General features: G+C 28.7%; 59 protein-coding genes and 2 tRNA genes (2 of these 61 cut by a window edge). 26 read left to right on the plus strand and 35 right to left on the minus strand.

What is annotated here, in order from left to right; translation table 11 throughout:
• The 3 genes from hemE to CARM_RS02695 all read left to right on the plus strand — a co-directional run.
• Window positions 1-649, plus strand: the 3' portion of a protein-coding gene (hemE, locus tag CARM_RS02685) for a uroporphyrinogen decarboxylase (RefSeq protein ID WP_139424686.1). It extends 374 nt beyond the left edge of the window; only the last 649 of its 1023 coding nucleotides appear in the window; its start codon lies beyond the left edge, outside the window; the stop codon is at window positions 647-649.
• Entirely contained in the window at window positions 646-1554 is a 909-nt protein-coding gene (locus CARM_RS02690; RefSeq protein ID WP_139424688.1) for a radical SAM protein, read from the plus strand. Before hemE ends, CARM_RS02690 begins: the two co-directional genes overlap by 4 nt.
• A gap of 67 nt (window positions 1555-1621) precedes the next feature.
• Window positions 1622-1696 (plus strand) — tRNA-Asn (locus CARM_RS02695).
• A gap of 91 nt (window positions 1697-1787) precedes the next feature.
• Here the strand turns inward: CARM_RS02695 and CARM_RS02700 are convergent.
• From CARM_RS02700 to der, 5 genes are read right to left on the minus strand one after another with little or no spacing between them, the layout of a single operon-like run.
• Window positions 1788-4199 (minus strand): tetratricopeptide repeat protein, encoded by a 2412-nt coding sequence (locus CARM_RS02700; RefSeq protein WP_139493281.1) that lies wholly within the window; start codon window positions 4197-4199, stop codon window positions 1788-1790.
• Window positions 4200-4207: 8 nt separating this feature from the next.
• Window positions 4208-5443 (minus strand): serine--tRNA ligase, encoded by a 1236-nt coding sequence (serS, locus tag CARM_RS02705; RefSeq protein WP_139424693.1) that lies wholly within the window; start codon window positions 5441-5443, stop codon window positions 4208-4210.
• A gap of 11 nt (window positions 5444-5454) precedes the next feature.
• The gene (gene trpS, locus CARM_RS02710) at window positions 5455-6414 is read right to left on the minus strand and encodes a tryptophan--tRNA ligase (RefSeq protein ID WP_139424696.1); all 960 of its coding nucleotides are present in this window, start codon (window positions 6412-6414) and stop codon (window positions 5455-5457) included.
• Window positions 6411-6908 (minus strand): shikimate kinase, encoded by a 498-nt coding sequence (locus tag CARM_RS02715; protein ID WP_139424697.1) that lies wholly within the window; start codon window positions 6906-6908, stop codon window positions 6411-6413. Before CARM_RS02715 ends, trpS begins: the two co-directional genes overlap by 4 nt.
• Complete coding sequence (der, locus tag CARM_RS02720) at window positions 6892-8277, minus strand: ribosome biogenesis GTPase Der (RefSeq protein ID WP_139424700.1); 1386 nt, start codon at window positions 8275-8277, stop codon at window positions 6892-6894. The genes CARM_RS02715 and der overlap by 17 nt, the downstream gene beginning before the upstream one ends.
• A gap of 101 nt (window positions 8278-8378) precedes the next feature.
• On the opposite strand from der, the gene CARM_RS02725 reads away from it, so the two are divergent.
• Genes CARM_RS02725 through pyrF form a run of 6 tightly spaced genes read left to right on the plus strand, consistent with a single transcriptional unit; the run spans window position 8379 to window position 13049 of the window.
• Window positions 8379-9311 (plus strand): DMT family transporter, encoded by a 933-nt coding sequence (locus CARM_RS02725; RefSeq protein ID WP_139424701.1) that lies wholly within the window; start codon window positions 8379-8381, stop codon window positions 9309-9311.
• Window positions 9301-10662 (plus strand): uracil-xanthine permease family protein, encoded by a 1362-nt coding sequence (locus tag CARM_RS02730; protein WP_139424703.1) that lies wholly within the window; start codon window positions 9301-9303, stop codon window positions 10660-10662. The genes CARM_RS02725 and CARM_RS02730 overlap by 11 nt, the downstream gene beginning before the upstream one ends.
• Before the next feature lie 23 nt (window positions 10663-10685).
• A complete protein-coding gene (gene kdsA / locus CARM_RS02735; RefSeq protein ID WP_139424705.1) occupies window positions 10686-11489 on the plus strand; it encodes a 3-deoxy-8-phosphooctulonate synthase in 804 nt (267 codons plus the stop codon).
• Window positions 11490-11501: 12 nt separating this feature from the next.
• Entirely contained in the window at window positions 11502-11972 is a 471-nt protein-coding gene (ribH, locus tag CARM_RS02740; RefSeq protein ID WP_139424707.1) for a 6,7-dimethyl-8-ribityllumazine synthase, read from the plus strand.
• A 1-nt stretch (window position 11973) separates the two neighbouring features.
• Window positions 11974-12372 carry a transcription antitermination factor NusB gene (nusB, locus tag CARM_RS02745; RefSeq protein WP_139424709.1) on the plus strand — a complete coding sequence of 133 codons (399 nt, stop codon included), beginning with the start codon at window positions 11974-11976 and terminating at the stop codon, window positions 12370-12372.
• Window positions 12369-13049 (plus strand): orotidine-5'-phosphate decarboxylase, encoded by a 681-nt coding sequence (pyrF, locus tag CARM_RS02750; RefSeq protein WP_139424711.1) that lies wholly within the window; start codon window positions 12369-12371, stop codon window positions 13047-13049. Before nusB ends, pyrF begins: the two co-directional genes overlap by 4 nt.
• 17 nt (window positions 13050-13066) lie before the next feature.
• Here pyrF and CARM_RS02755 read toward each other — a convergent pair whose 3' ends face one another.
• The 11 genes from CARM_RS02755 to rpmH are packed head-to-tail and all read right to left on the minus strand — an operon-like array spanning window position 13067 to window position 24115.
• Window positions 13067-13480: an META domain-containing protein gene (locus tag CARM_RS02755; RefSeq protein WP_139424713.1), complete on the minus strand. Its 414-nt coding sequence runs from the start codon at window positions 13478-13480 to the stop codon at window positions 13067-13069.
• 17 nt (window positions 13481-13497) lie between these two features.
• Complete coding sequence (locus CARM_RS02760) at window positions 13498-15090, minus strand: methyl-accepting chemotaxis protein (RefSeq protein WP_139424716.1); 1593 nt, start codon at window positions 15088-15090, stop codon at window positions 13498-13500.
• 12 nt (window positions 15091-15102) lie between these two features.
• Window positions 15103-16635 (minus strand): bifunctional phosphoribosylaminoimidazolecarboxamide formyltransferase/IMP cyclohydrolase, encoded by a 1533-nt coding sequence (purH, locus tag CARM_RS02765; RefSeq protein WP_139424718.1) that lies wholly within the window; start codon window positions 16633-16635, stop codon window positions 15103-15105.
• The gene (locus tag CARM_RS02770; protein WP_139424720.1) at window positions 16619-17401 is read right to left on the minus strand and encodes a DnaJ domain-containing protein; all 783 of its coding nucleotides are present in this window, start codon (window positions 17399-17401) and stop codon (window positions 16619-16621) included. The genes purH and CARM_RS02770 overlap by 17 nt, the downstream gene beginning before the upstream one ends.
• A 2-nt stretch (window positions 17402-17403) precedes the next feature.
• Complete coding sequence (purL, locus tag CARM_RS02775) at window positions 17404-19581, minus strand: phosphoribosylformylglycinamidine synthase subunit PurL (RefSeq protein WP_139424722.1); 2178 nt, start codon at window positions 19579-19581, stop codon at window positions 17404-17406.
• A 13-nt stretch (window positions 19582-19594) separates the two neighbouring features.
• Window positions 19595-20923 (minus strand): tRNA uridine-5-carboxymethylaminomethyl(34) synthesis GTPase MnmE, encoded by a 1329-nt coding sequence (gene mnmE / locus CARM_RS02780; protein ID WP_139424724.1) that lies wholly within the window; start codon window positions 20921-20923, stop codon window positions 19595-19597.
• Window positions 20920-21762 (minus strand): Jag N-terminal domain-containing protein, encoded by an 843-nt coding sequence (locus CARM_RS02785; RefSeq protein ID WP_139424726.1) that lies wholly within the window; start codon window positions 21760-21762, stop codon window positions 20920-20922. The genes mnmE and CARM_RS02785 overlap by 4 nt, the downstream gene beginning before the upstream one ends.
• Window positions 21746-23323: a membrane protein insertase YidC gene (gene yidC, locus CARM_RS02790; protein ID WP_139424728.1), complete on the minus strand. Its 1578-nt coding sequence runs from the start codon at window positions 23321-23323 to the stop codon at window positions 21746-21748. The genes CARM_RS02785 and yidC overlap by 17 nt, the downstream gene beginning before the upstream one ends.
• Window positions 23287-23670 carry a membrane protein insertion efficiency factor YidD gene (yidD, locus tag CARM_RS02795; protein WP_139424730.1) on the minus strand — a complete coding sequence of 128 codons (384 nt, stop codon included), beginning with the start codon at window positions 23668-23670 and terminating at the stop codon, window positions 23287-23289. Before yidD ends, yidC begins: the two co-directional genes overlap by 37 nt.
• Window positions 23658-23984, minus strand: coding sequence for a ribonuclease P protein component (gene rnpA / locus CARM_RS02800; protein ID WP_139424732.1), 327 nt, complete (start codon window positions 23982-23984; stop codon window positions 23658-23660). The genes yidD and rnpA overlap by 13 nt, the downstream gene beginning before the upstream one ends.
• Window positions 23981-24115 (minus strand): 50S ribosomal protein L34, encoded by a 135-nt coding sequence (gene rpmH / locus CARM_RS02805; RefSeq protein ID WP_012661270.1) that lies wholly within the window; start codon window positions 24113-24115, stop codon window positions 23981-23983. The genes rnpA and rpmH overlap by 4 nt, the downstream gene beginning before the upstream one ends.
• A 143-nt stretch (window positions 24116-24258) precedes the next feature.
• Here rpmH and CARM_RS02810 point away from each other — a divergent pair, with 143 nt between their 5' ends.
• The 3 genes from CARM_RS02810 to CARM_RS02820 are packed head-to-tail and all read left to right on the plus strand — an operon-like array spanning window position 24259 to window position 26557.
• The gene (locus CARM_RS02810; RefSeq protein ID WP_236633234.1) at window positions 24259-24732 is read left to right on the plus strand and encodes a GNAT family N-acetyltransferase; all 474 of its coding nucleotides are present in this window, start codon (window positions 24259-24261) and stop codon (window positions 24730-24732) included.
• On the plus strand, window positions 24732-25343 hold the full coding sequence (locus CARM_RS02815) for a uracil-DNA glycosylase family protein (protein WP_161593800.1): 612 nt from the start codon (window positions 24732-24734) through the stop codon (window positions 25341-25343). Before CARM_RS02810 ends, CARM_RS02815 begins: the two co-directional genes overlap by 1 nt.
• Window positions 25340-26557, plus strand: coding sequence for a hypothetical protein (locus tag CARM_RS02820; protein ID WP_139424738.1), 1218 nt, complete (start codon window positions 25340-25342; stop codon window positions 26555-26557). The genes CARM_RS02815 and CARM_RS02820 overlap by 4 nt, the downstream gene beginning before the upstream one ends.
• Here the strand turns inward: CARM_RS02820 and CARM_RS02825 are convergent.
• On the minus strand, window positions 26511-26915 hold the full coding sequence (locus CARM_RS02825; protein WP_139424740.1) for a YbgC/FadM family acyl-CoA thioesterase: 405 nt from the start codon (window positions 26913-26915) through the stop codon (window positions 26511-26513). The two genes, CARM_RS02820 and CARM_RS02825, sit on opposite strands and share 47 nt — an antisense overlap.
• A 210-nt stretch (window positions 26916-27125) precedes the next feature.
• Here CARM_RS02825 and CARM_RS02830 point away from each other — a divergent pair, with 210 nt between their 5' ends.
• The 4 genes from CARM_RS02830 (at window position 27126) to CARM_RS02845 (ending at window position 31190) form a co-directional block, all read left to right on the plus strand.
• A complete protein-coding gene (locus tag CARM_RS02830; protein WP_139424742.1) occupies window positions 27126-27776 on the plus strand; it encodes a thiol:disulfide interchange protein DsbA/DsbL in 651 nt (216 codons plus the stop codon).
• A gap of 124 nt (window positions 27777-27900) precedes the next feature.
• The gene (locus tag CARM_RS02835; protein WP_176300990.1) at window positions 27901-28557 is read left to right on the plus strand and encodes a thiol:disulfide interchange protein DsbA/DsbL; all 657 of its coding nucleotides are present in this window, start codon (window positions 27901-27903) and stop codon (window positions 28555-28557) included.
• 7 nt (window positions 28558-28564) lie between these two features.
• Window positions 28565-29317, plus strand: coding sequence for a protein-disulfide oxidoreductase DsbI (dsbI, locus tag CARM_RS02840; protein ID WP_139424744.1), 753 nt, complete (start codon window positions 28565-28567; stop codon window positions 29315-29317).
• A 10-nt stretch (window positions 29318-29327) separates the two neighbouring features.
• Entirely contained in the window at window positions 29328-31190 is a 1863-nt protein-coding gene (locus CARM_RS02845; protein WP_139424746.1) for an aryl-sulfate sulfotransferase, read from the plus strand.
• A gap of 495 nt (window positions 31191-31685) precedes the next feature.
• On the opposite strand, the gene CARM_RS02850 is transcribed toward CARM_RS02845, so the two are convergent.
• Complete coding sequence (locus tag CARM_RS02850) at window positions 31686-33080, minus strand: anaerobic C4-dicarboxylate transporter (RefSeq protein ID WP_139424748.1); 1395 nt, start codon at window positions 33078-33080, stop codon at window positions 31686-31688.
• Window positions 33081-33212: 132 nt separating this feature from the next.
• Window positions 33213-34481, minus strand: a complete 1269-nt coding sequence (locus tag CARM_RS02855; RefSeq protein ID WP_139424750.1) for a M20/M25/M40 family metallo-hydrolase — start codon at window positions 34479-34481, stop codon at window positions 33213-33215.
• A 53-nt stretch (window positions 34482-34534) separates the two neighbouring features.
• On the opposite strand from CARM_RS02855, the gene CARM_RS02860 reads away from it, so the two are divergent.
• Window positions 34535-35065 carry a thermonuclease family protein gene (locus CARM_RS02860; protein ID WP_139424752.1) on the plus strand — a complete coding sequence of 177 codons (531 nt, stop codon included), beginning with the start codon at window positions 34535-34537 and terminating at the stop codon, window positions 35063-35065.
• Between the two features lie 3 nt (window positions 35066-35068).
• The gene (locus CARM_RS02865) at window positions 35069-35254 is read left to right on the plus strand and encodes a hypothetical protein (RefSeq protein ID WP_139424753.1); all 186 of its coding nucleotides are present in this window, start codon (window positions 35069-35071) and stop codon (window positions 35252-35254) included.
• On the opposite strand, the gene CARM_RS02870 is transcribed toward CARM_RS02865, so the two are convergent.
• The 8 genes from CARM_RS02870 to abc-f form a co-directional block, all read right to left on the minus strand.
• The gene (locus tag CARM_RS02870; protein ID WP_139424754.1) at window positions 35234-35794 is read right to left on the minus strand and encodes a hypothetical protein; all 561 of its coding nucleotides are present in this window, start codon (window positions 35792-35794) and stop codon (window positions 35234-35236) included. The two genes, CARM_RS02865 and CARM_RS02870, sit on opposite strands and share 21 nt — an antisense overlap.
• Before the next feature lie 2 nt (window positions 35795-35796).
• Window positions 35797-36672, minus strand: coding sequence for a tRNA 5-methoxyuridine(34)/uridine 5-oxyacetic acid(34) synthase CmoB (gene cmoB, locus CARM_RS02875; RefSeq protein ID WP_139424755.1), 876 nt, complete (start codon window positions 36670-36672; stop codon window positions 35797-35799).
• A gap of 42 nt (window positions 36673-36714) precedes the next feature.
• The gene (locus CARM_RS02880; protein WP_139424756.1) at window positions 36715-37464 is read right to left on the minus strand and encodes a flagellin; all 750 of its coding nucleotides are present in this window, start codon (window positions 37462-37464) and stop codon (window positions 36715-36717) included.
• 20 nt (window positions 37465-37484) lie between these two features.
• On the minus strand, window positions 37485-37964 hold the full coding sequence (locus CARM_RS02885; RefSeq protein ID WP_139424758.1) for a DUF4149 domain-containing protein: 480 nt from the start codon (window positions 37962-37964) through the stop codon (window positions 37485-37487).
• A 26-nt stretch (window positions 37965-37990) separates the two neighbouring features.
• Entirely contained in the window at window positions 37991-38791 is an 801-nt protein-coding gene (prmC, locus tag CARM_RS02890) for a peptide chain release factor N(5)-glutamine methyltransferase (protein WP_412842185.1), read from the minus strand.
• On the minus strand, window positions 38791-39978 hold the full coding sequence (locus CARM_RS02895) for a M48 family metallopeptidase (RefSeq protein ID WP_139424762.1): 1188 nt from the start codon (window positions 39976-39978) through the stop codon (window positions 38791-38793). The genes prmC and CARM_RS02895 overlap by 1 nt, the downstream gene beginning before the upstream one ends.
• Window positions 39979-40078: 100 nt before the next feature.
• Complete coding sequence (locus tag CARM_RS02900; RefSeq protein WP_176300991.1) at window positions 40079-42205, minus strand: autotransporter family protein; 2127 nt, start codon at window positions 42203-42205, stop codon at window positions 40079-40081.
• A gap of 257 nt (window positions 42206-42462) precedes the next feature.
• Window positions 42463-44394: a ribosomal protection-like ABC-F family protein gene (gene abc-f, locus CARM_RS02905; RefSeq protein ID WP_139424766.1), complete on the minus strand. Its 1932-nt coding sequence runs from the start codon at window positions 44392-44394 to the stop codon at window positions 42463-42465.
• Window positions 44395-44465: 71 nt separating this feature from the next.
• Here abc-f and CARM_RS02910 point away from each other — a divergent pair, with 71 nt between their 5' ends.
• Both CARM_RS02910 and CARM_RS02915 read left to right on the plus strand, forming a co-directional pair.
• A complete protein-coding gene (locus tag CARM_RS02910) occupies window positions 44466-45596 on the plus strand; it encodes a metallophosphoesterase (RefSeq protein WP_139493262.1) in 1131 nt (376 codons plus the stop codon).
• Entirely contained in the window at window positions 45597-46406 is an 810-nt protein-coding gene (locus CARM_RS02915) for a phosphatidylserine decarboxylase (protein ID WP_139424771.1), read from the plus strand.
• Here the strand turns inward: CARM_RS02915 and CARM_RS02920 are convergent.
• Genes CARM_RS02920 through CARM_RS02950 form a run of 7 tightly spaced genes read right to left on the minus strand, consistent with a single transcriptional unit; the run spans window position 46381 to window position 52262 of the window.
• Window positions 46381-46671, minus strand: coding sequence for a FlhB-like flagellar biosynthesis protein (locus tag CARM_RS02920; protein ID WP_139424774.1), 291 nt, complete (start codon window positions 46669-46671; stop codon window positions 46381-46383). The two genes, CARM_RS02915 and CARM_RS02920, sit on opposite strands and share 26 nt — an antisense overlap.
• Before the next feature lie 2 nt (window positions 46672-46673).
• Entirely contained in the window at window positions 46674-48719 is a 2046-nt protein-coding gene (locus CARM_RS02925) for a flagellar hook-length control protein FliK (protein WP_139424777.1), read from the minus strand.
• On the minus strand, window positions 48709-49905 hold the full coding sequence (locus CARM_RS02930) for an MFS transporter (protein WP_139424779.1): 1197 nt from the start codon (window positions 49903-49905) through the stop codon (window positions 48709-48711). The genes CARM_RS02925 and CARM_RS02930 overlap by 11 nt, the downstream gene beginning before the upstream one ends.
• Window positions 49899-50384: a hypothetical protein gene (locus CARM_RS02935; protein WP_139424782.1), complete on the minus strand. Its 486-nt coding sequence runs from the start codon at window positions 50382-50384 to the stop codon at window positions 49899-49901. Before CARM_RS02935 ends, CARM_RS02930 begins: the two co-directional genes overlap by 7 nt.
• Window positions 50381-50647, minus strand: coding sequence for an AtpZ/AtpI family protein (locus CARM_RS02940; protein ID WP_139424785.1), 267 nt, complete (start codon window positions 50645-50647; stop codon window positions 50381-50383). Before CARM_RS02940 ends, CARM_RS02935 begins: the two co-directional genes overlap by 4 nt.
• Window positions 50644-51921: a glutamate-1-semialdehyde 2,1-aminomutase gene (gene hemL, locus CARM_RS02945; protein ID WP_139424788.1), complete on the minus strand. Its 1278-nt coding sequence runs from the start codon at window positions 51919-51921 to the stop codon at window positions 50644-50646. The genes CARM_RS02940 and hemL overlap by 4 nt, the downstream gene beginning before the upstream one ends.
• Before the next feature lie 2 nt (window positions 51922-51923).
• Window positions 51924-52262 (minus strand): c-type cytochrome, encoded by a 339-nt coding sequence (locus tag CARM_RS02950; protein WP_139424791.1) that lies wholly within the window; start codon window positions 52260-52262, stop codon window positions 51924-51926.
• 77 nt (window positions 52263-52339) lie between these two features.
• On the opposite strand from CARM_RS02950, the gene folD reads away from it, so the two are divergent.
• From folD to CARM_RS02975, 5 genes are all read left to right on the plus strand, one after another.
• Window positions 52340-53188: a bifunctional methylenetetrahydrofolate dehydrogenase/methenyltetrahydrofolate cyclohydrolase FolD gene (folD, locus tag CARM_RS02955; RefSeq protein WP_139424794.1), complete on the plus strand. Its 849-nt coding sequence runs from the start codon at window positions 52340-52342 to the stop codon at window positions 53186-53188.
• Window positions 53185-54033: a signal peptidase I gene (lepB, locus tag CARM_RS02960; protein WP_139424796.1), complete on the plus strand. Its 849-nt coding sequence runs from the start codon at window positions 53185-53187 to the stop codon at window positions 54031-54033. Before folD ends, lepB begins: the two co-directional genes overlap by 4 nt.
• Before the next feature lie 159 nt (window positions 54034-54192).
• Window positions 54193-55359: a pyridoxal phosphate-dependent aminotransferase gene (locus tag CARM_RS02965; RefSeq protein ID WP_139424799.1), complete on the plus strand. Its 1167-nt coding sequence runs from the start codon at window positions 54193-54195 to the stop codon at window positions 55357-55359.
• A gap of 89 nt (window positions 55360-55448) precedes the next feature.
• Window positions 55449-56570, plus strand: coding sequence for a tRNA guanosine(34) transglycosylase Tgt (gene tgt / locus CARM_RS02970; RefSeq protein ID WP_139424802.1), 1122 nt, complete (start codon window positions 55449-55451; stop codon window positions 56568-56570).
• Window positions 56564-57328 (plus strand): CorA family divalent cation transporter, encoded by a 765-nt coding sequence (locus CARM_RS02975; protein WP_139424805.1) that lies wholly within the window; start codon window positions 56564-56566, stop codon window positions 57326-57328. The genes tgt and CARM_RS02975 overlap by 7 nt, the downstream gene beginning before the upstream one ends.
• A 1-nt stretch (window position 57329) precedes the next feature.
• Here the strand turns inward: CARM_RS02975 and CARM_RS02980 are convergent.
• Window positions 57330-57406, minus strand: a tRNA-Arg gene (locus CARM_RS02980).
• Between the two features lie 119 nt (window positions 57407-57525).
• Between CARM_RS02980 and CARM_RS02985 the strand changes: the two genes are divergently transcribed.
• Window positions 57526-57671, plus strand: the 5' portion of a protein-coding gene (locus CARM_RS02985; RefSeq protein ID WP_139424806.1) for an acetyl-CoA carboxylase subunit A. 1294 nt of this gene lie beyond the right edge of the window; 146 of the gene's 1440 nt are visible here — the first part of the coding sequence; it begins with the start codon at window positions 57526-57528; the stop codon falls past the right edge of the window.

The raw sequence follows: 57671 nt of genomic DNA on the forward strand, positions 1-57671 counted from the left end.
TAGAGATAAGCTTGCAAAAGATAAAGCATTGATTGGCTTTTGTGGAAGTCCATGGACAATTGCAACTTATATGATAGAAGGTGGTGGTAGTAAAAATTATGCAAAATGCAAAAAATTAGTTTATCAAAATCCTGAATTTTTACATCAAATTTTAAGTAAATTAACACAGGTATTGAAATTATATTTAGAAGAGCAAATTAAAGCAGGTGCTAATGCCATACAAATTTTTGATAGCTGGGCTAGTGCTTTGGAAAAAGAGGCTTTTTTTGAATTTTCTTTTAATTATATGCTTGAAATTGCTAATTTTATTAAAGAAAAATATTCTCATATTCCTGTGATTTTATTCCCTAAAGGCATAAGTGCTTTTTTAGATCAAATTAGTGGAAAATTTGATGTTTTTGGGGTTGATTGGAGTACGCCTTTGGATTTAGCAAAAGAAAAATTGGGTCATAAATATACTTTGCAAGGTAATATGGAGCCGTGTAGATTATATGATAAAAATTCAATTGAAAATGGTGTAAAAAATATATTAAAAATTATGAAAGATACTCCACATATTTTCAATTTAGGTCATGGTATTTTGCCTGATATTCCTGTAGAAAATGCAAAATACTTCATTAAGTTAGTTCAAGAGCAATCTAAAAGATGAACAAAATTGTTTTTGGTCCTATAAATTCAAGGAGATTTGGACTTTCTGTTGGTATTGATTTAAGTCCTAGCCAAAAACAATGTAATTTTGACTGCGTATATTGTGAATTAAAAGCAGCAAAACCTGTAAAAAAATCTTTGATATATCCTAGTATTGTAGAAGTTATAGAAGAGGTTAAAAAATTTATACATACAAAAGTTGAATTTGATTTTTTAACATTAACTGCTAATGGTGAACCTAGTTTATATCCTTATTTGAAAGAATTAGTCCAAGAACTTAATAAAATCAAAAAAGAAAAAAAGCTTTTAATATTAAGTAATGGTAGTGCTGTGTTAAATTCTGAAAGTTTTGATGCACTACTTGATATAGATGTGGTTAAATTTAGTCTTGATAGTGCAATCGAAAAGACATTTTATCGTATTGATAGAGCTTTAAAAGATATTAAAATAAACAATATGATTGAAAAAATGATACTCTTTAGTCAAAAATTTAAAGGTGATTTGATAATTGAAGTTTTGATTGTGAAAGGTTTAAATGATACTCAAGAAGAAATACTTGCTTTAAATGATGTTTTGGGAAAAATAAAACCATTGAGAGTTGATTTTGGTACAATAGATAGACCTCCTGCTTATCCTGTAAAAGGTGTATCTTTATCAAAGCTTCAAGAATTAAGTACTTATATCAATAGCGTTCCTATTGTAATAGCAAAGCATAATTATACAAATAAAAAAATGGATTTTACAACAAAAGAGCTTTTAAAAATATTACAACTAAGAGCTCAAAGTGAATTTGATATTAATAACAATTTTACACAGACAAGCAAAGATAATCTTCAATATTTATTAAAAGAAAATAAAATAATAGTAGAAAATCTTGCTGGAGTGAAATTTTATAAAAAAGTATAATTTTTTCATAAATTACTTGACAAATATTTTATTTTCTTATATAATACCAATTCTTGTTTGTTGATATTCCGGATTAGCTCAGCGGTAGAGTAGTCGGCTGTTAACCGATTGGTCGTAGGTTCGAATCCTACATCCGGAGCCACTTTCTTTCAAATAAAAATCAGTATTTTTTTTAATGTAAAACTTGTTTTAATATTAAAAATTTTTATTAGTATTTTCCAAACAAGAAAATACTAATTTTTAACATCAAAAGTGAAAAATTTGCTTTTAAAATTGTTTCCTACTTTTTCATATTGAAATATAGCAGGTTCTAAATTTTGCACTTCATGGTATAGCAATCCTAAAGCCAGCCTAGCTTCCAAAGTTTCTTCATTTTCTAATCTTGCAAGCTCAAGTAAGGCTATAGCTGAATTTGGATTGTTTGAACCTATAGCAGCAACTGCGGCTAAAAATAATGTTTGTGCATCTTTGATTTTGTAATCATCTATTAATATATTGTAAAGTGTATAGGCTTCTTGGTATTCTTTTGCAAAAATATCAACATAGGCAAGAGCAAAGACTAATCCTATAGAATTTTTATTGCTTGTTGAAAGCCTTTTTTTAATATCATTTCTAACATGATTAAGCAAGCCTGTAATTTGCATAAGTGTAATATAACTATCTTTAACTATACCAGCTCCACCAAATAAGGAATCATAATTAAGTTTGGTGTTTAAAAAATATATTTGTGCTTGTTTGGCATAGGATTTAACATCTAAATTCATATTTTTAGAATTAAAATACAAAATATTGCTGATAATATCAGTTTTTAATAATTCTTTTAATTCTTTAATCTTTTGGTTTCTAAGTTCATCTAGATTGTTTCCATTTGCTGCAATAATGACAAACATTAATTCTAGTGGAGAGTTGTGATTAGTGTTTGGTAGATTATCCAAATAAGGAATTGTGGCTATAAAATCATTTTTTGTTAAATATAATAAATATTTGTAAATATTATGATTTTGATCAATGGTGCCATCTGCTTGAAGATTTTCTAAGAGTTCATTTGCTAGTTTTGTATAATCTTTTTTAGCTAAGTCCATGCAAAATATTGCAAAAATTCCTGCTATATAATTTTTAGGATTTAAATGATAAGCTGTTGAAAAATATTTATAAGCATTATTGTAATCTTGTAATTGTGCATAGGTTAGGGCGAGGTTGTAGTGGATGACATCATGTGCATGGTATATTTCGCTTAAATTTTTAAATTCTTGATTTGCTTCTCTTAAATGAAAATTGAAAGCTAAATTGATAGCATGTGATAATTTTACATTCACACCGGATAAGGCTTTGCTTTTAACTAATAGTTCATTTTCGTATTCATAGCCTTGTATAAAATTTCCCAAATCAGCTTTAGTGATAAGTTCCATACTTTGTCTAACATCAAATACACGATATGGTGAAAAATAAAATAATAAATCATAAATTTGTTGTTTTCCAGTAATTAGTCTTTTAGCAAAATTTTGTTGAGCTATATCAATACTTGAAATATCTTTTTTTAATATGGTTTTTATTCCATAGTATTTTGAACCTATATCTTTGTCTTTTACAAATAAAGTTTTTAAAATTTGTGCCCCATTATCATATTGATTTGTTTTTAGTTCAACCAAGGCTAAAGCTATTTTGCTCCTTTGTGTTTGAGAATCTATTTTAGAAGCTTTTTCAAGATACTCTTTAGCTTTTGGATAGTCTCCTAATTTAGCATATAATAAACCTAATGGTAAGCTAGCCTCGTATTCTTCTTGTTTTAACAAGAAATCAACTGCTTTTTTTTCAGAATTTAGTAAAGCATAAATTTTTGCCCCAAGGTAATAAGACTCTCCTTGGTAGTTTTCGATATTATTTGTTCGTATAAGCATTTGTAAAGCTTCTGGATAAAATCCTTGATAATAATTGATTAAACCTAGATAATAATCATATAAAGAAGACTTAGAGTCTTGTGGTAAATACACTTTAGCTAATTCAAGGTAGTAATCAAATTTATTTTTATCTCCAAGATTAAAATAACATACCGCTAAATTGATAGCAGCTGCTACTTTGTGTTCTCCCAGCTCTAATGATTGCTTAAAATTTTCTATAGCACTAGCATAATCTTTTTTTTTCATTTGTGCCACGCCAAGGTTATAACTTGATAAAGATTGATTAAAAATATTAATATTATTATAAAGTTTTAGGGCGCTTTCTATATCGCCTTTTTCATATAATAAATTTGCTTTTTGTACAACTAGGTCAAGTGCTGAATGTTTTACTTGTGTAATACTAACACTTGTGTTATCATCTAAAGATGGGTTGTTGTTTGTAGTTATAGAATTATCTTTTTTAAACACTATAAGCAAAATAAGCACTATAAGTAGTATTAAAGCAAGACCCCCAAGAATAGATATTATAATAATAAATTTTTTATCAAATAATTTTTTTTTGTCTTCTTGTGAAGCTTGTTGAGATTCTTCTTCTACTCTTTGAAAAGTGCTTTCTTCTTCTAGTTCTGGGGGTATGATTCCAGGAGGTATAAATTGTTCTTCAACTCCTGGATTTTCATCAAAATTTGAAAAATTTTTATTTTCTTCTTGGTTATCTTGTTCTTTAAGTGTAACTTCTTCAGCCATGTTTTCTCTTAAAAGTATTTTCTTAGTACATCAGGAATTCTTATGTTTCCATCTTTTTCTTGATAATTTTCCATAATAGCTACTAAAGTTCTGCCAACTGCTAATGAAGATCCATTTAGCGTATGAACTAATTCATTCTTACCTTTATCATTTTTAAAACGAATTTTTGCGCGTCTTGCTTGAAAATCTTTGCAATTTGATACGGAGCTAATTTCGCGATATTTATTTTGAGATGGAATCCAAACCTCCAAATCTATTGTTTTTGCAGCAGAAAATCCTAAATCTCCAGTACAAAGCATTAAATGTCTATGGGCTAATCCCAAAGAACTTAATAAATCACTAGCGCAATTTAACATTTCCTCAAACATTAATTCGCTTTGTTTGGGTTCGCATATACTGACAAGCTCTACTTTTTCAAACTGGTGTTGTCTTATAATTCCTCTAGTATCCCGACCAGCACTTCCTGCTTCTTGTCTAAAACAAGCACTATAACAAGTCATTTTTAAAGGCAATTCTTCTTGAGTTAAAATCTCATTAGAATAAAGGTTTGTAACAGGAATTTCAGAAGTTGAAATGAGATATAAATCTTCATTTTCTACTTTATACATATCATCTTTAAATTTAGGAAGTTGTCCTGTGCCATACATAGTTGCACTATTTACCAAAAATGGCACATTCACTAGTTTAAAGCCTCTACTTCTATTAAAATCTATCATATAATTTACTAAAGCACGACTTAATAAGGCGCCATCGTCTTTAAGTACGCAGAAGCGACTTTGTGAGATTTTAACCCCTCTTGTAAAATCTAGCCAATTTAAATTCTCACCCAAATCATGATGTTCTTTGATCTCAAAATCAAAACTAGGTGGAGTTAGAACTTTTTTTAATTCCACATTTTCATCTTCGTTCTCTCCAATAGGCACACAATCATCAGGTATATTTGGAATAGCGATTGCAATTTCTTCAAGTTTTTCTTCAAGATTGGTGACTATTTTTGATTGAGTATTGATTTTTTCTTTGTTTTGACTTAGCTGAATTTTCAAACTTTCTTTATCATTGGCACTAGCAAGCTCTTTGCTAAATTTATTTTGGAAGGCTTGAAATTCTTCTAAAAGTGCTTTTTCTTTTTTTAAATTTACAAATAAATCACTAAGCTCTTTGAGTAAATTTTCATCAACTTTTTTAGTTTTTAATTTTTGTGTAATTTCATCAAAATTATTTTGTAAAAGTTTTAAATCTAACATTCTAACTCCTTTTATAATCCTATTTTAGCATAAATTTTTTCCATTGTTTCTCTGGCTTGTTTTTTTGCATTTTTTGCTCCATATTCTAATATTTCTTCAATTTTTGATGGATTAGCTAATAATTTCTCATATTTATCTTTAGCTGGAGCAAAATATTCACCAATAACTTCATTTAAATACATTTTAAAATGTCCATAGCCTTCACTACCTTTTTTATAACGACTTTTTAAAGCCTCTTGTTCTTCTTTGTTTAAAAAAAGTTTTGCAATTTTAAATACATTACAATTTTGCCAATCTTTTGGATCTTCTAAGGCTGTGCTATCTGTAATGATGGAAGAAATTTGTTTTTTAATATTTTTTGGAGTATTGAAAATGTCTATAGTATTTTGATACGATTTACTCATTTTAGCTCCATCGGTACCAGGTACCACCGCAACTTCATCATTAACTTTAGCTTGAGGTAGGGTGAAAATTTCACCCCATTCATTATTTACTTTTAAGGCTATATCTCTTGCAATTTCAACATGCTGAATTTGATCTTTGCCTACAGGAACTACTTGAGCATTAAAAAGTAAGATATCCGCAGCCATTAAAACAGGATAAGAAAAAAGTCCATGATTGGCATTTAAACCTTTTGCTATTTTATCTTTATAGCTATGCGCTCTTTCTAAAAGTCCCATAGGTGTAAATTGAGAGAGAATCCAGTAAAGCTCCATCACTTCTTTCACATCACTTTGTAGCCAAAATACACTTTTTTGTGGATCAATTCCTAAGCTTAAAAAAGCTGCCGCAGCTTTAAGCGAATTTTGTCTGAGTTTTTCTCCATCAAAACTTGAAGTCATAGCATGATAATTTGCTATAAATAAATACATTTGATTTTCTTCTTGCATATTTAGCATTTGTTTTATAGAGCCAAAATAATTTCCTATATGTAAATCTCCACTTGGTTGCAATCCTGTAATAACTCTCATTTTACCTCTTTTTTAATTTCTTTTATTATCTCTTGAATGCTTTTATTTTCAACATCAATAATTATATTTGCTTTTTTTTCATATTTTTGAATTCTTTGCTCAAATAACTTTTTAGCATTATTTATATTTGCTAATAAGGGTCTAGTAGATAATTCTTCTTTGTTTAGTCTTTGTAAGAGATAATCAAAACTGGCTTTTAAATACACGATAATACCAATATTTTTTAACTTTTTTTGCTCTATAAAGCCACCGCCGCTTGCAATAGAGCAATTTTGTATATTAGTTAAAAATGAAATAAGCTTTTTTTCCTCATTACGAAATACTTTTTCTCCATATAATTTAAAAATTTCATTAATTTCAAGATTAAATTTTTCTTTAATTAGAGCATCTGTATCTAAAAAGATTTTATCATTTTTTTTTGCATAAGATCTTGCTATAGTAGTTTTACCACAGCCCATAAATCCAACAAAAAGGAGATTATCCTTCTTGTTCATCTTTACTACCTTTTTTTCTTGAAGCTAAAACCAAAGGTACACCTTCAAAATTAAAATGTTTTCTAATTTGATTTTGCAAATAACGCTTATAACTAAAGTGTAAGGCTTTTGGTCTATTCATAATCAAAGCTATTTTTGGCGGTGCTAAATCATATTGAACTGCATAATAAATTTTCACTAATTTACCATAATCATGTGGTAAAGGATGTGCTTTGGTGGCTTCTTCTACTAAAGTATTTAATTTTGCGGTTGAAATTTTTTGTGTGAAATTTGCAAAAACTTCTAAAATTTTATCCAAAAGTACATGTATTCTTTTACCGCTTAATGCACTAACACTTATTATAGGTGCATAAGCTAAGAATTTAAAACGATCTAGTTTTAATTCTTTTATAGTTTTATCAAAATCAAGTTCGCTTTTGTCCCATTTATTTAAAACGATAATTACACCTAAATAATATTTAGCAGCAAGTCCTGCTATACGCTCATCTAATTCATTAAAACCTTCAGCTGCATCCAAAACTAAAAGTGCAATTTGGGCATTAGCTAGGGCATATTCAGTTCTATTTAGTGCGTAGCGCTCTAAACCTTGTATTTTACCGCGTTTTCTAATACCTGCAGTATCTACAAATTCGATGATTTTATCTTTGTGTATAATGCTTTCATTAACAGGATCAATCGTTGTTCCTGCTATATCGCTTACTACAGAGCGTTCTTCTTTGACTAAAGCATTTAAAAGACTTGATTTTCCTACATTTACTCTACCAATAATCCCTACTTTAATATGATTTTCATTGATGGCTTTTAATTTAAAATCCCCACTATTTTCATCAAAATTTTCCAAATAGCTTTCAAAATCTTCTTCCTCGTCCGCATTTAAAAAATTTTCATTTAAAAATTTACTAGCCCACATACAAAGCTCATCAATGCCTATATTATGTGTAACTGAAATATTAAAAACTTCTTTTACGCCAAAATTCGAAAATTCCCAAGATCTTTCTTCATCTTTTTTATTGTCTATTTTATTAATTATCAAAGCTATAGGTTTGTTAAGTTTTTTCATTTCATAAAAAAAAGCTTTATCTTCATCATCTGGCAAAAATTTTCCATCTACCATATAAAAAATAATATCACTATTTTTAGCAGCCTTAAGTGAATTTGCTTTGACATTTTTAAAAAGTTCATTACTCTCATCAAGCCCACCACTATCTATCAATAAGGCTTTTTTACCATCAATTTCTACTTCTATTTTGTTAGTATCTCTTGTAGTTCCACTTATATCACTAGTTATAGCTATACGCTTTCTTGCAAGTCTATTAAAAAGACTTGATTTTCCAACATTTGGCTTTCCTATCAAAATAATACTTTGCATCTATACCCATTTTTCAAAATTTTTATTTGTGATTATATAAAAATTGCCTTAAAATTAAGCAAAAAAGACTAAAATAACATGAATTTTTATATGGAAAATATATGTTAAGAATAATTAAGAAGAATTTAGGTATATATTTTATGATTATTGCTTCGATAGAATTTGCACTTGTAGGTGCTTGTGCGAAAATTCTAAGCGAGGAAATTTCATCTATTGAAATTATGTTTTTTAGAAATATCATAGGCACTGCTTTTATGCTTTATGCTCTTTCAAAATTAAATTTTCACAAAAGCGGTGGGCATTTAGGTTTGCTTATATTTAGGGGTGTTATAGGGACAATTGCTTTATATCTTTTCTTTTATAATGTTGCTAATATTTCTTTAGGAGGTGCTTTTGCTTTTCAAAAAACTGCACCTATTTTTATAGCTTTGATTGCTTTTTTCTTTTTTAAAGAAAGTTTGGGTTTGAAGGCCTGTTTTGGTATTTTGGTCGCTTTTATAGGAGTGTTATTGATTTGTCAGCCTTTTGCAGATAGCACTATGCACTCAGGGTTTGATTTAAAAAATAGTATTTTAGGAATTTTAAGTGGATTTTGTGCAGCATTGGCACTAACCAGCGTAAGAGAGCTTAGAAAATCATATCCTGCTCCTTTTATAGCTTTATCTTTTGTTTTAATTGGCACCCTTATGCCTTTAATATCTATGATTATAGGTTCTTTTTATGATATAAAAGAGCTTGACTTTTTAATCGCTCCTTTTATTATGCCTAGTTTTAGAGCTTGGATTTTTATTATTTTAATGGGAATTTTTGGTGCAATGTATCAAATTCATGTTACTAAAGCTTATGGGGTTGCGAAAAAAGCAGGTGTTGTGGCAGGGGTTAGCTATATAGATGTTGTTTTTACTTTATTTTTAGGTATATTATTAGGAGATGAATTTCCTAGTTTTATGGTTTTTATAGGAATTTTTAGCATTATTTTAGGAGGGATTGTTTTGGTTAGCAAGCAAGGTAAAGGGAAGAAAAATGAAAAATAAAATAGATTTAATATATGGCTTAGAAGATAGACCGCCTTTTTCTAGAGCATTTTTTGCCGCATTAGTGCATTTAATGGCTATGTTTGTAGCTGTGATAACACCTGCGTTGCTAATTTGTAAAGGTTTGGGTATAGATGATGGCAACACAGCTAGAATTATTTGTATGTCGCTTTTTGCTTCAGGGGTTGCTTCGCTTTTGCAGATTAAAACTTGGGGACCTATAGGGAGTGGGCTTTTGTCCATTCAAGGAACTAGTTTTAACTTTGTTGCACCTATTATTTTAGGTGGACTTGTTTTAAAAAATAATGGCTTATCTCAAGAAGCTATGCTTGGAGCTATTTTTGGAACTTTAATGCTTTGTTCTACTACCGAAATGATTATCTCTCAAATTTTACCATTCATTAGAAGAGTAGTATCACCTTTGGTTTCTGGTATAGTAGTGATGATTATAGGGCTTAGTTTGATTAATGTTGGTCTTGTAAGTGTTGGTGGCGGGTTTAGTGCTAAAGCAAGTGGTGAGTTTGGTTCTTTACAAAATTTATTATTAGCAGGAGTTGTGATATTAAGTATTATTGTTTTAAATCGTTTTGATAATGCTTATATAAGAATTTCTTCTTTGTTTATAGCTATGATTATAGGGCTTTTAGTAGCTATGACTTTTGAAAATTTTAGCTTTAATTTTAATGAAAATTTGCCTTTAGTGTTTTTACCTGTTCCCTTGCATTATGGCTTGAGTATTGATTATAATCTAATTTTGCCTTTGATTTTAGTTTTTATGGTAACTTCTTTAGAGACCATTGGCGATATCAGTGCTACCAGTGAAGTTTCAAATCAACCGGTTAAAGGTGAGCTTTATGCGAAAAGATTAAAAGGCGGGGTTTTGGCTAATGGTTTTAATTCTTTTGTTTCAGCCTTTTTTAACACTTTCCCAAATTCATGTTTTGGACAAAATAATGGTGTTATAGCATTAACAGGTGTTGCAAGTCGTTATGTAGGATTTATTGTGGCTTTTATGTTGATGATTTTGGGTTTGTTTCCTATTGTAGCAGATATTACTTTGCAAATTCCAGAGCCTATTTTAGGAGGAGCAACTTTAGTGATGTTTGGAACTATAGCAGCAACTGGAGTTAGGATTATCTCTAAAGAAAACTTAAATCGCCGTTCTATTATCATCATAGCTATGAGTTTAGGTATAGGACTTGGAGTTTCTAATAATCCTGATATTTTAGAATTTATGCCAATGTGGTTTAAAACTTTATTTTCTTCAGGGATTGCAGCAGGCGGGATTACAGCTATTATTTTAAATTTTGTTTTCCCCCTTGAAGAAAATGAAAAAAATAAAGTAAAATAATAAAAAAATAAGGAAGAGATATAATGAATAAAATGATATTAATTGCAGGTCCTTGTGTGATAGAAAATGAAGAACTTGTTTTTAAAGTCGCACAAGAATTAGAATGTTTTTTAAAAGATGATAGGATTGATTTTTATTTTAAATCAAGTTTTGATAAAGCAAATAGAACTAGTATTAATAGCTTTAGAGGACCAGGTCTTGAAAAAGGTTTAGAAATTTTACAAAAAGTTAAAGATAAATTTGGCATGCAAATTCTTACTGATATCCATGAGAGTTCTCAGGCAAGTATAGCTGCTGAAGTTGTAGATGTTTTGCAAATTCCAGCGTTTTTATGTAGGCAAACTGATCTTTTAGTAGCTGCTGCTAAAACAAAAGCTAAAGTAAATGTTAAAAAAGGGCAATTTTTAAATCCTGATGATATTAAATACAGCGTGGCTAAAATTTTACAAACTAGAGGTGTTAATGAGGAAGGTTTTGAAGTAGCAAAAGAAAATGGAGTTTTTGTGGCTGAGAGAGGTTCTAGTTTTGGTTATGGAAATTTGGTTGTAGATATGAGGAGTTTGGTTATCATGAGAAAATATGCACCGGTCATTTTTGATGCTACTCATAGTGTGCAAATGCCTGGTGCAAATGGTGGAAGTAGTGGGGGTAAAAGTGAATTTGTGGAACCTTTAGCAAGGGCTGCTGCTAGTGTAGGTGTAGATGGATTTTTCTTTGAAACACATATCAATCCTTGTAAGGCTTTATGTGATGGACCAAATATGCTTGATCTTTCAAGACTTAAAAGTTGTGTAAATACACTTTTAAAAATTCAAGAAATTATTTAGAAAAGGAAAAATATGAATATAATAGAAGGAAATTTAAGCTTAAAAGGTGATGAGAAAATTGCAATTATCAATGCAAGATTTAATCACATTATCACAGATCGTTTAGTTGAAGGTGCTAAAGATGCTTTTTTAAGACATGGAGGTAAGGAAGAAAATCTAAGTCTTATTTTAGTTCCTGGTGCTTTTGAAATTCCTTTTGCGCTAAAACAAGCTTGTGAGAGTAAAAAATTTGATGGAATTTGTTGTGTTGGAGCGGTAATTCGAGGAAGTACTCCGCATTTTGATTATGTTGCAGCTGAAACGACTAAAGGGGTTGCAAGTGTAGGGCTTAGTGCAAACACACCCGTGAGTTTTGGAGTTTTAACAACTGATACTTTAGAGCAAGCTATAGAAAGAGCTGGAAGTAAAGCAGGAAATAAAGGTTTTGAGGCTATGCTTACTGTGGTTGAAATGCTTAATTTAATCCAAAAAATTAAGGTTTAAAATGGCAACTAGACACCAGGTAAGACAAAGCATAGTTTCTTTGCTTTATGCAGCACAATTAAATCAAGAAAATAAAGATTTTATTAATGAATTTTTAGATGAGAAAAAAATTCGTAATGACCAAAGAAAATTTACATTAGATTTGTATAATGGTATCAATGAGCAACTAGCTTTTCTTGATGAAGAAATTAATAAGTGTTTAAAAGAGTATAAATTAGATGGAGTAGCTAGTATAGAAAAAGCTATTTTGCGTTTAGGTGCTTATGAGATTTTATTTACTCAGACTCAAAAAGCAATTATAATTAATGAGGCTATAGAACTTGCGAAAGAAATGGCAGGAGATAATGCTCCAAAATTTATTAATGGGGTGTTAGATAAAATTAATAAGGAAGCAAAATGAAGCTTTGTGTGGCTTTTGATGTAGCAAGTTATGATGAATGTATAAATTTAGCTAAAGAATTAAAAGGTTTAGATCTTTGGGTTAAAATAGGGCTTAGGTCTTATTTAAGAGATGGGGTTAAGCTTTTAGAGGCTATTAAAAAAATAGATGACTTTAAAATATTTTTGGATTTAAAACTTTATGATATTCCAAACACTATGGCTGATGCTTGTGAAGAACTTGCAAAGTTTGATGTGGATATGTTTAATATCCATGCAAGTGCTGGGAAGAGTGCTATGTGTATGATTATGGAGCGTTTAAATGCTTTAGACAAAAGACCCTTGGTACTTGCCGTATCTGCCTTAACTAGTTTTGATGAGCAAGAATTTTTTAGTATATATAAGCAAGATATTAGGCAAGCTGTTAAAGAATTTTCTAAAATTAGTTATGAAAGTGGTCTTGATGGTATGGTTTGTTCTGTATATGAAAGTTTATTAATCAAAGAAAATACCAATTCAAATTTTATTACGCTAACTCCAGGAATTCGTCCTTTTAAAGAAAATTCAGACGATCAAAAAAGAGTAGCTGATATACAATGTGCTAAAGAAAATCTTTCAGATTTTATTGTAGTTGGAAGACCTATATATAAAGCAAAAAATCCTAGGCAGGTTTGTGAGAATATTTTAAAAAGCTTATAAAAATAAGCCTTAAAGGCTTATTTTAAATATATTTTCATTTTTTGATTTTTTAGAACGATATTTTCTTCATCTTTAACAATTTTAAATTCTCCATTAAAATTTCTTAAGAAGTTGTCTTCAAATTTCATAGATTCTTGATCACAAAGCATTTTTGTTGAGGCTAGATTGTCTTCTATTTTAATACTTTCCCCTTGGTCTTTGTAGTTTCCAAAAAATCTATTACATGCTGCTGAACCGAATACTCTTTTATCTTTATTATCAAAGCTGATACTAGCTTTTGCATTTTGTGGAACTTCAAAAGTTTTACCATTAGCCTCGTAAGAACTTATTATAAATTCTTTATCTTGTAAATCACTCACACTTAAATTTGTCACAGAACACCCACTAAAAATAGCCAAACTTGCTAAACTTAAAAATAATGTTTTTTTCATTTTTATTCTCCTTTGTATTATACATGAAAATGTTTTAATTCATCTTCTAAATTTTGGCAAACTACATTTAACTCATGCGCAACATTAAGTAAAATTTTCGAAATTTCTTCATTTTTATCACTTAGTTTTACCGTTTCTTGCATTTTATCAAGTAAAGATTGCAAAGTTTTTTGTGTGCTTGAAATTTTTTGCATACAAGCATTTGCTAAATCTCTTGCATTTTCATTGCAAAGTTTTACTTCATTAGTACCTTCTACAAGATTTTTTGCATCTTGATTTAATGAATTAATTTCTTTAGCGTTATGTTTTAATTCTTTCGATACCTCGTTAATACTATCTACTAATTGTTTGGTAACCAAAGCTATATTTTTCAAAAATTCCTCTGAATTTTGAGCTAGATTTCTAACATCTTCAGCAATAACTGAAAAACCTCTTCCAAATTCTCCAGCACGAGCTGCTTCGATACCTGCATTTAAAGATAAAAGATTTGTTTTGTCTGCAATTTCACCCATCATATCGGAAGCTTTTTTAATTTCTTCTGCTTGTTTTTCCATAACTTCTACTTTTTGCGACAAAACATCTTCATTCTCTGCAGCAATTCTTACTTTATCCACTACTTGGCTTAAAGAATTAAGCATAGTGTTTAATACTTCAAATGATTTTGTATTTGCTTTATTTGCATCACTTGAGAGTTCTGAGAGATCTTGTAATTCTGTATGAATTTGTTCGCTTAAATGGTATGATTCATCTGTTTTAGTGTGCCCTTCTTTGGTTCTATTTGCTAGATCTAGGGCATTTGAATTTAGAAGTTTAGATTGCTTATCAACCATTTGAGAGTTTTCATTAGTTGCAATTACTGTATTTTGAATTTTTTCAATAAAATGATTGATATGAGTACAAGCTTGTCCTATCTCATCACTACTTTTTATATTAATTCTTGCTCTTAAATCCCCATCTCCACTAGCTAATTCTTTAGCGTGTTTTAAAAGATTATTAACCGGCGTTCCAACTACTATTTTTAAAATATAAAGAACTGCAAATACTGTAAAAATCAAAGCAATGCTAAAAATAATAATATAAGTTCTAGCTGAGCTTGTTAAATCATCATCAATATGTTTTAAATCGTTATACATATCCATAACACCTAAAACATCACCTTCTTTAGCATTTGCATGACAAGCTAGGCAACTTTCATTGGCAATTAATGGGCGTATTAATCTTAGATAATGTCCTTGATCGTTGTTTATTTCAATAGTTTTGATTTCTGGTTTATTAAATTGTTCGTTGATTAAATTTTCATTGCTTTTTGCAAAATGTTTCATTTCAAAAAGTTCAATTGTACTTTTTGATGGATAAATTTTTATATCTTTTATGCCTTCAATTTCTCCTGCTTCTTTTATTGCTTGTTCTATTATAGTAGAATCACCTAAATTCATAGCCATTCTTAATGTTTGAAAAACGGAAGTACTTAGAGTGTCTAAATTTGCACGACTAATTTTGTTTGTTGTTTGTTGAGAATCTCTTTGCAAAATAATTTGCATTATAATAAAGCTAATTAATAATGTAGAAATCATTGCTAAAGATATTTTAGCACCTATGCTTTTAAACATTTAAGCTCCTTTTTAATGTAAAAAGTGTCTTATACCACTAAAGTATAATGCTATTCCATATTCATTAGCAGCTTGGATAATATCTTCATCTCTAATACTACCACCTGGCTCCACTATGGCTTTTACTCCTATTTTACTTGCTTCATCTATACTATCTCTAAATGGAAAGAAGGCTTCGCTTGCTAAAACACAGCCATTTAAATCAAGTCCCATTTCTCTAGCTTTATTAATAGCTGCTTTGGCTGCATCAATACGACTTGTCATACCCATTCCTATGGCTACCATTGCACCATTTTTTACATATACCACATTGTTGGATTTGGTATATGTAGCAATTTTCATAGCAATTTCAAGATCTTTTAGTTCTTGCTCGTTAGCTTCTCTTTGGCTTTTTAAAATAGCATTTTTCAACTCATCTTTTTTTACTTCATCACTATTTTGATATACAAAACCACCATCTATATGTTTAAAATCATATTTATCGTAAGCTCTTATTAAAAATGGTGATTTTTGAGTAAATATTTTAATACGCTTTTTATCTTTAAATACTTCTAAAGCTTCATCATCTACATTTGCGGCGATAATTACTTCTATGTAAATTTCATTGATTTTTTGTGCTAATTCTTTATCTAAGGTTCCATTGATTGCTACAACTCCACCATAAGCGCTTAAAGCATCGCATTTTAATGCATGGATATAACTTTGAAGTAAATTTTCTTTTATAGCAAAACCGCATGCATTTGCGTGTTTTATTATGGCTACTGCAGGAGCTTTGTCAAAAGCACTTGCTAAATTTAATGCCGCATTGATATCTGTTAGATTATTAAAACTTGCTTCGCCTTTTAATGTTATAAAATTATGTGTAAAGAAACTATCAAATTCATATAAAGCACCTTTTTGATGAGGATTTTCTCCGTATTTTGTGTTAAACACTTTTTGTCCTACTATAAATTTATTTTCTCCAAAACCATTATTAAAGCGCTCATTCATATAATTTGCTATATAAGCATCATAATTTGCTGTATGCTCATAGGCTTTTATCATTAAAGATCTTCTAAAATTAATATCTAAGGTATTATCTTTTAAAGCCTGAATAATTTTATCATAATCTAAAATATCACAGACTACTATTACATTTTTAAAATTCTTTGCACCACTGCGTATCATAGCAGGACCACCTATGTCTATATTTTCTACAATTTCATCAAAATCTTGAGTTAAAATTGTAGTTTTTTTGAAGGGATATAAATTTACACAAAGCAAGTCTATACTTTCGATATTGTACTCTTCAGCTTGTTTTTGATGGTTTTCATCTTCTCTTTTATATAAAATTCCACCGTGGATTTTGGGATGTAAAGTTTTAACACGCCCTTCAAACATTTCAGGACTTTGGGTGAATTCACTTACCTCTTGTACTTGTAGATTATTTTCCTTTAAAAGTTTATAAGTGCCACCTGTGGATAGAAGCTCAAAACCTAATTTTGCAAGTTCGCTAGCAAATTCTACAACACCTTCTTTATCACTTACACTAATTAGTGCTTTCATCGTTTTTCCTTTCTAAATATTGTTTTAAAAATTCATAAGATTCATTAATCTCTTGAAATTTTCTAACACCTTCTTTTACTTTAGTTTCATCGCTATTATTGGCATTTAAAATATCAGGATGGTATTTTTTTGCAAGTTCTCTATAGCGTTTTTTTAGTTCTTCTAAACTTGTATTTTCACTTAATCCTAAAATTTCACAAGCTTTTTGCAAATTCATATTTTTAGTATGCATTTGCATAGAATTTAAAAGTTTTTCAAGAATGCTATTATCAAGCTCGAATGCCTTGATAATAGTTTTTAATACATTTTTTTTTGTGCTATTAATATTACCATCAATTAGAGCCATAGCAACTAATACATTTAAAATATTAATTCTTTCTTGATGAGGTAGGGGGACTTCTTTGATAAGTTCTTTTGCTATATCATAGGTATTATTCAATGTGTTTTTATGCTCATTAAAGCATTGTTTTAAAAAATCTCTTTCTTTGTTATCTTTAGCATTATAATCAAGAATTTGTGAGATCATGTTTGCTTCGTTTTCGCTAACCCTACCATCGCTTTTTGCTATTTTTGCTAAAAGCGCTATAACATAATAATTTAATCTTCTTTTAAAACCATCAATTTTTTCTTCATGATATCCTTGTTTAAAGCCTTGGGAAAAACTTTTAGCTCCTTTTTTAAAAGAACCTAAAAAATCATCTTTCCCCCAAGTTTTATAATACCAATAAAATGCCAAAATAGCTAATATTAAAAAAATAAAAAACATTTTTATCCTAAATATTCATTAAATTTTTGAAAATAAATTGTTTGTAATTTTGCTAAACTTATCTTAATATCATCTAAAATAAAATCTTTTTCAGCTAAAATTCCAAGTTTTGTAAAATTAATATTCATTTTTTTAACAAAATTAATAAATTTTTCTTCATTTTTTACTCCAACTATAACCCTAGTTGGACTTTCTTCAAAAATAAAGCTTTTGTTTTCAAAATTGGTTTTTGCATTAATGCCTAAATTAGCTTTGGCACTCATTTTAGCTAGAGTAATAGCAAGTCCACCTATGCCTATACTATTAGCACAATCTAGTAGATTAAGTTCGTTTGCTTCTAATAAGAAATTCCATAGTTTTAATTCTGCTTTAAAATCTATTTCATCAAGTGTCCCAGCAACTTTTTGATCCAGTACTTTTGCAATTAAAGAACCTCCAAAAGCACCTTTACTTTCACCTATTAAATATATAGCTTTAGTATTTTTACTAAAATATGATTTTAAAATATTTTCTGCTTTTTCATGTATTCCAACACAAGCTATAGTTGGGCTTGGAAAAATGCTTATCCCATCTGTTTCATTATATAAAGAAACATTACCACTAACCACAGGTGTATTTAGTTCTTTACAAGCTTGTTTAATACCTTCACAACCTTGTGCAAATTGCCACATTACTTCAGGATTTTGCGGATTGCCATAGTTTAAGCAATCACTAATTGCTAAAGGTCTTGCTCCTGAGCAAGCAACCTTTCTACCAGCACTTGCAACAGCTGCTGCTGCTCCTGTTCTTGGATTAACATAATTTAATCTTGAATTACATTCAATAGCCATAGAAAGCAAACAATTATTTTCTTTAACTCTAATGCTATTTGCTCCTAAAGCACCATCGCTTTTTAAAGTATTTGTTTGCACGCTTGAGTCAAATTGTTCATAGATATAAGCTTTATTGCTGACATTTTCATTTGCGAGTAATTTCTCGAAAGCCTCTTGTGTTGAAATATTCAAACTAAATTGATAATTTTTTATTTCTTCTAAGTATTTAGGTTTAGCTATAGGTCTATCTAGCATAGGTGCTTTTTCACTTAAAGGTTCAATAGGAATTAAACCTATCAAATCTCCATGCCAAAATAATTCCATTTTGCCAGTATCTGTAACTTCACCTATAATAGCCGCATCAAGTCCCCATTTACTGAAAATTTCTATGACTTTTTCTTCGCAACCTTTTTTGGCACAAATTAGCATTCTTTCTTGTGATTCACTTAACATTAATTCATAAGGAGTCATACCTTCTTCTCTCATAGGAGTTTTATCAAGGAAAAGTTTCATTCCACTGCCACTTCGTCCTGCCATTTCAAAGGAACTTGAAGTGAGTCCAGCTGCACCCATATCTTGAATTCCTACAATATAATCAGTTTTGAAAAGCTCAAGACAAGCTTCCATTAAAAGTTTCTCTGCAAAAGGATCTCCAATTTGCACTGTAGGTCTTAAACTTTTGCTAGATTCGTTAAAACTATCACTTGCCATTACAGCTCCACCAAGTCCATCACGACCAGTTTTGGAGCCTACATAAATTACAGGATTTCCTATGCCTTCAGCTTTTGCATAAAATATATCATCAATTTTGCAAGTTCCAAGTGCAAAGGCATTTACTAGTATATTTCCATTAAAGCATTCATCAAAAGCACATTCTCCACCTATAGTTGGAACTCCCATGCAATTTCCATAATGAGAAATCCCGCTTACAACACCCTTAACTAAGTATTTTTGATGTTTGCCTAATTTTTCATCATGAATATTGCCAAATTTTAAAGAATTCATACCTGCAACAACCCTAGCACCCATAGTGAAAACATCGCGTAAAATTCCACCTACACCTGTAGCCGCACCAGCAAAAGGCTCTATAAAACTAGGGTGATTGTGGCTTTCTACTTTAAATACAGCAGCCATACCCCCACCTATATCAATAACACCAGCATTTTCTCCAGGTCCTTGTATAACCCATGGTGCTTTAGTTGGAAAACCATTAAGATATTTTTTACTTGATTTATATGAGCAATGCTCACTCCACATAGCTGAAATTACCCCAAGTTCAACTATATTAGGTTCTCTACTTAATATATTTATAATCTCTTGATATTCTTCATCACTAATTTTGTGTTGTTTTATAATTTCCTTATCCATTCTTTTCTCCTTTTTATTTCCCTAAACAAAAATTACTAAACATTGCATCTAAAATTTCATCTCTTTCAAAATTTTTAGTAAATTGTGCTATTTCATCTATAGCTAAATTTAACTCAAAAGCAAAAAGTTCTAAAGAATTTTCTTGTAGTAAATTTTTAGCTCGCAATATAGCTTCACTAGCATTTTTACAAGCATTAAGTATCAAGGTGTTACTTATCAATATTCCATCACCATCTAGAGTATTTAAATATTCATTTAAGTTTTCTTTAATGGATTTGGTATCTTTTTGAGCACAAATATGTATGCAAGAGGTTTTAATTTCATGTTGAAATTTAGATGGTAAATCACATTTATTTAAAATATAGATAATTTTTTTATTATAAGCTTTTAAAGCTTGTAAGATATGCTCATCTTCTTGTTCAAATTCTTTAGAATTATCAAATACAACTATAACAATATCAGCTTCTTTTATACTTTCATAACTTAAATTTATTCCAATTTTTTCTATTTCATCTTCTGCATTTCTAATACCTGCTGTATCAATAATTTTAATTAAATGCGAACCTATTTTTAAACTTTCTTCTATACGATCTCTTGTGGTACCTGCAACATTTGAGACAATGGCCCTATTGAAAGCTAAAAGTGAATTTAATAAAGAGCTCTTTCCTGCATTTGGTTTGCCAACTATGGTAACTTTAAAACCTTCTATAAGTCCTTTTTTGCTTAAAGAAATATCAACTATATCGTGTAAAAGTTTTGAATTTTTTTCGCACATACTTATAATTTGATTTAATAAATCTTGTGGTAAGTCATCATCAGCATAATCAATACTAGTTTCTACAAATGCAAGAGTTTGTACAAGCTCTGATCTAATGGTGTTTAAAAAAACACTTAGATCCCCTTTAATATTTTTTGCTATGATGCTTGCTGCACTTGTTGATTTTGACATAATAAGATCTTGTATGCTTAAAGCTTTTAAAAGATCCATTTTTCCATTCAAACAAGCTCTTTTGCTAAATTCACCAGGATTAGCAAGGCGCACACCTGATAAAATAAGTTCATCTAATAAAATTTCACTTAAAGAAAAACCGCCATGAAGTTGAAATTCAACTATATCTTCTCCTGTGAAGGAAAAAGGCGATTTGAAGTAAATTACTAAAGCTTCATCTAAAAAACTATTATCATTTTTATAAAGTTTGCATAAATGGGTATAACGAGGTTTGAGTTCTTTTTTATGAGTAAATTTTAATGCAAGCTCTAAAGCTTTTTCTCCGCTTACCCTAATAATACTTATAGAGCCCATACCATGAGCTGTAGCAATAGCTGCTATAGTGTCATTCATTCATTTTTCTTCAAAAAATCATTTACAACGATACATCTTTGATTATCGTTTTGTCTAATAGCTACATATTTATCTGGAAAGCGTTCTCTTAGTTTTTCTAACACTAATTTCAACCAAATCCCATCTAGTGGTTTGGTTTGAACCCTTCCTATGGTTTCTATTTTTTCTATAAGAATTTTTAAATAATTATCAATGGCTTGAGTTTGATTTTCTAAAAATTGTGCTATTTCAAGCCTTGGTTGAATTTTATATTTAGCATTTAGCCAATTGTAGAGTAAATAAGAAAAAGCCTTATATCTGTGTGCTTCCTTGCCTATTAATAAAGCAGCATCTTCGCCATCAAGTTTAATTAATACACAATTTTCGTCCCAAATACTAACTTGAATTACTTTTATATCAAAATCAAAAGTTGAAAGCAATTTTTCTAAAGAAAGTTTTATTTCTTCTATATATAAAGTAATATTTTTTTCCTCTTTTGATTCTTTATGAAAAGAATCAAAAATTACATCATTTTTTACTTTATAATATTCTTTAGATTTAGCAAGTGCTTCTACTGACTTTTGGAGACCATCTTTATCTTTTTTTAAATCATTTTTTTCATAATTTTTTGAAGTATGTTTATTATTTTTTTCATTTTGAGATTTTTTAGACTTTTCGATATGGTTTTTGTGATTTTTCTTGTGTCCTTTTATATAGATAATGGCATTTTTTTTAAATAAACCAAAAAACCCTGCTTTAGCATGTTGAATTACTTCATATTCTAGATCAATTACAGAGCACTCAAATTGCTTTGAAGCTTCTATGAGTGCTGTTTGCAAATCTTTAGCTTCTATGTTCATGTTTGGCTATTTCCTCTTTTTTGTGGTTTTTAAAAAGTTTATTAACAATTACTTGCTGAAGAAGTGAGCAAATATTATTTACACACCAATACAATGTTAAACCTGCTGGGAAAGTTAAGAAAAAGAATGTAAAAATTAAAGGTAAAAATTTCATAATCTTTTCTTGCATAGGATCTTGTATAGCCATTGGTGTGATAAGTTGTTGAACGAACATGGTAAGCCCCATAAAAATAGGCAAAATAAACCAAGGATCCATTACTGATAAATCCGTAATCCAAAAAGCCCAAGGTGCAGCTTTGAGTTCTATGGCATTAAGCAACACTCTATAAATTGCAAAAAATATAGGAATTTGTATAAGTATAGGCAAGCAACCACTCATTGGATTTGCACCGTGTTTTTTATAAAGTTCCATCATATGCAAATTCATTTTTTGAGGATCGCCTTTATAGCGTTCTCTAATTTCTTTCATTTTTGGGGCTAAATCTTTGAGCTTATTCATAGAAATCATTGATTTATAAGTAAGAGGGAAGAGAATAATACGCACTATTAAAGTCATTACAACAATAGCCCAACCCCAATTTCCCATATATCCATGTAAGAAATTTAAAAATTCAAACATAGGTTTAGCTATAAAAGTAAACCAGCCATATTCAACCACATCATCTAATCTTGAATCAATACTTCTTAAAACATCGTGTTCTTTTGAGCCTATATAGCCACTTGCTTTAAAAGTGTTATTTGCACTTGCGAATACAATGGAATTTTCATGATTATCTTTAGTAACTACCGCATTAAGAGGATTGTTGAAATTATAAAACAAAGCACTATAGTAACGATCTGAAGCTGCCATTAATGTTACATTAGAAAAACCTTCATCACTTTCTACATCACCATCTTCAAGCATGGTGATTTTATCATCTTTATCTAAAATTAAGACCCCATGTACTGTATAACTATCAACTGCTATATTTGGACGATAACCAGGTGTGATGAAATAAGGTGTATCTTTACTTAAAATTATTTCTAAGTCATAATTTCCGTATTTATGGAAAGTAATTTTTTTTGTTATAACTAGATTATTTAAATTTTGAGTAAGAACCAATGTTGTATTTTCATCATTTACATTGATAGATTTTTGATTTGCTGTAAAAGGTGTATTAAAGGCTTCTTGGTTGATTTTAGCATCAGAAAATCTCATTTCTAATGGTAAAGGTGATAAAGAAGTATCGACTAAATTAATACTTTTGCCATTTTCATCTTTGTATTTTTGATCACTTAGGTAAAATTTAGCTATTCTACCTAAAGAGTCAATATGTGCTTCAAAATGCTCACTTTTAACTACTGCAATTTCTACTTTTTGATTTACACTAAGCTCTGTCTTTGGGGCTTGTGTGTTTGTTTTTGTAGTAGCTTGTGGAGCTGAAGTATTTTGCTCAAATTGCGTTGTATTTTGCTCGACTGGTGTTTTTGGAATAAAAAAGTAATCATATACAACAAAAAATAAAAACGATAATACAACAGCTATTAGTATGCGTTTTTGCTGGGATAAGTTTTCTGACACGGATTGTCCTTTGAAAATATAATCTTAATTAAATAAAATTGATTATCTTCGCAAGGTATATATAAATAATTAAGTTGTTTTAAAGCATTAAATTTGGGCTTAAAACAAACACCTGTGTTTAGATTAATCTTGCGTATTTTTGGATAATCAATACCACCTCTGAAAAACGGATTACATTTTAAAATTCTTAAAAAAACTGCCACGAATGCTTTCAAAATATTATTTTTATCAAACTGCCATAATGCATATTCTGAACAAGTTGGATAATATCTACAACATTGAGGCTTTAAAGGGCTGATAATGAGCTGATAAAATTTAATTAGTTTTGCACAAACTACTTTATACATCTTATTTTTTTTAAACCCCATTTCAAGTTTTTTTCTAATTTTGCAAAAGAAGCTTCGGTGATACTTGTTTTAGCAACAAGTATATATTTTCCGTTTTCAACTTGATTTTTGACCTGAAAAAAAGCTGATCTTAAGAGCCTTTTGGCTCTATTTCTTACAACAGCTTTTCCTACTTTTTTACTAGCTACAACAGCAATTTTTTTTTCGCTACTTGGAATATAAAATATAATCATTCCTTCGCAGTGCCATTTTTTACCTTCTTTATAAATTGCTGCAAATTCTTCTAAGGTATTAATACTTAGAAAATCTTTTATACCGCTAATCTTTTTCTACCTTTAGCGCGTCTAGCATTAATGACTTTACGCCCATTTTTACTTTTCATGCGAACACGAAAACCGTGAGTTCTTTTTTTAGGGGTTTTATGTGGTTGATATGTTCTTTTCATATTTTTTCCTTAAACTTAAAATAAAAAACAAAATAATAAGCAAGTATAATAGCAAAATCTTACTTAAATCTGCTTTTAATTAAGAGTTATTTTAAAAGTTTTTGCTAAATTTTTGTATTTATTTTAAATTTTTACAAGGAAAAATAATGAAATTTGAAATTTGTGAGAGCAAAAAAGAGGATTTAGAAAAAATTTTAGAACTACTAAAAGAACTTGCTGTTCATGAGAATATGCTTGATGATGTAAAATGTACTACTAAAGAGCTTGAAGAATCTTTTTTTAGGCATAAATATGCAAATTCTTTAAGTTTGAAAGTAAATGGAGAAATTATAGGTTATGCAATGTATTATTTTACCTTTTCATCTTTTTGGGGTTTAGGTGGATTGTACTTAGAAGATATTTATATTCAACCAAAACATAGAAAAAAAGGATATGCTAAAGCTGTTTTTAAGTATTTAGCTAAAATTTGTAAAGAAAAAAATCTTAAACGATTAGAATGGGTGTGTTTAAACGACAATGATTTAGGAATTAAATTTTATACAGCATTAAACGCAAAGCATATGAATGAATGGAGAACTTATCGTTTAGAAGGGAAAAATTTAGAAGCACTAATGTGATGGATAAAAGAAAATTGTATTATTTAAAAGCATTTGGTTTTGAATATATAGAAGAGCAAATAAAAATTAAAAATTTTGATTTAAATTTTCAAGAATTAAGAGAAAAAATAAAAAATTGCAAACTTTGTCATTTTTCCAAACAACGAAAAAATGTTTTAATGGAAAAAGAAGCTAAAAACGCTAAAATTCTGATTTTTCAATCTTTTATAGATAAAGATGAAAATGAAAGTGGAAAGCTTTTTGCTTCAAAATCTAAACAAGAGTTTTTGCGAGTATGTAAAGAGTTTTTAAATTTGAATGAAGATGATATTTATTTTTCTTATATGTTAAAATGTTTTAGCAATTTTAAAGTAGAAGAGCAAGCTTTAAAATCGTGTTTGCCGTATTTTTATAATGAACTTGAGCTTATAAAAACAAAACTTATTTTATGTTTAGGCAAGGAAGCTTTTAATGGTTTAGGTTTTGAAAATTTTGAAAAATACAAAGGACAATGGTTGCGTTTTAATGATATGCTGCTTTTATCAACTTATGATTTAAATTTTGTAAGCAAAAATCCTAGTTTTTATGCTGAGTTTATAGATGATATTAAAAAAATAAAAGGATATTTATGAAAAAAAGTTTAGTTTGTTTAATGATGTGTTTTATTTTAATTTCAAATATTTTTGCTAAAGAACAAAAGCCATCACCCATAGAACCTAGTGAATCTTTTTATCCAAATTTAGAATTTCAAAACTGCGACAATGAGTGTTTATTTACTTTGTTAGAAACGGGACTTTATTTTAATTTTTTATCAAGATTTAATAACGATAATGCAAATGAACTTTTGGTAAATATCTATACAAAACTTTTAAATTCAATTATAGATTTTGAAAAAAGAATTCAAAAAAATGCAAGTATTAAATTGGCGATTATTATTCCAGAACAAATTATCAAAAGCTATTCCAATACTATAATAAATTCAAGTATTGCTTATCTTTTAAGACAAAGAGCACAAATAAAAGTAAAAGTTTTTTTAATAGGCACTGAAGATGAGAGTAAGATAGAAAAAGCTTTCAAACAGGTAAAAGATGAGAAGTTTAATTATGTTATTGCAGGTTTTACTGAAAAAGGTGTAAAAAATCTACTTAAAGAAGAAATTGATTCTAATGTTAAAATTTTTATCCCTACTGCTCACAAGAGATATTTTGATACTCAGAAGGAAAATATATATTTTGGAAGTATAGATTATCAAAAACAAATCCAAAAGCTTTTGGAATTTTCTAATGGAAAAAATATCATATTTTCAGAAGGAACACCTTTGGCAAGTCGTTTGGATGAAAATGTTTTAAATGTGGGTAATGGTGGTGAAAAAATTTATACCATTAACACTTCTAAATTTGATTTTAGAAGTATTTTAAATCAAAATAAAAGCTTTCAAGATGCAAGTATAGTTTTAAATACTTCTCTAATTAAAACAGCATTAATAAGTTCGCAATTAAGAACTTATGATATAAAACCTTATGTTTTATTATCTACTCAAATAAATTATAATCCTATTTTGTTAAGTTTAACACAAATTAATGATAGAAAAAAATTATTGTTGGCAAATTCTATTTCTAATGAAGATCAAACTTTAAGTTATTTAAATGAGCTTTTTTCGCAAAATATAAATTACAATTGGATAGCTTATACAACCAGTGTAGGGATTGATTATTTTTATACACAATACTTAGATAAAGACTCTCAAAGAATTTTTGATGAGGAGTTAAATAATAATCAATTTGATTATAAGGTTAAGATTATTCGCTCACAAGGCTTGGGTTTTGCTCCTTTACAAGATCAGTAAAAATTTTAACTATAGCTTCATCCATAGGAGTTACTTTTTCACTTTTCAAAAAAGCTAAAGTGATTTCAGCTTCAAAAAGCTTAGAATTTTTTTTATAAATTTCTTGTTTAATGCAAACTGAAGCTTTTTTGATTTTAGTGATAAAAGTTTTTATTTCGATAATATCGCCAAGTTTTGCTGGTTTTAAGAAGTTACAATTTGCTTTTGTAAGCAAAAAATGCCCATTATCTTTATTAAAAATAGCTATTTGTTTTTTAAAAAATATTTCACTTCTTGCTCTTTCGCAAAATTTCAAGTAATTACTATGATATACTACTCCACCTGCATCTGTATCTTCATAATAAATTCGTATTTTCATAAAAATCCTTTGATTTTAATACAAAATTGCACAATTATATAATTAAAAATATTTAAAATATTAATTATGCTAGGGTTTTGCTTCATAATAGATTATATAATAAATTTAAATTATTTAATATATTTTATTTAGATTTAAAAAAGCTTTATTTAGTTTTTGAATATAGTTTATGTTAAAATTATATTTTAAATCATAATAAAAGGAAAAATTATGGATATATCAAAATTTTTTTTAAAATTTACAGCTATTATGGCCTTTGTTTTTGGTGTAAGTGCAAATGCACTTAGCGAAGGTAAAGAGTATATTGTTTTAAAAACACCTATCCCAAATGCACAAAATTCTTTGATTGAAATTTTTTCTTATCGTTGTATTCATTGTTACAACCATCATCAATTTCATACTTTGGCAAAGGTTAAAGAAGCTTTACCAAATTTAAAATATGATCTTTTTTCGGTTAGTTCTATGAGTGAATATGGTGGAGTTTTAAATGAAATGTTTGCTCTAGCTTCTTTTAAGGAAAAAGCTTTAGGTAAAGATGCTGCAAGTAATGATAGTTTGACTTATAAATTAGCTGATGTTTATTTTGTAAGTCATTTTGAACAAAAGATAAATTTAAGTGATCTTGATTTTTTTTATAAAATTGGTTTGAATGCTATTGGTGTTAGTAAAGAAGAGTTAGAGAAATTTTTACAAACCAAAGAAGCTAAAGAAATATTAGTAGCTTATGATGTGGCTAATGATATTTCAAGAAATTACGGAACACCTGCTTTTGTAGTAAATGGAAAATATCAAATAAACCCTGAATATATTACTTCTTTAGAAGAGTTGATTCGTATTGTTGATGAATTAAGTAAAAATTAATTGTTTATCTTTAATGATAAACAATTAATTAATATTATTTAATTTATTTTTAATTTATATTATGTTAATTTTACTAAATGGCAAAATTGTTAATTTTGCTGAATTTTTACTTCAAGGAGAAATAATGACTTTTTTACAGAAAATCATTAGTGTTGCTATTTTAGCTTTTGGTGTAAGTGCAAATGCGCTTAGTGAAGGTAAAGAGTATATCACTCTTAAAACTCCTATAATAGGGGGGGGGAATGAAAATTCTCTAATAGAGATTTTTTCTTATCGTTGTACCCATTGTTATGATCATCATAAGTTTAATACTTTGGCGAAGGTCAAAGCAAAACTCCCAAACTTAAGATATGAAATTTTCCCAGTTAGCTCAATGGGGGATTATGGCAAACAAGCCAATGAACTTTTTGCTTATGCTGCTGCAAAAGATAAAATATCAAATACGGATGTAACTACAAAAGAAAGTTTGAGCCATAAACTCGCAGATGCTTACTTTACGGCTTATTTTAAGAAAAAACAAAGATGGGGTGCTGGAAAAGATCCTGAAGGTTTTTATGCTGTAGGTTTAAAAGCAATAGGTATTACTAAAGCAGAGCTTGATGAATTTTTATCAACTTCTCAAGCACAAGAAATTTTAAAATCATATGAAGTAGCTAATGATATTTCAAGAAATTACGGAACACCTGCTTTTGTAGTAAATGGAAAATATCAAATCATTCCTCAGGCAATAACTTCTCCAGAAGTTTTGGTAAAAATCGTTGAAGAATTGATTAAAAAGTAGGCTATTTATGCAAAAGTTTTTTATTGATATTATGAGTACATGGCAAAATACTAGGTTTCCTTGGGTTTTAATGATAGTTGTAACCGCAGGCCTTACTTTTATAGCTCATTTTTTATTTCAAGAATACCTTTTTATGGAGCCTTGTGAGCAATGTGTTTATATTCGTTTTGCAATGCTTGTAATGGCATTTGGTGGAATTTTAGCCTTAATAAATCCAAAAAATGATATTTTAAAAATTTTTGCTTATACTTTTGGTTTTTGGGGGATTTGGCTTGGTATAGAATATTGTATATTGCTTAATACCATTCACGAAGTAGTTCATTCTGAAAATCCTTTTGGAGGCGTAGATGGGTGTAGAGAAATTCCTTTATATCCTTTTAATCTAGCATTACACGAATGGCTTCCTGGCTGGTTTTTACCAACAGGTGAGTGTGGAATGGATACTCCTGTTGTTCCAGAAGAAGCATATGGAACTTTAAATGCTTTTCAGAAGTTTTTTGTTGGAACTCCTCCTGATTTGGAAGATGGGCTTTATAGTAATGGCTGGTATTTAATACCAAGTATTAAATTTATGAATATGGCTATAGCTTGTTTAATAGCTTTTTGTTGTTGTTTAGTTGCTTTAGGTTTTATGTTTATAGGTTATATATTATCAAATTCTAAAGCTAGAATTTATGCTGGAGTTGTTATTGTTTTGGTTGTTTTGCTAAAATTTTTAGGTGAACCAAATACTGAAATAACTTTAATTTCTTTAATGTAAAGGTGTTGAAATGAAAATTAGTAAAATTGTAAGTGTTGTATTGATTGCAAGTTCTGTTACTGCAGTAGCTCCAAGTGTAACTTTTGCTATGGGTGGGCCAAGTGGGGCAAAATTAGATTGGCAAATTCAAGGTAAAATAGGTGCTGTAAAATTAAACCCTTATGGTTTGTCGCCTCTAACAGCTGTAATTATGGATGGAGGATACAAGTTAAGTAATGTTAAAGTAACAATAGAACCAAAACCAGGTGGTCAGGTTATTTCTTATAATGTTGATTCTAAGAGAATAAAAACTTATGGGGGGATACCTATTTTTGGTCTTTATCCTTCTTATTTTAATACCGTAAAGGTTAGCTATACAAAAACTGCTTTTGGTAAAAGTGAAAAAGTTGTCAATGAAGTGTATAAAATAGCAACTTCAGGAGTTTATATAGAGCCTGCTGGAAATACTGCACAAAGGGGAGTTCCTTTTGAAAGTGTTGAAGTTATAAAAGTGGATAAAGGTTTTCAAGATAGATTGTATTTAGTTAATAACGCACCAGGAAAGCAAAATGGTAAAGGCTCTCAATCTGTTTGGAATAACCCAGCAGGTGGTGCTATGGAATGGGATGAAAATTCTAATGTTTTTATTATAGATACCAAAGGCGAAATAAGATGGTATTTTGATAATGCTAAATTAATGGATTGGAATAATATTTACAATCGTGGTATTATGATGGGTTTTCATCAAAATGAGGATGGTGCTTTAACATGGGGATTTGGTCAAAGATATGTAAAATATGATTTAATGGGTAGAGAGATTTTTAATCGTCAATTACCTTTAGGTTATATTGATTTTTCTCATTCTATGGATAATATGCAAAATGGTAATTATCTTTTAAGAGTTGCTTCTGTTAATGTGAAGCGTCCTGATGGAAAAAATGTTCGCACTGTAAGAGATGTGATTATTGAAGTAGATAAAGATGGAAATGTGGTAGATGAATGGAGGCTTTTTGAAATTTTAGATCCATATAGAAATAATATTATCAAAGCTCTTGATCAGGGTGCTGTTTGCTTAAACATAGATGCAAGTCAAGCAGGTAAAACATTAAGTGATGAAGATTTGGCTAAAATGGATGAGAGTGATGCATTTGGTGATATTGCAGGTACTGGTATAGGAAGAAACTGGGCTCATGTAAATAGTGTAGATTATGATCCAAGTGATGATAGTATAATTATATCTTCGCGTCATCAATCTGCTATTATAAAAATAGGTCGTGATAAAAAAGTTAAATGGATTTTGGGTGCACATAAGGGTTGGAAAGATAAATTTAAGAATGTGTTATTACAACCTGTTGATAGTAGTGGTAATAAAATTGTATGTGATGATGAGTATAGCAAATGTCCAGGTTATGAAAACGAGGAAGGCGGTTTTGATTTTACTTGGACCCAACATACAGCTTTTAGAATAGATGAAAAATCTGATAAACGATATATTTATATTACTGCTTTTGATAATGGTGATGCAAGAGGTATTGAACAACCTGCTTTTTCCGCTCAAAAATATAGTCGCGCAGTTGTTTATAAAATAGATCAAAATAAAAAAACAGTTGAACAAGTTTGGGAATATGGAAAACAAAGAGGTAATGAATGGTTCTCTCCTGTTACTTCTTTAACAGAGTATCATAAAGACAAAAATTCAATTGTAGTTTATAGTGCAACAGCTGGTATGAGTTTTGATTTAAGTAAAGGTGTTTCGGTTGGTGAGCCTAAGCCTGAAATTGATGAATTTAAATGGGGAAGCAAAGAACCTTCAGTGCAAATTAGATTTACTGGAACAAATTCTGGCTATCAAGCAATGCCTATTGATTTAAATAAAGCTTTTGGCATTAAATAGTTAAAATCCCAATCATTATATGGTTGGGATTTTAAATGATAATTAAAAAATAGTAAAATTTAACATGATATTACCTGTTTTATTGCGATTGTTGCTTCAAATATGGGTCTTAAATTAACATTAAAATAGTTTGGTCTTAAGCAGCTCTTGATTATTATAGAGATTGGTGGTATAAGATAGTGTTTAAATGCTGATGAAGTTAGAGAGTTTTTGATAATATTTGCAAAAAAGGTAGTATGATGGGATTTTTCCAAACTAAAGCTTGCCAACATCTTGTATATATTTTTCTTATTCAATGATGGAAATATTAAATGAAAATTTCTTTTAAGGATGGCTATAGCAAATATTATCAAAGTTTAGAGCAAAGTGTAGCTTATCTTGATAATGAGAAGAAACAAAACACCTTCTATATAAATTCGTTTTAATGATTTTAGAATAGGTTTGAGCAAACCCTAAATAAATTTGATAATATAAAGGGGTAAAAACCCCTTTATATTATAAATATCCTGCACTTAAAGCTAAGAAATATCCAGCTATACAAGAAACGATAACACCGATTAAACCTGGTAAAATAAAGCTATGATTTATAACAAATTTTCCAATTTTTGTAGTGCCTGATCTATCAAATTGTATAGTTGCAAGATCGCTTGGATAAGTTGGTAAAATATAATATCCATAACAAGCTGCTGCAAAAGCAATGATAATGCCTGGCTCAACACCAATTCCTAGTGCAAGCGGGACAAATGCTGCAATTGCTGCTGCTTGAGAATTAACAAATTTAGAAATTAATAAAAGCATAACTGCATAAGTCCAAGGGTGTTCTATAACGATATTTCCTAAAGATTCTTTCATCATAGGAGTATGCACTGCAAACATAGTATCTGCCATCCAAGAAATTCCAAAAACAGCTACTAAAGCTATCATACCTGATTTGAATATTTCATTTTTTGCAATTTTGCTTGCATCAAGTTTGGTAAATATAATCAACGCTGCACCCGCTAAAAGCATAAACATTTGAATTACTGCGACCATATTCATAGGTTTAGTAACGCCTTTTGAAGTAAATTGAGGTCTAAGCTCTGGGAAGGCTCCAAGTATAGCTACTATTGCAATAGCACCTAGGAAAATCCACATAGCTATCCATTGAATAGTTGGAAGTTTTTGACCAAGAAGAGTTTTGCTATCACCATAGATGTATTCTCTTTGTTCTGGATCTTTGATTCTAGTTTGAAAATCTGCATCTTTATCAAGATCTTTTCCTCTAAACCAAGAAAAAATTCCTATAGCTAAAACACCTACTAAAGTAGAAGGTATAGTAATAGCAAGTAAATCTACATAACCATCAAAACCTGCTAAAGGATGTTTGTTAATTTCTGGATTTAAAAGTAGTGCTGTTAAGCTTACAACAGCAACTGAAACAGGGCTTGCGATGATACCAAGCTGAGAAGAAATACTAGAAGCAGCCATTGGTCTTTCTGGGCGTATGCCGTTTTTAATAGCAATGTCATAAATAATAGGCATCATGGTATAAACAACATGTCCGGTTCCGCAAAGCATGGTTAAAATACAAGTTACAAAAGGTGCTAAGATGGTTAAAAATTTAGGATTTTTTCTTAAAACTCTTTCTGCAATTTGCAACATTACATCTAAACCACCGCTAGCTTGTAATGTTGCACTTGCAACAACAACAGCTAAGATAGTAAGCATAACATCAATGGAGGGTTTTCCAGGTGCTACAGCAAAACCAAAACTTAAAACTAATAAACCTATACCGCCTAATAAACCTAGAGCAATACCTCCTTTTTTCGCCCCGTAAAAAAGACAAATGAGTACTACGGCTAGTTGGATACTAAATTGAATGCCTTCACTAAGGCTAGTAAGCATTTCCATACTCTCTCCTTGTTTTAAAATATGCGAGAGTATAATGTAAGTTTTATTAATAGTAAATAAAATTTTTTATATTTTAAATAAATATTTACCAATATTTTGATTTTATTTGTCAAAATATTGGTTTTTTTGAGATTATTGATAATTTTTTAAAATATTAGTGAGAATTTTACTGATTTTATCAATGGAAGCTATTTCACATTTTTCATCAGTGGAATGAGGACTATATATATTTGGTCCTATGGAGCAACATTCTAATGGTTGTTTTTCGCTTATAATACCACATTCTAAACCAGCATGTATAGTATAAAGCTTAGCTTTTGGATTTTCTTTTTTAAAATAATTTAAAATTTCTTCTCCAAAACTAGTGTCTTTATTTTCCCAAGGTGGATAGAAATTTGCACTTGAAACTTCACAATTTTGCATTTTAAAATATGTTAAGGTTTCAAATTCAATATTTTTTAATTCTTCTAGATTGTTAGATCTTGCAAAAAGCTCAAAGTGAAATTTTCCATTTTTTTCGTAAGCTAGTGAAAGATTAATACTTGTTTGAACTAAATTAAGTCGATGATTAAAAGTTCTAACTCCTTGTGCAAAAGCATTAATAATATTTAAAATAATTTGAGAATTTTTATAGTATTTTCTTTTAATTTTACCTAAGTGTTTTATTTTGAAATACTTATTTTCTCTTGGTGGGTTTTTAAAAAAAACTATTGTTTTAGCGTGTTTTGGTATAGAGTTTATTCTCTCACCCGCACTAAATTCACAAAGTTCGCCTTGATTTTGAGATATGAAATAACTTACTTCTTTAATAGATGATTTGATGTTTTTAATAATATCAATTCCTGAATGTCCACCTTTGAAATTAATAGCTTCTATTTCATAACAATCTTCTTCTTTTTCTTCAAAATCTATAATCAAATCAGCAAAAATATCTACTCCACCTGCACAGCCTATAACTACTTCATCATCGTTTTCATGGTCTAAATTTAAAAGTTTATTTGAAATTATAGTATGCGAAAGATTATTTGCTCCACAAAGCCCAACTTCTTCATTATTTGTAAAAAGACATTCGATATTTTCAAAATCTTTTAAAGCTTGCATCATTAAAGATACTCCTATACCATTATCTGCACCTAGACTTGAATTTTTTGCCTTTAAATATCCATTTTCTTCATATATTTGTATATTCGGAGCTTCTCCCATGCAAACCATATCATAATGACTTTGTAAGCAAATTTTTGGTTTTCCTTTATATGCGTGTATATTTCCAACTTCATCAATATCTACTTTGCAGTGTTGATTTTTAGCAAAATCAACAAGGAAATTTTTTAATTCTTCGGTGTGAAAACTACAATGAGGTATTTTAGTTATTTGTTTAAAATTTTGTATAATTTCTTGCATAAATTCTCCTTTTTATTGTAATTATGGCATATTTTTATATAGATGAGGTTTAAATGAAATTTTCTAAAAAACAAATTAATCTTATAATAGATTTTATAAAAGATCCTAAAAAATTTCTAATTATAATTTTTTTGATTACCTTTGCTTATGTTTTAAATTATGATAACAACTCTTATATTAAAGCTAAAATAAGCCATGTGATAGATGGGGACACTGTAGAGGTTTTTTATAAAGACGAGAGAATTATAATTAGACTTTTTGGTATCGATGCCCCAGAAAAAGATCAAGCTTATGGAAAACTTGCTAGTCGATTTTTAAGTTCTATCGTGTTAAATAAAGAAGTGATTTTAAGTGTAAAAGATGAGGATAAATATGGTAGAATTTTAGCTATTATGTATTTAAACAATAAAGACATAAATCAAGTTATGGTTAAAAATGGTTTTGCTTGGGCTTATGAATATTATAGCGATTTATATTTAAATGAACAAAAACAAGCCAAAAAAGATAAAAAGGGATTGTGGGAAGATGAAAATCCTATAGAGCCATATAAATGGCGCAAGCAAATAAAATTGCAAGGAATGTAAGAAATGTTTAAGAAAATATATTTATGTGGATTTTTAGTTGTGTTGCTTTGTGGGTGTTTTGTAAATGAAAGAGGAATTTCAAATCGTTTTTATGATGATTGTAAAGAATATTATGATGCAAGTGGAACTTACCATAAAGAATGCCCAAAGAATTGGGTGGATCTACCATTAACCCCCGAGTCCTTTTAAAGCAGCTTTAAGTTCTTCTTGCGAGGCTTCTTGTTTAGTCGGTTCTTCTTGAGTTTGATTGCTTGAGCTGTTTTGATTTTGCTTTAATTTAAAGATATGATCATCGGTGGTTATAACTTGAAAAGAGGCATCAAAAATTTTTATTTCATTTACAAAACCTACTACTTTAACCTCTCTTTTTCTTGAATCATCACTAAATAAAGCGCTAGCTTCTAAATTTAAAATATCTCCAACTTTTAAAGGTGCATAAAAAAAACTTCTTGAGCCTATTAAGACACTAAATTCTTTATTAATTGCAGCTTGAGCTATGTAATTTGCTGCATTAAATACAAATCCACTATGCACTAACCCTAATTCATCCACTGCCATATCATGAGTTGTGATTAGAATTCCTTTAGCGAAATTTTTTTCTATATGAGAAATACTTCCTGCTAAAGTATTATTTATCCCAGGACAAGTTATAAGTTCTGATTTAATACGATTTAATTCTTCTGGATCTATTAATTCTTCAATACTAACAGCACTTATTGTTTTTGCCATTTTTACACCTTTAATTTAACATATACTCTTTTTGGTGCTTCATATCCTTCGCATGTTAAATTTGAGTCATTTTGATCTAAAAATTGATCTAAAGAATATGAGTCTATCCACTCTGTTTTTCTTTGTTCAATTTGATCAGTTTGTTTAGTTGCTAGAACTTCAAATTCACTAAATCCGGCCCTATAACACCAATTTCTTAAACCTAATATCGACGGAATAAAAAAAATATTTGGTATTTTTGAGTAAGTTTTTTGAGGAATGAGTGCTATTTCTCTTTCATCTTCTATATACATAGTATCTAAGAAAACTATACCATTTTTATTTAGGGATTGTTTGAGTTGTTTTAGCATAGCTATAGGATCACTACGATGATAAATCACTCCAAGGCAAAAAATAACATCAAATTTAATGTGATAATCTGGAACATCAGCTACACCTAAAAGTTCATATTGCAATGGAGTTTTTGCAATAGAATTTAAAAGTAAAAATTGCAAATAATACTTAATAGATGGATCAAATCCTATAATTTTTAAAGGATTAAATTCAAGCATCTTAAACATATAATAACCATTGTTGCACCCAATATCTGCTACTATTTTGTCTTTGATACAAGGCATATAATTTTTTAAGATATTAAATTTAATAAAACTTTGCCATTCTGTGTCTATAAATAAATCATTAATTCTAAAAGGACCTTTACGCCAAGGTTTTAATTCTAAAGCAATGTCTTTAATCTCATTATCTAATTTTTTATCACAAAAGATGTCAAAACTTTCATTTATAAAATAATTTGAGTTTTGTATTTTTATACCAAGTTCTTGAATTTTTTTATATAAAGAGTTTTTTAAAACTTGCTTTAACAAAGCATTATTTTGCATTTTTTTCCTTGAAAACTCCCTTTGGTTTATAGGGAGTTTTTATTACTGAAGCAAACTTGCTAGCTTGGTTTGTAATACTACATTTGAGTGTGCATTTGCAAATAAAAATGCATTTTCTTTAAGATAATTTGCATTAAAATCATTGATATTTTGTGCTAAATCATTATTTTGTAATTTGCTTTCAGCATCTTTAGTGTTAATACTGGTTTGTAAAGATGAATTGATATTAGAATTAATAGCATTAATTCCAGCCCCAATATCTGCACGCAATGAGCCTATTTGATCTTGGAAACTACGAATTCCTTCTTGATTATCAAGGCTTAAATTTGCAGTGCTTGGCTGGTTTAAATTAATGTTTTCTACTCCAGTACCAACAACAAAATCCATACTTTGGAAAACATTTTTTCCATTAAAAGTTGCATTAGAAAATGCATCATTGATAGAAGTTACAAGTTTGTTTGCTTCAGTATTTAACATACTTTTTTGTCTATCGTTTAAAGCAGCATTATTTGAGCGTATTGAAAGTTCATTAAGCTTATCTGCGGTAGCTGATATATTATTCAAAGTTGAATCAGCAATTTGCAAAACTCCTATTGAATCATAAGCATTTAAAATACCTTGATCTATAGTGTTGTATTGGCTTCTTAAAGAGTCCGCTATGGCTAAATTTGATCCATCGGTTCCATCAATAGCACGCATTGCGGCTATATTTTCTAATGCTTTTTCTTGATTTTTTTGAGCTTGATTTACATAATGATTTTGTTGAGTTGTTCCTATGTCGCCTATTTTCATCTTTGACTCCTTTTAAAGACTTATTTTATTATATCACTTTTTGTTTTAAAATTTAAAAAAAACAAAATTACTTGAGATAACATTATAATTTTCATTACAATTTCACTCGCACCATGAATTTTTGTAAATTCTTGAGTTTTAGTTGCCTCTTCTCCTAGGCTTTGTGCTTCTAAAACATAAGCAGTAAAGTAAAATACAAAAAGCAAACTTAGTGCCAAAATAATCAAAGAAAGCATAAATTTTGAAAAATTTATTTTAAAAGTCAAATTTTTGTCTTTAAATGAAAAAATTTCCATAAGAATAGATAAAATACTTACACCTAGTAAAATATAGCCAAATTGAACAAAAATATGTGTCATTAAAAGCCCACTTTGAAAGTGAGATAAAACTCCCTCGCCTATAAATTTGGCAGGATAAAATATGGTTGGTGCTAAAAATACACCTATGCTAATTTCAATACCAATTAAACTTGCAAGTAAAAATAAATATATTGCTTTCATTTTTTCTCCTAAAAAATAATTATAGTTTAATATTTTAAATTCCAAGCAACAAAGGCTCTATCAAAATTATTATAATCTTTATAAAATTTTGCTTTAAAATTATTTTTTTCTAAAAGCTCTTGTAAAATTTCTTTCTGATCATATCCAAATTCACAAGCTAAGACTTTTGTTTTTTGATTTTTAGCAAAAAGAATGATTTCGTGCAAAATTTCCCAGCCATTATCTCCGCCAAATAAAGCATTATGCGGTTCATTTTGCACCCATTTATCTAAGGGATAAGTGTTTTTAATATATGGAGGATTAGAAAAAATAAAGTCAAAATTTCCTTGTATGTTTTTAAAATCACAAAGTTGAAAGTTGATTAAATTTGAAACATTATGAAAATCTGCATTTTTCTTAGCAAGCTTTAATGCTTTTGGATTAATATCACAAGCTTGTATAAAAATTTGTTTTATTTTTGCTAGACAAATACTTAAAATTCCACTTCCAAAGCCTATTTCAAGTATATTTTTAAAAGAATGATGATTTAAAATTTCTAAACACTTTTCAAGCAATATTTCGCTATCAAAGCGTGGTATTAAAACACCCTTTTCGGTAAAGAAATCAAGACCATAAAATTGTGTTTTTTTAAACAAATACTCAAAAGGTTCGCCGTTTAAAAATCTATCTATATAATCAAAAAATTTTTTTTCATCAATTTGAAATTCAGGGTTTAAAAAAATCCAAGCTTTGTCTTTTTGTAATAACTCACAAAGAATAAAAAGCATATATTCTTTGTGAGTAGGATCTTTTGCGTAGGCTTGTTGCAAAGCTTTGTTGATTGAAATCATTGCAAAGCTTTAATTCTTTCATAAATACAAGGATGACTTAGATGAAAAAATGTGTAAATTTTACTCGTTTTAACAAAGGCTTTATTCTCTTTTGCTAAAGCTATTAAAGCACTTTTCATATCTTCTTTAGAACTAAGTTTTGCTCCGTGTAAATCAGCATTAAATTCGTTTTTTTGACTCATTTTGTTAAGTAATGGGGAAACGATGAAAGTAAAAATATTTCCAAAAATTAATAAAAGTGCAAAAACTCCAGCATTTACTCCATCAAGATGGCTTTCAATATAAAAAAAACCTGGTAAATGTGCGAAAATAAAAAATAAAGCAAAAAGCATTAAAGCACTAGCGGATAAAGTTTTTATCAAATCTTTATGCACAAAATGTCCTAGTTCATGTCCTAAAACAGCTATGAGTTCTTTTTCTTTTAAGGCGTTTAAAAGCGTGTCAAAAAGTACTACTCTTTTGCTTTTAAATAAGCCACCAAAATAAGCATTTAATCTTTTATCTCTTTTGCTAGCATCAATAACATAAACACCATTTGCACTAAAACCACATTTTTGCATTAAAATTGTGATTTTTTCAAGTAGATTTTCATCTTCAAGTTTTTTCATTTTGTTAAACATTGGTGCTATGAGAGTAGGGTAGATGAGATTTATGATAAGTATAATTGTAAAGCTTAGAATGAATGCTACCATCCACCAATAAGTGCTAAAAAATTCAAAGCAAAATACCAAAGCATAGATAATTAAAAAGCCAAAAATAAGCATTAGAATTAAAGATTTGATACTATCTTTGACAAAAAGTGCTAAAGTCATATTAGAAAAGCCGTGTTTTTTATCCTTAATAAAGCTTTCATAATAGCTAAGTGGTAAATTTAAAATACTAATAATCACTAAAAAAGTAAGTAAAAATAAAGTATTTTCCAAGGTAGAATTTTCTTTTATAAATATCTCTTTTAAATATAAAAAACCAAATGCAATCCAAGAAATATTGATAATTAAGTTGTAAAAATTAGAAAAAATTTTGTATTTTTCATTTTCCATGGCAATATCCGCAGCATTTTTATAATCACTTTCTTCTAAAATAACTGCTTGTTTTTCTTTTTCTTTTTTTAAAAAAGAAATTTGCATATAAGATATGAAAATCAAAAAAGCTGTGTATATACATAAAATAGTTATTAAAGTCATAGTTTTTCCATATATTTTTTTAAAAGTATGCAATAAGAAAGTAAATAAGCATAGGTAATTACCTATGCTACATAAGAAGAATTCTTGATGATATTAATTTTTAGAATGAATATTTAACACCAATATTGCCAGTTATATAAGTTTCGTCGGTATTGTCATCTTTGTTACCTAGGATTTGTTTAGCACCTATACTTAGATCAACAGAGAGGTTATCTGTTACACTAATGTTACTTCCAATAAGGATTTTACCAAAAGTTTTATCTTTTTCTGCACCAGCTATATGATAATTCATATCACTTCCTGTAAAACGACCTTTGAAGTCATTACCATTAGTTGCAAAAAATTGTTCTATTTTTGGGGTGATATAAAAATAATTACTACCATTAAATACTTTTCTAAACTCTGCTCCAATTTCAGCGCTTGCTGCAAAACTATCCATTGAATAAACTTTTTGAGCCCATATCCCATTTTCTGTATAATCTGGAGTTTTTCCATAGTAAAGATTTAATCCTATTAATGGTTTAATAGCAAATTTATCACCCATATCAAACACATATCCATATGCACCACTTGCACCTAAGAAGGTTTGGGTATAGTCAGATTTATTGTTGGTTCCATTTAAAAATCTTTCTTGATCTGTAAAGCTAAATTGTGCATATGTTTTAATATCAAATTCGTGCTGACCATTTGTAATTCTTGAATATGCACCAAATTGTAAATTATCTGCATCTTGACTGATAGAGTTATAATTTAATTTAGAGTCAGCATATGTCAAATATGCACCAAATAATACTGAGTCGCTAAATTGTCTATCTATACCTAGTGTAATACCATATACAGAATCACTTTCACTACCTATCATATTTGCTCCACCAAAAGCATTAGACCAAACACTATTTTCACCTTGACTTCTATCTTGTATCATTCTAGTTGAAATAGCCATTTCATTTGCTAGATTAATAACTTGAATAGCACCTTGACGATTAGAATTATTTGCACTTTCTCTAGCTGAATTTATTACATTTTTAACTTGTTGTGCATTGCCTACCATAGCATCAGTTAAAGCACTACCCGCTGCTTGTTGTCTATTTGATCTTAATAATGAAGCTAAAACAGCATCAATTTGCTGATTAAATGCTGTTGTTGAATTGTTTAATCTATCTATTTCAGCATTTATCTTTTCTATAATCTTTTTAAGCTCAGCATCAGGATCTTGTTGGTTTTTATTTAGTGATGCTGGTAATCCTATTAGTGCTTGCAATTGTTGGTTTAGTTGTGTTAATACTTCTTTTTTAGCGGCAATTAAATTCTGACCAATTTCATTTGGTTTATAATTTTTCCAAGCTGAAGTATCTGCTTGAAGATATAAAGAATTTCCAATAGTTGCAAGTTTGTATTCAAGACCATTGATTTCAATTTCAATCGCATTTGTAGGAACTAAACCTCCTTTTGGAGTATAACCTGGAGTTTTTCCTGTTAATACACTGATAAATATATTTTCATTTTTATCAATGTAAAATTCTTTATAAACGCCTGCTGAATTTGAAGTTGTAAGATTTTTATTAAAACCACCATCAGCACTTAATAAAAAGATACCATTTTCACTTACTGGAGCATTGCTAACTTTAAATCTTGAATTTGTTATATTTGCTTTTCCTGTTATATGAAAGCTATGATTACCATAAAAGTCAAAATTTGCATCTGTTGCAGCAAAATTACCTTTTAAAAATAAAGAACCATTTGCACTTTGACTTCCTAAGGTTCCATTAGAAATGGCAAGATTAGCATCATTTTCTAAAAATAAATTACCTTCTATAACACCTGTATTACCTACATTTAAAGAAGCATTTGTACCACTAAATTTTAATTCTTGTGCTTTAATATTAAAAGAATAAAATTTATCTTTTCCTTCTGCTTGTGCATAATAATGACCAATTTCTGCATCTTGTGTTGAGCCATCTATATTAAAAATACTTTTAGCAGCGTCTATATTTAGGTGGTTAATAAATTTGTTTGTTTTGCCATCAAAACTAGAACCGATGACAGAAGAGATATTGTAAGTAGAACCTGTATCTTTTTCTACTATGAAAGAATAGTTTCCATTTTTATTTTCATCTTTTAGGCTAGAATCTGTAAATGATATCCCCCCCCCTACAACAGCATGAGCTGAACTAGCTACCATAGTAGCAACACAAGTTGATAGAAAAATTTTTCTTGAATTTTTCATTTCCTAACTCCTTTATAAAATATTTAAAATTAGATTGTGATTTTACATTGTGATGATTTAAAAGTCAATAAAAATTAGCAAAAATTCAAAAAAAAAAAAAACGATTTTTGATATGGAAAAATAGCTGTTTAAAGCTTTTTAGGGTAAGTTGTATTAGTATTTTAAATTCTAAAGATATTTTTATTAGAAATTTTATATAAAAATTATAATTAATAAATTTTTATAAAATTAAAATTAATGGATATTTTAAATATTTTCTACTCTTCAAGTTTTTCAAGAACATTAAAATATTTTTCCTCTAAAATAATTAACAAATCTTGTTTTTCTTGTAATTCTTCATAAAGTTTGTTAATCCCAAATTTTTGATAAAGTTCAGGTTTTGATAAAGAATTTTTTAAATTTTTTATTTCTTCTTCTAATTTGTGAATTTTATCAGGATAGGAAGTTAAAATTTCATTTTCTTTATAGCTTAATTTCTTGGCCGATTTTTCTTTTATTTTTGTGTTTATTGTGGCATTTACTTCTAAACTTTTAGAAAATTCTTCAAAGTCTTTATACTCTTTTTCATTTTCTAAATATTCACTATATGAAAGAACTTCTATATTGATATTTGCATTATCTTCAAAAGCATAAAGCTTGGTTGCTATTTTATCGACAAAATATCTATCATGAGAGACAAGTAAAATAGCTCCTTCAAAAGAAAGTAAGTATTCTTCTAAGATATTAATCGTAGCTATATCTAAATCATTTGTAGGTTCATCTAGGATTAATACATCATATTCTTTGGTAAAAAGTAAGGCTAGTGCAACTCTGTTTTTTTCACCTCCACTTAAAACACTCACGCTTTGTTCTAAAAATTCTTTCGGAAATAAAAATTGTTTTAAATATCCATAAACATGCATATTTTTACCACGCACTTGGATATGATCACCACCATTTGGACAAAAAATTTCTAAAAGTTTTTTATCAGTATTAAGTAAGCTTCTGCTTTGATCAAAATAGCCTATTTTAATTTCACCTCTTTTAATCTCTCCGCTATCAAGTGGAATTTGATCAAGTAAAATTTTTAAAAAAGTGGATTTCCCACAGCCATTTTTACCTACTATAGCTATGCGCTCACCTTGTAAAATTCTTGCGTTAAAGTCTTTAAAAAGTGTTTTATCTGCTATGGATTTTGAGATATTTTTAAGCTCAAAAAGCATTTTTTTGCGGTTTTGACTTTGGGCTTGGTTGAAATTTTTACTAGCTCTTTTGATTTCAAGTTGTAAGCGTTTGATAGCTCCTGGATTTTTTTTAGCTTCTTCGCGCATTTTCAAAATTCGCTCTTTACGCCCTTCGTTGCGTTTTAGTCTAGCTTTTACACCTCTTCTTAGCCATTCTTCCTCGCTTTTTAGTTGTTTAAGCAAGGTTTCATGGCTTTTTGCTAAAGAAGCTAAAATGGCTGCTTTTTTTTCTAAATACTGGGTATATCCACCTTCAAAAACACTTAATTTTCCCGCTTCTATTTCTACACATTTTTGTGCTATAGCATCGATAAAATATCTATCATGAGAGATAAAAATAACACACATCTTAGAAGCTTTTAATCTTTCTTCTAAAAAGCTACTCATATATACATCTAAATGGTTGGTTGGTTCATCAAGTAATAATATATCAGGATTTTTAAGTAAAAGCGTGCAAAGTCCTACGCGCCTTATCTCGCCACCACTTAAAGAGCAAAGTGGTCTGTCTTTGTATTCTAGTAGTTTAAACTCTTCTAATATTCTTTGTATTTTTTGGTCTAAATTCCATGCGTCTTTTGAGTCTATAAATAAACTTAATTCATCTACTTTTTTTAAATATTCTTTGTTTTCTGGATCAAGTGCTAATTTTTCATTATAAATTTCAAATTCTTTTAAGGCTTGATAAATTTCTTCAAGTTCTTTTTTGATGGCTTCGCTCACGCTTAAGGTGCTTTCAAAGCTTACTTGTTGGCTTAGCATACCTATACTAGCGTTATTTTGCTTAATCACCCTACCACTATCTAATTTTAAAGTTCCTACAAGAGCTTTTAAAAAGCTTGATTTTCCTTCGCCGTTTTTGCCTATAATGGCAATTTTTTCCCCTAAATTTGCACTGAAATTCGCATTTTCTAAAACTATTTTTGTGTTAAATTTTTTATTTGCATCAATTAAATCTATTAAAGCCAAACTTCTTTTCCCAAATGTTTTTTGCGATTTTACTTTAAAAAGTATTAATTTTGCTTAAATACAATTACACTATGAGAATATTTGTTTTCTTTGCTTTATTGGTTTTGTTTTTTACTTTGGCAAATTGGTATATTTATAAAAGATTTTTAAGTAGAGTTGTTTTTTTAAAGTCTTATAAAAAAATAATATTAATTTTTATTTTTGTAGTTTTAATACTTGAAATTATTTTTTTTATAAATATGCGTGGGGATTTTTTGCATGAAAAACTTTATTATATTTTAGCGATTTTTCCTACTATCACTTGTTTTTTCTTACTTTTTGGATTGATTTTTGAGTTTGGAACTTGGATTTTTTTTAATGAAAATAAAAAAGAACAAATTTTTAACTCCCAAAGAAGAAAATTTTTAAAATTAATTTTTGATTCTTGGCTTATTATACTTAGTGTTAGTATGGTGTTTAAGGGTTTTGCAAATGCTATTAGCACACCCAGGGTTAATGAAATAGATATTAAAATTAAAAATTTAAAAAAGAATTTAAATATAGCTTTATTGACAGATGTACATTTGGGTAAAAATTTAGGAGAAGATTTTTTAAAAACCTTAATTGATGAGGTTAATGCTTTAAATGTGGATATGGTTATCATAGCTGGAGATTTAATTGATGCAGATATTGCTAGTATGCCTTATGTTGATTTATTGGAGAATTTTAAATCAAAATATGGTACTTATTATGTTTATGGAAATCATGAATATTATAATAATATAAATGCAATAGGACAAAAACTCAAAACGCTTAAAAATTTTAAAGTTTTAGAAGATGAAAGTATAGATTTTGGAGATTTTACTTTAAGTGGGACTTTGGATTTAAGTGCAAAGCGTTTGGGCTGTAAAGAAAGCAGTATAGAAAAAATTAAAACTCAAATCAATCAAGAAAAGGTTAATATTTTAATCACACATCAACCAAAGTATGTAAAAACTTATGATGTAAGCAACTTTGATCTTATTTTATCAGGGCATACGCATGCGGGGCAAATTTTTCCTTTTTCTTTGTTGGTATATTTAGAGCAAGGTTTTGTGTATGGACTTTATAAGCTAAGTAAAGATAGTTTGCTCTATGTAAGTAGTGGAGCTGGATTTTGGGGGCCTGCTGTGAGATTTTTAGCACCTAGTGAAATAGCTTTGATTAGATTGCAAGGAGAATAAATGGGATTTAGTAATAGTGTATCAAAAATGTTTGGAATTATAGCAAAATGTAAATTTCCAAAAATCATACAAAAAAATATTAATAAAACTTATGTTAATGCTTTTAATATCAATATGAGTGAATTTAAGCCTTTAGAAGAGTATGAGAGTTTAAATGCTTTATTTACAAGAACTTTGCTAAAAGAGCGAGAATTAGAAAATGGCTTTATAAGTCCAAGTGATGGTAAAATTTTAGAGCTTGGAAGTGGTTTTCAAAATGACTTAAAAGAAAACTTAGCCTTTAGTATTAAAGGTTCAAGCTATAGCATAGAAGAGCTTTTAAAAAATTCAGCCAGCAAAGAAGAATTAGAAAATGGTATAGATTATGTAAATATTTATTTATCTCCAAAAGATTATCATCATTATCATGCACCTTGTAATATGCAAATTTTAAGTGCTACTTATATGAGCGGGGCTTTATTTAGTGTAAGTGAAGCAAAACTTGCTAAAATCATTAACCTTTATACAAAAAACGAAAGAGTTGTTTTAAAGTGTTTAATAGATGGAAAATTTACACTTTGGATGGTATTTGTGGGTGCATTAAATGTAGGTAAAATGCATTTTACATTTGATACTAGCATACAAACCAATGCTGCGAATTTTGATTTTACTCATACTTATGAAGATCTTTTTGTAAAAAAAGGTCAAAGACTTGGAAATTTTGAGCTAGGTTCGACTATAGTTTTAATCACTCAAAAAGGTTTTTTAAAATTTAGCAAAAATGCTTATGAACAAGTTGAATTTTCTAAGAAGATTGCGGACTTTGCTTAGTCTCATCTTCATTAGCAACTTTATATAAAAATGCAAAAATTTCAGCTACAGCTTTATACATATTAGGTGGGATTTCATCGCCTAAATCAAGCTTACTAAGTACTTCTACTAAGTCTTTATCTTCTTTTATGGGTATGCCATTTTCTTTAGCTAAAGAGATGATTTTGGTAGCGTTTTCACCTTTTGCATTGGCTAAAATTTTTGGAGCATTTTGCTCTTCTTTGTTATAACCTAAAGCTACTGCTTTTTTTATTTTTTTAGCCATTTTTAAGCCCTTGTATCAAAACCCATATTAAAATCATTATATTCTTCTTGATTGTGAAATTTACTTTTAACTATATCACTGATGAAAAAATTAGAGCTTAAAAGTCCTACTTTTACCAAAGCTTTTTTTAGCTCATGTGCTCTTTCGTATAGTTTTTTTCTAAAATTAACATTTTCAATCATCATATTTATATCAACATACTTATCATTACTTAGCGATAAAAATACATTTATTTTTCCTAGTTTTTCAAATTCAAGATTAATTTGTGCGTAGAATTTATCTTTTTTACCGCGTTTAAAAACTACATTGGATTTTTCCAAATCATTCCAAAAAAATGGTAAAAAAGTATGAATACTATTATTTGCTAGGGATAAAAGTTGATTAAATTCAAGTTGAACTATAAGACGATTTGCTTGATTTAGTATGTTTTCATTGTCTAAATTTTTAGCTAAATTAGAAATTTGCAAAAGGGTTGATTTTAGATCTTGTTGTAATTCTGAATTTATTTCACCTGTGTTTTTTTGAGTTATTTTTCCTATATCTTTTATAGAAATTTCTAATTTTTTTTCTATGTTTTTTATATCATCTAAAGAATTTTTTGCTTCGTAATTTTTAGGATCTAAGGCTTTAAGAATTTCATTTAATTTTCGTCCAATATTTCCTAATTCTTTGTTGAGATTATCAAGAAGTTCTTCTTGAAAATTTTGCATAAAATTGAGATTTTTACTTACATTTTGTTTGAAAATATCTTCTAATAATGTTTTATTGGATTGATTTTTGAAAATATCTTCTGGTTTTGAGACATTTTGTGAATTTTGGGTTTTATTATCATCTTTTTTTATTTCATCAGTAGATTTTATTGGATGTTTTTCATCTTTTTGTATTTCTTTTGAATTATTATTTTGGGTTGGATTGTTTTTTATATCTTCTTTCGAATTATTATTTTGTGGTGTTTTATTGTCTTTTGGAATTTCTTTATTTTTATCTTGATTTCTTTGAATTTCTTGTTTATCGTGTTCTTGTTGAGAATTTTCATATTTATTTAAGATAGGTTTTCCATTTTTTTCATTATCTTTTATGTTTTGATTTTGTATAAAATTATTTGTTTTATTTTGAATTGACTCTGAATTATTTTTATGATTTTTAATGTCTTTTAAAAATATAATTAGATTTTTTATATTTTGACTTAATTCTTTCAAAATATGTGTATTTTGTATTTTGATATTTTCAGGCTTTGCTAATTCTTTGTTGATGAGTGTAAGATTTTTACCAAGGTCTTTAATGAAATTATTTGCTAAATTTTGTAATTTTTCTTGAGTTATGGTGTTAGGATTTTTGTTTATATAATTTTTAAAATTTTCTATTTTATCAAAAAGCTTAAAAAGTGCTTTGTAGTTTGTATTTTCCAAAGATGCTTTGTTGTTTTTTTTATGGTTTTGTAAGATATGAATAAGTTCTTTTAAAGTGCTTGTGGTATCAAGGTTTTTTAAATCTAAGTTACTTATATCATGTTTTAAATTTTCATTACTTGCTCCTTTGATAGTACTTAAAAGATTAAAAAAACTCTGTGGTAAAATTTGTTCTTTTAGCGAATAGTTAAGTTTTGCTTCTAAAAATACACCTGAATTTTTTATTAAAGATGAAAGATTTTTGTTGTTTATTTCTTTAGCAGGTTTGATAAATTCTTCTAAATTTTTAAATATTTTTTCAAATTCAGGAGTTTTAGAAAGTTCTGTTTGAAGTTTTTTAATTTCATTGGCAAAATTAGGTGCGAAATTTAAATCTTTTTGGTTTTTTAATATTGGAAGATCTGTGTTTTTGTTGGTTTTGATTTGATCTAAAAGCTTATTGAGGAGTTCTTGTAATTTTTGATCAATTTTACTAACATAGTCTTTAGGTAGTTTAGCTTCTGGAACTGTCTTGGAGATTAAAGGATTTTTTAAACCTTCGATGAGTGAAGTTTTTTTATCTGTTTTTTCGTTTTTATTTTCTTTGTTTGCTTCGTTTTTTGCAAATTGATTTTGATTATTGGGGATATTAGTTATCATCTAGCATTACCATATTACCAGGTTTTCTTTTGAATTTCGTAAGATTTTTGAATTTTGGTTTATCTATGGCAAAAAGAATTAAAATACTAAGTAAGCATATATAAAAATACATAAAACCATTAGCTTCGAAATAATACATTAAAGCTCCAAGTACAGCAGGGGCAAATAAAGCTCCAAAAGAATATGTAAAAAGAACAGCTCTTCCAAGTTCTACTCTTTTGCTAGAATCATCAAGCATATCATTGGCTCTTGCCAAAGAAAGAGCATATAAACAACACATTCCCATACCAAGTAAAAATCCAAAGAAGTATTTTAAGTAAATATTATAATCTAATAATAAAATACAAAGCATAGCACTTAATGCGGTTAAAGCACATAAGATAATAGCAAATTTACGGCTGATTTTATCAGAAAGTGTTCCGATAAATAATTGAGATATAAATCCTCCAAGCATAGTGCAAAAAATAAAAAATGAAGCTTCTTTTGCACCAAGTCCTTGTATAAGTATAAATAAAGAAGCCATAGAAAAAAAGCCATTTAAAAGCATTCCTGCTATAAAACTTGTTACTAAAGCCAAAGGAACTATATCAAAAACTTTTGGAATGGAAATTCTAGTTTTTTGAGGTAAAACTGGTTCTTTAATGCGTATTAAAAACAAAGGAATAGAAGCAAACATTATAAAACTTGCACTTAATATAAATAAAGTATTACTTAAAAAATCAAATGACATTAGTAAAATTCCAAAGCCAGATGATGAATAAAATACAACTTCATAAAAGGCTATTACTCTTGATCGAATTGAATTTTTGGCTTTTTCATTAAGCCATGATTCTATAACCATTAAAAGCGCATAATAACAAAATCCTAATAAAAATCTCAAAACCATCCAAAAGTAAAGATTAAAATTTATACTATGAAGCATGGTAGCTATACCAAATATGATGGCAAAAATTCCAAAAGATCTTATATGTCCTACTTTTGATACTATTCTATGAGCACTTATTGTACTTACCATAGCACCTAAAAAATAGCAACTTCCTATTACACCTATATAAAAATTACTAACATCGTTTTGCTTTAATATAATTGCTATAGAATTTACAGTTAAAGCACTTCCTATGAAAACAAACATCATACCTAAAAACAATGCAGTTAATGATTTAATCGTTCTTTTTGAGCTTAACATTTTCTTATTAAAAAATTATAAATTAATACCGCTATTGGGGTAACAAACATTGCACAAAATAAGGTAAAAATATCCATTAATCCTCGAAACTCTAAAAATAAAAATCCTACTATTAAAAATATATAAGCAAAAATTTTAAATAAAGAAAAAAAAGCTAACATATTTTTAAGAATATTTTTAATTTTTGGTTTTAAATCGTCATCTGTATTGATAAATTTTACGATTTTTGGAAAAGAATGTTGTTTTTTTGCAAAAATTTGTAAAGGTCTTTGTGTGAAATCATAATTTTTAGCCGCTTTGAAAATAAAATTTTTATAATTTATAAAAGAAATTAAAATGATTAAATTTTGAGCTAAAAATCCAAATTCAAAACTAAGAAATATTTTAAAATTTATTTCTTTGTAAAAAAAAACTCCTGCTAGAAAAAGTAGATTTAATCCTAGTAGGAGTTTTAGTAAGATTTTGGGTTTTAAAATCATTGCTTTAAATCTTTATAACGATTTTCATCTTTGAATTCTTCATAGCTTTTTACTTGTGCCTTATAGGCTTTATATACATTTAAAATTGCCGCAGCCACTCCTATAAATACACCAATCCAAAAAAGCCAAGCAACGCCTGTTAAATTTTTTAGAAAATACCCTATACCAACTCCGATTAAAACAGCTATAACCATGGATATGCCAAGGCTTAGTCCATCAGCTGCTTCTATGCCTTTGCGTATGATTTTTTGTCTTTTACTCATAAGGTTTTAAAGCTTTCTTGTGCTGCTTGTATAGTTTTATCAATTATTTTTTTATCCATACATTCACATATAAAACCTGTTTCAAATTGAGAAGGTGCTAAATATACACCTTTATTAAGCATTTGTGCATGGAATTTAGCAAATAGTTTTGTATCTGATTTTAGCGCATCTTGATAATTATTGATAGGATTTTCACAAAAGAAAAAGCCAAACATAGAGCCAATGCAATTAACTTGCAAAGGGATGTTGTAATCATTAGCAGCTTCTTTAAAACCATCTGTGAGTCTTTTACCTAATTTTTCTAATTTTTCATATAAACCTTCATAATTTTTTGCCTTTTTTAAACTTGCATAGCCTGCAGCCATAGCAAGAGGATTACCACTTAGTGTCCCTGCTTGATATACCCCACCTAAAGGACTTAATAAATCCATAATTTCAGCTTTTGCAGCAAAAGCAGCCGCTGGCATACCACCACCTATAACCTTGCCAAAAGTTACAATGTCAGCTTTTATATGATTGATTCCAAAAGAACCTAAATAAGAAGCTCTAAAGCCACTCATAACTTCATCAAAAATTAAAAGAATTTGATGTTCATCACATAACTTTCTTAGTTCTTGCAAAAATTCTATTTTAGCAGGCACTAAGCCCATATTTCCTGCAATTGGTTCTATGATTATACAAGCTATATTATTATCATTATTGATTAAATTTTTAACACTATCAATATCATTATAAATTGCCACTAAAGTATTTTTAGCTACATCAGCTAAAACTCCTAAGGAGCTTGGGGTGTTAAAAGTAGCTGCGCCACTTCCTGCACTTACCAATAAAGAATCAGAATGTCCGTGATAACATCCTTCAAATTTGATAATTTTATCTTTTTTGCTAAACCCTCTTGCAAGACGAATAGCACTCATAGTAGCTTCGGTTCCACTACTTACAAAACGAATTTTGTCTAAATGTGACCAATCTTTTAAGATAAATTTAGCTAATTTGGTCTCAGCTAGGGTTGGTGCACCAAAACTTGAGCCATGTTCTAAAGCTTTTTTGCAAGCTTTTTCAATATCTTCATCACAATGTCCAAAAAGTAAAGGCCCCCAGCTTTGAACATAATCTATATATACATTATCTTCTATATCACTAATATAAGCACCTTTTCCTTGTTTGATAAATAAAGGATTGCTACCTACGCTTGTAAAAGCACGCACTGGAGAATCTACTCCGCCTGCTATAAATTCACAAGCTTCTTCAAAAGCTTTTTTGTTGTTTTTCATTTTTATTCCTTTTTGTTATTTGTTATATAATCATAAAGTGATTTGATTTCTTGTTCGGTTAAAGAATAAGTTGGCATAATGCTTTTTGCTTCTTGGGGTTGAATTAAAACATCTCTAAAGCGTTTATAGCCTATTTTTTTGATACTTGGAATTATAAAAGGAAATTTTTCTCCATTTTTAGTGTAATAACCAAGCACCTGTTGGCTTCCATCACCATGACATTTAGCACAACTTATACCTCTTGGATTTTGATAAAGGGATTCTTGATATTCTTTAGGAGAAATAAAATCTTCAGCCCAGATACCGCAAAAAAATAAAAATAAAAATAATATAATTTTCACTTATCACCTTTAACAAAAAAGAAGTTTTATTATGATACAATTTTTAAGTTAAATAAAGCTATAAATCAAGGAAAGAAATGATACTTTTAGATGGCAAAAAAATAAGTAATGAAATAAAAAATACTTTAAAACAAGAAGTCATGGGACTAAAATCCCAAAGTATAGAGCCATGTTTGGCTGTAATTTTAGTAGGTGAAGATCCAGCTAGTAATACTTATGTAACTTCTAAAGCAAAAGCTTGTGAGCAATGTGGGATAAAATCTTTGGTTTATAGATTAGATGCAAATACAACACAAAGCGAGCTTCTAGCTTTAATTAATACTTTAAACTATGATGATAGCGTAGATGGAATTTTGGTGCAACTTCCTTTGCCAAAGCATATAAATAAAGATATAATTTTAGAAAGTATTAATTTTAGTAAAGATGTAGATGGTTTTCATCCTTTTAATGTGGGGAATTTAAATCTTAATTTAAAAGGTGGATTTTTACCTTGCACTCCTTTGGGTGTTATGAAAATTTTAGAGTATTATGATATAAAGTTACAAGGTGCTGATGTGGTTGTAATAGGTGCTTCAAATATAGTTGGTCGTCCTATGGCTACGCTTTTATTAAATGCTAATGCTAGCGTGAGTGTTTGTCATATTTATACAAAAGATTTGAAAGCTTATACTAAAAATGCAGATATTGTCGTTATAGCTGCAGGTTCTCCAAATCTTTTAAAAGAAGATATGGTTAAAGAGGGTGTAGTAGTGATTGATGTAGGAATTAATAGAGTGGATGGAAAAATAATCGGTGATGTAGATTTTGAAAATGTTAGCAAAAAGGCTAGTTATATTACACCAGTACCTGGTGGGGTAGGACCTATGACTATTGCAATGCTTTTAGAAAACACTATTAAATCAGCTAAAAATAGGATTAATAAATGAATTTTTTTAAAAAAATTTATAAATTTACGCAATCTTGGACAGGGACTTTAGTTATTGTTTTATTGGTCATATTTTTCTTCATACAAGCTTTTACTATACCAAGTGGATCTATGAAGAATACTTTACTTGTGGGTGATTTTTTGTTTGTAAAAAAATTTTCATATGGTATTCCAACTCCACATATTCCTTGGGTGGAAATTCCTATTTTGCCTGATTTTAATAAAAATGGACATTTGGTAAGTGGTGAAGGTCCAAAAAGAGGAGATATAGTTGTATTTAGATACCCACATGAACCAAAAATTCATTATGTAAAAAGATGTGTAGCTAAGGGTGGTGATGAAATAGTTTTTGCAAATAAAACTTTATATGTTCGTATGGTTGAGGGCGATGAATATATGAAAGATTATTATCCTAATAAAACAAAAATCATAGGTGGGAAGCTTTTTGTAAAAGAACCTTTTGTAGAAAAAGGAATTCACTATGATTCTAGAGTAGATATAGAAAGTATATTTTTTCGCTACTTAAATTTAGGGCAGTTTGCAATGGAGCCTATTTCTTTTACTGAATTAGGAGCCAATAATATCTATGGATTTAATGCTTATTATTATAAAGTGCCTGAAAATGAATATTTTATGATGGGTGATAATCGTGATCACTCTAGTGATAGTAGATTTTGGGGAAGTGTAGATTATAAATATATAGTAGGACAACCTTGGTTTATTTATTTTTCATGGGATGAAGATAAAAAAGTAAGATGGGAAAGAGTAGGGCGTTTGGTTGAAACAATAGAAAAAGATGAGCGTTTTATTCATCACAATGAAAGTGATATAGAAGCTTTAGAATAATTACTCAAAGAAACAAGATAATATTTTTTTGTGTAGAAAATGTATAGTTTCTACACAAAAATATAAAATTACATATTCTTAATTTTATTCGTAGATTTTTTTAAGCTCCAAGTTGTAACAATTAACACAAATAAATTAGTATAAAACAAAGGATATAAAATGTTAAGCCAAAGATCTCAAAATTTAGGAGAATCCTTAACTTTAGTAATGACTGATATAGCTAAAACGCTGAAAGCAAATGGTGAAAAAGTTATTAGTTTTTCAGCTGGTGAGCCCGATTTTGATACTCCAAAAATCATAAAAGAAGCTGCAATTGAAGCTATTGAAAAAGGTTGCGGGGCTTATACACCAGTTGTAGGTGTAAAAGAAGTGATAGAGGCTATACAATATAAATTTAAAAAAGATAATAATTTAGAATATAAAGCAAGCGAAATCATTACCAATGTTGGTGCTAAGCATTCATTGTTTATGGCAATTGAATGTTTGGTTGAAGAAGGTGATGAGGTTATCATACCAAGTCCTTATTGGGTGAGTTATCCTGAAATGGTAAAATTTGCAGGTGGAACTCCTATATTTATAGAGGGTGAAGCAAAAAATGGCTTTAAAATGACCCCTGAGCAATTAAAACAAGCCATCACTCCAAAAACAAAGGTTTTGATGTTTAACTCTCCATCAAATCCTACAGGAGCTATTTATTCTAAAGAAGAGATAGCTGCTTTGGCTAAGGTTTTAGAAGGAACTAAGATTGTAGTTTTAAGTGATGAAATTTATGAAAAATTAGTTTATAATGGAGAATTTTGTGCTTTTGCACAAGTTAGTGAAGACGCTTTAAATAGAACAGTAAGTATTAATGGTCTTAGTAAATGTGGAGCAATGCCAGGATGGCGTTTTGGTTATATGGCTAGCAAGATGAATGAATTTAATAATGCTGTAAAAAAACTTCAAGGACAAAGTACTTCAAATATTTGTTCTATCATTCAGTATGCTTCCTTGCCAGCTTTACTTGGAAAAGCAGATGGTGATATTGAGATGATGAGACAAGCATTTTTAAGACGCAGAGATATAGCGTGTGAAATTTTAGCCAAAAGTGAAAAATTAAAATTAGAGCAAATTCCACAAGGTGCCTTTTATTTATTTATCTCTTGTAAAGAAGTTGATAGTAATTCTATGAGATTTTGTAAAAGATTATTAGAGGAACAAAAAGTAGCTTTAGTGCCTGGAATTGGATTTGGTATGGAAGGATATTTTAGACTTTCTTATGCAACTAATGAAAAAGATATTATTGAAGGTTGTGAAAAAATTGTTGAATTTGTAAAAAACTACTAATTTTTAAGCCTGCAAAAAGCAGGCATTCTTTCAAAAAAAAAATATAAGCAAGTCTTTGGTATGATTATGTAAAAAATATAGGGAAACTAATGGAATTTGAAGTTCAGTATAAAAGTGCTAACGCTAGAGCTTGTCGTATAAAAACAGCTCATAGTGAAATTTTAACTCCTATTTTTATGCCAGTTGGAACTTTAGCTGCGATTAAAAGTTTAGATGCTATCGATATGAGTGAAATTTTAAATGCAAAAATAATTCTAGCAAATACTTATCATTTATATTTAAGACCAGGTTCTAAAGTAGTTAAACAAATGGGCGGATTACATGGTTTTAGTAAATTTAATGGCTCTTTTTTAACCGATAGCGGAGGATTTCAAGCTTTTTCTTTAAACAAAAACTCAAAACCTGATGAGTGTGGGATTAAATTTAAAAGCCATATTGATGGAAGTTTGCATTATTTTACCCCGCAAAGTGTTTTAGATGCACAATATGATTTTAATTCAGATATTATGATGATATTAGATGATCTAGTGGCTTTACCAGCTAGCAAAGAAAGGATAGAGCTTTCTTTAAAACGCACTATAAAATGGGCAAAAGAAGCTATGGATTATTATAAATTAAAACAAAATCAAGGTATAGGTATAGGACAAAATATTTTTGGTATTATTCAAGGTGGAACGGATTTTGAAGCTAGAAGACTTTGTTCTCAAGCACTTTGTGAGATGGATTTTGATGGACTTGCTATAGGTGGATTAAGCGTAGGAGAGGAAAATAAGGCTATGTATGATACGGTTGAAGCTATGATGCCTTATGTTGACTCTAATCGTCCAAGATATTTAATGGGGGTTGGCACGCCTGAAGATTTAGTGGAAAATATAGCAAGAGGTGTGGATATGTTTGATTGTGTTATGCCAACAAGAAATGCTAGAAATGGAACTTTATTTACTAGTTTTGGTAAATTTAACATAAAAAAAGCAGAATTTATCACTGATAATTTACCTATCGATTCAAAATGTTCTTGCTATGCTTGCAAGAATTTTTCAAGGGCTTATTTAAATCATTTATTTAAAGCCAAAGAATTAACCTTTTTTAGACTTGCAAGTATTCATAATTTGCATTATTACTTAAATTTAGTTAAACAAATACGTGAAGCCATCATTAAGGATGAATTTGAAAATTTTAGAAGAGAATTTTATAGGCAAAGAATATGTTAAATGATATTTTAAAACAAACTATTGGTAATATCAATATATCAAATGCTTATTATGAATTTGACGATTTTGATATTTTTATGCTAGATATTACTAAAAATTCTAAAAATATTTTTATTTTTAAGGAAAATCAAATTTTTGAGTATGAAAATGAAGAGTTGAAGTTGTATTCTAATGCAGATTTTATAAAAATTTTAAAAGATATTTTGCAAGAAGAAAAAGAAAAAAATAATACCATAAATTTATCTATAGAAAAACGCGAAGAATTGATTTTAGAAAATAAAAAAGTTAAAAATTTTCTTACAAAATATTTTATTTTAAAGGTAAAACTTGGCAAGAGTTATAAAATAGTTTCTTCTGTTTTAGAAGCTTGTAAAATTTGCCATAGTAAGCAACATTTTATAAAGAAAAATTTAAAAACAATTATTCTAAATTTAGGAATTTTAGAAAGAAATATTAAAGATAATATCGCAAGATTAGAAGGAATTTACGCTTATATTAATACAGCAAGAAGCGAGAAGATTAATAAAAATATTTATTTTTTAAGTATCATGTCCGCGATTTTTTTACCTTTAAATTTAATCGTTGGATTTTTTGGTATGAATACTAAAAATTTATTTTTATCTGAGAATGAATATGGTACTTATTATGTTTTGATTATAATTATAAGTATATTTTTTATTTTGTTTTTATGGTATCAATTTAAAGATAAAAAAGAATTAGATTTAGATGAATTTTCTGTAAAAAAGAAAAAGAAATGAGTGGTACGCCCAAGAGGATTCGAACCTCTGACCTTTTGAACCGCAATCAAATGCTCTATCCAGCTGAGCTATGGGCGCAAAAATAAAAACTCAATTTTATCAAAAAAATCTTAAACTAAGCAAAAATAAATAATTTTTATAGAAATTTTATATTTTTATGCTAATCTTCTTGTATTAATTTTTGATAAGGCAATGTAATGATACATAAGATTTTAATAGCCAATAGGGGTGAGATTGCAGTAAGAGTAATTCGTGCATGTAGAGATTTACATATAAAAAGTGTTGCTGTATATACTGAACCTGATTATGAATGTTTGCATGTAAAGGTTGCTGATGAGGCATA

The organism is Campylobacter armoricus (assembly GCF_013372105.1).
Classification (GTDB): Bacteria; Campylobacterota; Campylobacteria; order Campylobacterales; family Campylobacteraceae; genus Campylobacter_D; species Campylobacter_D armoricus.

Excerpts from the sequence above, each read along its gene's own strand:
- CARM_RS02690 (WP_139424688.1), top strand. The coding sequence starts at position 646 with ATGAACAAAATTGTTTTTGGTCCTATAAATTCAAGGAGATTTGGACTT.
- CARM_RS02700 (WP_139493281.1), bottom strand. The coding sequence starts at position 4,199 with ATGGCTGAAGAAGTTACACTTAAAGAACAAGATAACCAAGAAGAAAAT.
- serS (WP_139424693.1), bottom strand. The coding sequence starts at position 5,443 with ATGTTAGATTTAAAACTTTTACAAAATAATTTTGATGAAATTACACAA.
- trpS (WP_139424696.1), bottom strand. The coding sequence starts at position 6,414 with ATGAGAGTTATTACAGGATTGCAACCAAGTGGAGATTTACATATAGGA.
- CARM_RS02715 (WP_139424697.1), bottom strand. The coding sequence starts at position 6,908 with ATGAACAAGAAGGATAATCTCCTTTTTGTTGGATTTATGGGCTGTGGT.
- der (WP_139424700.1), bottom strand. The coding sequence starts at position 8,277 with ATGCAAAGTATTATTTTGATAGGAAAGCCAAATGTTGGAAAATCAAGT.
- CARM_RS02725 (WP_139424701.1), top strand. The coding sequence starts at position 8,379 with ATGTTAAGAATAATTAAGAAGAATTTAGGTATATATTTTATGATTATT.
- CARM_RS02730 (WP_139424703.1), top strand. The coding sequence starts at position 9,301 with ATGAAAAATAAAATAGATTTAATATATGGCTTAGAAGATAGACCGCCT.
- kdsA (WP_139424705.1), top strand. The coding sequence starts at position 10,686 with ATGAATAAAATGATATTAATTGCAGGTCCTTGTGTGATAGAAAATGAA.
- ribH (WP_139424707.1), top strand. The coding sequence starts at position 11,502 with ATGAATATAATAGAAGGAAATTTAAGCTTAAAAGGTGATGAGAAAATT.
- nusB (WP_139424709.1), top strand. The coding sequence starts at position 11,974 with ATGGCAACTAGACACCAGGTAAGACAAAGCATAGTTTCTTTGCTTTAT.
- pyrF (WP_139424711.1), top strand. The coding sequence starts at position 12,369 with ATGAAGCTTTGTGTGGCTTTTGATGTAGCAAGTTATGATGAATGTATA.
- CARM_RS02755 (WP_139424713.1), bottom strand. The coding sequence starts at position 13,480 with ATGAAAAAAACATTATTTTTAAGTTTAGCAAGTTTGGCTATTTTTAGT.
- CARM_RS02760 (WP_139424716.1), bottom strand. The coding sequence starts at position 15,090 with ATGTTTAAAAGCATAGGTGCTAAAATATCTTTAGCAATGATTTCTACA.
- purH (WP_139424718.1), bottom strand. The coding sequence starts at position 16,635 with ATGAAAGCACTAATTAGTGTAAGTGATAAAGAAGGTGTTGTAGAATTT.
- CARM_RS02770 (WP_139424720.1), bottom strand. The coding sequence starts at position 17,401 with ATGTTTTTTATTTTTTTAATATTAGCTATTTTGGCATTTTATTGGTAT.
- purL (WP_139424722.1), bottom strand. The coding sequence starts at position 19,581 with ATGGATAAGGAAATTATAAAACAACACAAAATTAGTGATGAAGAATAT.
- mnmE (WP_139424724.1), bottom strand. The coding sequence starts at position 20,923 with ATGAATGACACTATAGCAGCTATTGCTACAGCTCATGGTATGGGCTCT.
- CARM_RS02785 (WP_139424726.1), bottom strand. The coding sequence starts at position 21,762 with ATGAACATAGAAGCTAAAGATTTGCAAACAGCACTCATAGAAGCTTCA.
- yidD (WP_139424730.1), bottom strand. The coding sequence starts at position 23,670 with ATGTATAAAGTAGTTTGTGCAAAACTAATTAAATTTTATCAGCTCATT.
- rpmH (WP_012661270.1), bottom strand. The coding sequence starts at position 24,115 with ATGAAAAGAACATATCAACCACATAAAACCCCTAAAAAAAGAACTCAC.
- CARM_RS02815 (WP_161593800.1), top strand. The coding sequence starts at position 24,732 with ATGGATAAAAGAAAATTGTATTATTTAAAAGCATTTGGTTTTGAATAT.
- CARM_RS02820 (WP_139424738.1), top strand. The coding sequence starts at position 25,340 with ATGAAAAAAAGTTTAGTTTGTTTAATGATGTGTTTTATTTTAATTTCA.
- CARM_RS02825 (WP_139424740.1), bottom strand. The coding sequence starts at position 26,915 with ATGAAAATACGAATTTATTATGAAGATACAGATGCAGGTGGAGTAGTA.
- CARM_RS02830 (WP_139424742.1), top strand. The coding sequence starts at position 27,126 with ATGGATATATCAAAATTTTTTTTAAAATTTACAGCTATTATGGCCTTT.
- CARM_RS02835 (WP_176300990.1), top strand. The coding sequence starts at position 27,901 with ATGACTTTTTTACAGAAAATCATTAGTGTTGCTATTTTAGCTTTTGGT.
- dsbI (WP_139424744.1), top strand. The coding sequence starts at position 28,565 with ATGCAAAAGTTTTTTATTGATATTATGAGTACATGGCAAAATACTAGG.
- CARM_RS02845 (WP_139424746.1), top strand. The coding sequence starts at position 29,328 with ATGAAAATTAGTAAAATTGTAAGTGTTGTATTGATTGCAAGTTCTGTT.
- CARM_RS02850 (WP_139424748.1), bottom strand. The coding sequence starts at position 33,080 with ATGGAAATGCTTACTAGCCTTAGTGAAGGCATTCAATTTAGTATCCAA.
- CARM_RS02855 (WP_139424750.1), bottom strand. The coding sequence starts at position 34,481 with ATGCAAGAAATTATACAAAATTTTAAACAAATAACTAAAATACCTCAT.
- CARM_RS02860 (WP_139424752.1), top strand. The coding sequence starts at position 34,535 with ATGAAATTTTCTAAAAAACAAATTAATCTTATAATAGATTTTATAAAA.
- CARM_RS02865 (WP_139424753.1), top strand. The coding sequence starts at position 35,069 with ATGTTTAAGAAAATATATTTATGTGGATTTTTAGTTGTGTTGCTTTGT.
- CARM_RS02870 (WP_139424754.1), bottom strand. The coding sequence starts at position 35,794 with ATGGCAAAAACAATAAGTGCTGTTAGTATTGAAGAATTAATAGATCCA.
- cmoB (WP_139424755.1), bottom strand. The coding sequence starts at position 36,672 with ATGCAAAATAATGCTTTGTTAAAGCAAGTTTTAAAAAACTCTTTATAT.
- CARM_RS02880 (WP_139424756.1), bottom strand. The coding sequence starts at position 37,464 with ATGAAAATAGGCGACATAGGAACAACTCAACAAAATCATTATGTAAAT.
- CARM_RS02885 (WP_139424758.1), bottom strand. The coding sequence starts at position 37,964 with ATGAAAGCAATATATTTATTTTTACTTGCAAGTTTAATTGGTATTGAA.
- CARM_RS02895 (WP_139424762.1), bottom strand. The coding sequence starts at position 39,978 with ATGACTTTAATAACTATTTTATGTATATACACAGCTTTTTTGATTTTC.
- CARM_RS02900 (WP_176300991.1), bottom strand. The coding sequence starts at position 42,205 with ATGAAAAATTCAAGAAAAATTTTTCTATCAACTTGTGTTGCTACTATG.
- CARM_RS02910 (WP_139493262.1), top strand. The coding sequence starts at position 44,466 with ATGAGAATATTTGTTTTCTTTGCTTTATTGGTTTTGTTTTTTACTTTG.
- CARM_RS02915 (WP_139424771.1), top strand. The coding sequence starts at position 45,597 with ATGGGATTTAGTAATAGTGTATCAAAAATGTTTGGAATTATAGCAAAA.
- CARM_RS02920 (WP_139424774.1), bottom strand. The coding sequence starts at position 46,671 with ATGGCTAAAAAAATAAAAAAAGCAGTAGCTTTAGGTTATAACAAAGAA.
- CARM_RS02925 (WP_139424777.1), bottom strand. The coding sequence starts at position 48,719 with ATGATAACTAATATCCCCAATAATCAAAATCAATTTGCAAAAAACGAA.
- CARM_RS02930 (WP_139424779.1), bottom strand. The coding sequence starts at position 49,905 with ATGTTAAGCTCAAAAAGAACGATTAAATCATTAACTGCATTGTTTTTA.
- CARM_RS02935 (WP_139424782.1), bottom strand. The coding sequence starts at position 50,384 with ATGATTTTAAAACCCAAAATCTTACTAAAACTCCTACTAGGATTAAAT.
- CARM_RS02940 (WP_139424785.1), bottom strand. The coding sequence starts at position 50,647 with ATGAGTAAAAGACAAAAAATCATACGCAAAGGCATAGAAGCAGCTGAT.
- hemL (WP_139424788.1), bottom strand. The coding sequence starts at position 51,921 with ATGAAAAACAACAAAAAAGCTTTTGAAGAAGCTTGTGAATTTATAGCA.
- folD (WP_139424794.1), top strand. The coding sequence starts at position 52,340 with ATGATACTTTTAGATGGCAAAAAAATAAGTAATGAAATAAAAAATACT.
- lepB (WP_139424796.1), top strand. The coding sequence starts at position 53,185 with ATGAATTTTTTTAAAAAAATTTATAAATTTACGCAATCTTGGACAGGG.
- CARM_RS02965 (WP_139424799.1), top strand. The coding sequence starts at position 54,193 with ATGTTAAGCCAAAGATCTCAAAATTTAGGAGAATCCTTAACTTTAGTA.
- tgt (WP_139424802.1), top strand. The coding sequence starts at position 55,449 with ATGGAATTTGAAGTTCAGTATAAAAGTGCTAACGCTAGAGCTTGTCGT.
- CARM_RS02975 (WP_139424805.1), top strand. The coding sequence starts at position 56,564 with ATGTTAAATGATATTTTAAAACAAACTATTGGTAATATCAATATATCA.